The 55,434-nt window shown below is 71.0% G+C and carries 59 protein-coding genes and 1 tRNA gene (2 of these 60 cut by a window edge); 7 read left to right on the plus strand and 53 right to left on the minus strand.

Translation table 11 applies throughout. The annotated features are described in order from the left end of the window. From VSR01_RS16040 to VSR01_RS16050, 3 genes are all read left to right on the plus strand, one after another. Positions 1-356, plus strand: partial view of a DEAD/DEAH box helicase gene (locus VSR01_RS16040; protein WP_326449882.1) — the final stretch only. It extends 1,843 nt beyond the left edge of the window; only the last 356 of its 2,199 coding nucleotides appear in the window; the start codon falls outside the window, past its left edge; the stop codon is at positions 354-356. Between the two features lie 208 nt (positions 357-564). Continuing rightward, positions 565-637 (plus strand) — tRNA-Lys (locus VSR01_RS16045). Between the two features lie 476 nt (positions 638-1,113). Further along, the gene (locus VSR01_RS16050; RefSeq protein WP_326449883.1) at positions 1,114-1,455 is read left to right on the plus strand and encodes a hypothetical protein; all 342 of its coding nucleotides are present in this window, start codon (positions 1,114-1,116) and stop codon (positions 1,453-1,455) included. A 163-nt stretch (positions 1,456-1,618) separates the two neighbouring features. On the opposite strand, the gene VSR01_RS16055 is transcribed toward VSR01_RS16050, so the two are convergent. The 8 genes from VSR01_RS16055 to VSR01_RS16090 all read right to left on the minus strand — a co-directional run bounded on the left by VSR01_RS16055 (position 1,619) and on the right by VSR01_RS16090 (position 7,347). Continuing rightward, positions 1,619-1,855 carry a hypothetical protein gene (locus VSR01_RS16055; RefSeq protein WP_326449884.1) on the minus strand — a complete coding sequence of 79 codons (237 nt, stop codon included), beginning with the start codon at positions 1,853-1,855 and terminating at the stop codon, positions 1,619-1,621. 422 nt (positions 1,856-2,277) lie between these two features. Beyond that, positions 2,278-2,793 (minus strand): NUDIX hydrolase, encoded by a 516-nt coding sequence (locus tag VSR01_RS16060; protein WP_326449885.1) that lies wholly within the window; start codon positions 2,791-2,793, stop codon positions 2,278-2,280. Positions 2,794-3,447: 654 nt separating this feature from the next. After that, positions 3,448-4,014 (minus strand): hypothetical protein, encoded by a 567-nt coding sequence (locus VSR01_RS16065; protein WP_326449886.1) that lies wholly within the window; start codon positions 4,012-4,014, stop codon positions 3,448-3,450. Continuing rightward, positions 4,011-4,430: an ATP-binding protein gene (locus tag VSR01_RS16070; RefSeq protein ID WP_326449887.1), complete on the minus strand. Its 420-nt coding sequence runs from the start codon at positions 4,428-4,430 to the stop codon at positions 4,011-4,013. The genes VSR01_RS16065 and VSR01_RS16070 overlap by 4 nt, the downstream gene beginning before the upstream one ends. Beyond that, complete coding sequence (locus VSR01_RS16075) at positions 4,423-4,938, minus strand: hypothetical protein (RefSeq protein ID WP_326449888.1); 516 nt, start codon at positions 4,936-4,938, stop codon at positions 4,423-4,425. Before VSR01_RS16075 ends, VSR01_RS16070 begins: the two co-directional genes overlap by 8 nt. A 95-nt stretch (positions 4,939-5,033) precedes the next feature. Further along, on the minus strand, positions 5,034-6,266 hold the full coding sequence (locus VSR01_RS16080) for a helix-turn-helix domain-containing protein (protein WP_442785477.1): 1,233 nt from the start codon (positions 6,264-6,266) through the stop codon (positions 5,034-5,036). Positions 6,267-6,391: 125 nt separating this feature from the next. Further along, complete coding sequence (locus tag VSR01_RS16085; protein WP_326449890.1) at positions 6,392-6,796, minus strand: hypothetical protein; 405 nt, start codon at positions 6,794-6,796, stop codon at positions 6,392-6,394. Between the two features lie 92 nt (positions 6,797-6,888). Beyond that, positions 6,889-7,347 (minus strand): helix-turn-helix domain-containing protein, encoded by a 459-nt coding sequence (locus tag VSR01_RS16090; RefSeq protein WP_326449891.1) that lies wholly within the window; start codon positions 7,345-7,347, stop codon positions 6,889-6,891. A 163-nt stretch (positions 7,348-7,510) separates the two neighbouring features. Between VSR01_RS16090 and VSR01_RS16095 the strand changes: the two genes are divergently transcribed. Beyond that, on the plus strand, positions 7,511-7,816 hold the full coding sequence (locus VSR01_RS16095) for a hypothetical protein (protein WP_326449892.1): 306 nt from the start codon (positions 7,511-7,513) through the stop codon (positions 7,814-7,816). A 158-nt stretch (positions 7,817-7,974) separates the two neighbouring features. On the opposite strand, the gene VSR01_RS16100 is transcribed toward VSR01_RS16095, so the two are convergent. The 12 genes from VSR01_RS16100 to VSR01_RS16155 all read right to left on the minus strand — a co-directional run bounded on the left by VSR01_RS16100 (position 7,975) and on the right by VSR01_RS16155 (position 21,228). Beyond that, a complete protein-coding gene (locus VSR01_RS16100; RefSeq protein ID WP_326449893.1) occupies positions 7,975-8,358 on the minus strand; it encodes a hypothetical protein in 384 nt (127 codons plus the stop codon). A 2-nt stretch (positions 8,359-8,360) separates the two neighbouring features. Then, complete coding sequence (locus VSR01_RS16105; RefSeq protein ID WP_326449894.1) at positions 8,361-9,353, minus strand: hypothetical protein; 993 nt, start codon at positions 9,351-9,353, stop codon at positions 8,361-8,363. Then, positions 9,353-9,643, minus strand: a complete 291-nt coding sequence (locus tag VSR01_RS16110; RefSeq protein WP_326449895.1) for a hypothetical protein — start codon at positions 9,641-9,643, stop codon at positions 9,353-9,355. Before VSR01_RS16110 ends, VSR01_RS16105 begins: the two co-directional genes overlap by 1 nt. Then, positions 9,640-10,002 carry a hypothetical protein gene (locus VSR01_RS16115; RefSeq protein ID WP_326449896.1) on the minus strand — a complete coding sequence of 121 codons (363 nt, stop codon included), beginning with the start codon at positions 10,000-10,002 and terminating at the stop codon, positions 9,640-9,642. The genes VSR01_RS16110 and VSR01_RS16115 overlap by 4 nt, the downstream gene beginning before the upstream one ends. Positions 10,003-10,014: 12 nt before the next feature. Continuing rightward, positions 10,015-10,848, minus strand: coding sequence for a hypothetical protein (locus tag VSR01_RS16120; protein WP_326449897.1), 834 nt, complete (start codon positions 10,846-10,848; stop codon positions 10,015-10,017). Positions 10,849-10,925: 77 nt separating this feature from the next. After that, positions 10,926-11,630: a glycine-rich domain-containing protein gene (locus VSR01_RS16125; protein ID WP_326449898.1), complete on the minus strand. Its 705-nt coding sequence runs from the start codon at positions 11,628-11,630 to the stop codon at positions 10,926-10,928. Between the two features lie 352 nt (positions 11,631-11,982). Next, positions 11,983-13,077: a VanZ family protein gene (locus VSR01_RS16130; protein WP_326449899.1), complete on the minus strand. Its 1,095-nt coding sequence runs from the start codon at positions 13,075-13,077 to the stop codon at positions 11,983-11,985. Positions 13,078-14,541: 1,464 nt separating this feature from the next. Then, positions 14,542-15,585, minus strand: coding sequence for a hypothetical protein (locus tag VSR01_RS16135; RefSeq protein ID WP_326449900.1), 1,044 nt, complete (start codon positions 15,583-15,585; stop codon positions 14,542-14,544). Between the two features lies 1 nt (position 15,586). Continuing rightward, positions 15,587-16,918, minus strand: a complete 1,332-nt coding sequence (locus VSR01_RS16140) for a hypothetical protein (RefSeq protein ID WP_326449901.1) — start codon at positions 16,916-16,918, stop codon at positions 15,587-15,589. Beyond that, a complete protein-coding gene (locus VSR01_RS16145) occupies positions 16,909-19,215 on the minus strand; it encodes a hypothetical protein (RefSeq protein ID WP_326449902.1) in 2,307 nt (768 codons plus the stop codon). Before VSR01_RS16145 ends, VSR01_RS16140 begins: the two co-directional genes overlap by 10 nt. Before the next feature lie 1,249 nt (positions 19,216-20,464). Continuing rightward, positions 20,465-20,683, minus strand: coding sequence for a hypothetical protein (locus VSR01_RS16150; RefSeq protein ID WP_326449903.1), 219 nt, complete (start codon positions 20,681-20,683; stop codon positions 20,465-20,467). A gap of 5 nt (positions 20,684-20,688) precedes the next feature. Next, positions 20,689-21,228: a hypothetical protein gene (locus tag VSR01_RS16155; RefSeq protein WP_326449904.1), complete on the minus strand. Its 540-nt coding sequence runs from the start codon at positions 21,226-21,228 to the stop codon at positions 20,689-20,691. A gap of 313 nt (positions 21,229-21,541) precedes the next feature. Between VSR01_RS16155 and VSR01_RS16160 the strand changes: the two genes are divergently transcribed. Continuing rightward, on the plus strand, positions 21,542-22,558 hold the full coding sequence (locus VSR01_RS16160; RefSeq protein WP_326449905.1) for a hypothetical protein: 1,017 nt from the start codon (positions 21,542-21,544) through the stop codon (positions 22,556-22,558). 127 nt (positions 22,559-22,685) lie between these two features. Here the strand turns inward: VSR01_RS16160 and VSR01_RS16165 are convergent, their stop codons facing one another. Beyond that, the gene (locus VSR01_RS16165; protein WP_326449906.1) at positions 22,686-23,066 is read right to left on the minus strand and encodes a hypothetical protein; all 381 of its coding nucleotides are present in this window, start codon (positions 23,064-23,066) and stop codon (positions 22,686-22,688) included. A gap of 140 nt (positions 23,067-23,206) precedes the next feature. Between VSR01_RS16165 and VSR01_RS16170 the strand changes: the two genes are divergently transcribed. Beyond that, a complete protein-coding gene (locus VSR01_RS16170) occupies positions 23,207-23,683 on the plus strand; it encodes a hypothetical protein (protein WP_326449907.1) in 477 nt (158 codons plus the stop codon). 121 nt (positions 23,684-23,804) lie between these two features. Beyond that, complete coding sequence (locus VSR01_RS16175; RefSeq protein ID WP_326449908.1) at positions 23,805-24,599, plus strand: hypothetical protein; 795 nt, start codon at positions 23,805-23,807, stop codon at positions 24,597-24,599. A gap of 648 nt (positions 24,600-25,247) precedes the next feature. Here the strand turns inward: VSR01_RS16175 and VSR01_RS16180 are convergent. The 32 genes from VSR01_RS16180 to VSR01_RS16330 form a co-directional block, all read right to left on the minus strand. Continuing rightward, positions 25,248-25,625, minus strand: a complete 378-nt coding sequence (locus tag VSR01_RS16180; protein WP_326449909.1) for a hypothetical protein — start codon at positions 25,623-25,625, stop codon at positions 25,248-25,250. Then, complete coding sequence (locus VSR01_RS16185) at positions 25,622-26,212, minus strand: hypothetical protein (protein ID WP_326449910.1); 591 nt, start codon at positions 26,210-26,212, stop codon at positions 25,622-25,624. Before VSR01_RS16185 ends, VSR01_RS16180 begins: the two co-directional genes overlap by 4 nt. Then, the gene (locus VSR01_RS16190) at positions 26,203-27,036 is read right to left on the minus strand and encodes a hypothetical protein (protein WP_326449911.1); all 834 of its coding nucleotides are present in this window, start codon (positions 27,034-27,036) and stop codon (positions 26,203-26,205) included. Before VSR01_RS16190 ends, VSR01_RS16185 begins: the two co-directional genes overlap by 10 nt. Next, the gene (locus VSR01_RS16195; RefSeq protein WP_326449912.1) at positions 27,036-27,767 is read right to left on the minus strand and encodes a hypothetical protein; all 732 of its coding nucleotides are present in this window, start codon (positions 27,765-27,767) and stop codon (positions 27,036-27,038) included. The genes VSR01_RS16190 and VSR01_RS16195 overlap by 1 nt, the downstream gene beginning before the upstream one ends. Next, on the minus strand, positions 27,752-28,456 hold the full coding sequence (locus tag VSR01_RS16200; protein WP_326449913.1) for a hypothetical protein: 705 nt from the start codon (positions 28,454-28,456) through the stop codon (positions 27,752-27,754). The genes VSR01_RS16195 and VSR01_RS16200 overlap by 16 nt, the downstream gene beginning before the upstream one ends. 428 nt (positions 28,457-28,884) lie before the next feature. Next, positions 28,885-29,130, minus strand: coding sequence for a hypothetical protein (locus tag VSR01_RS16205; RefSeq protein WP_326453688.1), 246 nt, complete (start codon positions 29,128-29,130; stop codon positions 28,885-28,887). Between the two features lie 8 nt (positions 29,131-29,138). After that, entirely contained in the window at positions 29,139-29,513 is a 375-nt protein-coding gene (locus VSR01_RS37785) for a WGxxGxxG family protein (protein WP_442785478.1), read from the minus strand. 118 nt (positions 29,514-29,631) lie between these two features. Beyond that, on the minus strand, positions 29,632-29,859 hold the full coding sequence (locus VSR01_RS16210) for a hypothetical protein (RefSeq protein WP_326449914.1): 228 nt from the start codon (positions 29,857-29,859) through the stop codon (positions 29,632-29,634). A gap of 13 nt (positions 29,860-29,872) precedes the next feature. Beyond that, positions 29,873-31,810, minus strand: a complete 1,938-nt coding sequence (locus VSR01_RS16215) for a hypothetical protein (RefSeq protein WP_326449915.1) — start codon at positions 31,808-31,810, stop codon at positions 29,873-29,875. 87 nt (positions 31,811-31,897) lie between these two features. Continuing rightward, on the minus strand, positions 31,898-32,203 hold the full coding sequence (locus tag VSR01_RS16220; RefSeq protein ID WP_326449916.1) for a hypothetical protein: 306 nt from the start codon (positions 32,201-32,203) through the stop codon (positions 31,898-31,900). Next, positions 32,203-32,661, minus strand: a complete 459-nt coding sequence (locus VSR01_RS16225) for a hypothetical protein (RefSeq protein WP_326449917.1) — start codon at positions 32,659-32,661, stop codon at positions 32,203-32,205. The genes VSR01_RS16220 and VSR01_RS16225 overlap by 1 nt, the downstream gene beginning before the upstream one ends. After that, complete coding sequence (locus tag VSR01_RS16230) at positions 32,630-32,866, minus strand: hypothetical protein (protein ID WP_326449918.1); 237 nt, start codon at positions 32,864-32,866, stop codon at positions 32,630-32,632. The genes VSR01_RS16225 and VSR01_RS16230 overlap by 32 nt, the downstream gene beginning before the upstream one ends. A 16-nt stretch (positions 32,867-32,882) precedes the next feature. Then, complete coding sequence (locus VSR01_RS16235) at positions 32,883-33,635, minus strand: hypothetical protein (protein ID WP_326449919.1); 753 nt, start codon at positions 33,633-33,635, stop codon at positions 32,883-32,885. Between the two features lie 59 nt (positions 33,636-33,694). Continuing rightward, the gene (locus VSR01_RS16240; RefSeq protein ID WP_326449920.1) at positions 33,695-39,451 is read right to left on the minus strand and encodes a hypothetical protein; all 5,757 of its coding nucleotides are present in this window, start codon (positions 39,449-39,451) and stop codon (positions 33,695-33,697) included. Further along, complete coding sequence (locus VSR01_RS16245; protein WP_326449921.1) at positions 39,448-41,070, minus strand: hypothetical protein; 1,623 nt, start codon at positions 41,068-41,070, stop codon at positions 39,448-39,450. The genes VSR01_RS16240 and VSR01_RS16245 overlap by 4 nt, the downstream gene beginning before the upstream one ends. A gap of 3 nt (positions 41,071-41,073) precedes the next feature. Next, positions 41,074-41,613, minus strand: coding sequence for a hypothetical protein (locus tag VSR01_RS16250; RefSeq protein ID WP_326449922.1), 540 nt, complete (start codon positions 41,611-41,613; stop codon positions 41,074-41,076). After that, a complete protein-coding gene (locus tag VSR01_RS16255) occupies positions 41,610-42,446 on the minus strand; it encodes a cupin (protein WP_326449923.1) in 837 nt (278 codons plus the stop codon). The genes VSR01_RS16250 and VSR01_RS16255 overlap by 4 nt, the downstream gene beginning before the upstream one ends. A gap of 73 nt (positions 42,447-42,519) precedes the next feature. After that, positions 42,520-44,178 (minus strand): major capsid protein, encoded by a 1,659-nt coding sequence (locus tag VSR01_RS16260; protein ID WP_326449924.1) that lies wholly within the window; start codon positions 44,176-44,178, stop codon positions 42,520-42,522. Positions 44,179-44,277: 99 nt separating this feature from the next. Next, the gene (locus VSR01_RS16265; protein ID WP_326449925.1) at positions 44,278-44,871 is read right to left on the minus strand and encodes a helix-turn-helix domain-containing protein; all 594 of its coding nucleotides are present in this window, start codon (positions 44,869-44,871) and stop codon (positions 44,278-44,280) included. 108 nt (positions 44,872-44,979) lie between these two features. Further along, complete coding sequence (locus VSR01_RS16270; protein WP_326449926.1) at positions 44,980-45,174, minus strand: hypothetical protein; 195 nt, start codon at positions 45,172-45,174, stop codon at positions 44,980-44,982. Between the two features lies 1 nt (position 45,175). Beyond that, positions 45,176-45,925 carry a hypothetical protein gene (locus VSR01_RS16275; protein WP_326449927.1) on the minus strand — a complete coding sequence of 250 codons (750 nt, stop codon included), beginning with the start codon at positions 45,923-45,925 and terminating at the stop codon, positions 45,176-45,178. Next, complete coding sequence (locus tag VSR01_RS16280; protein WP_326449928.1) at positions 45,907-48,627, minus strand: phage minor head protein; 2,721 nt, start codon at positions 48,625-48,627, stop codon at positions 45,907-45,909. Before VSR01_RS16280 ends, VSR01_RS16275 begins: the two co-directional genes overlap by 19 nt. Next, positions 48,606-50,303 (minus strand): hypothetical protein, encoded by a 1,698-nt coding sequence (locus VSR01_RS16285; protein WP_326449929.1) that lies wholly within the window; start codon positions 50,301-50,303, stop codon positions 48,606-48,608. Before VSR01_RS16285 ends, VSR01_RS16280 begins: the two co-directional genes overlap by 22 nt. Further along, a complete protein-coding gene (locus VSR01_RS16290; protein WP_326449930.1) occupies positions 50,300-50,641 on the minus strand; it encodes a DUF1360 domain-containing protein in 342 nt (113 codons plus the stop codon). Before VSR01_RS16290 ends, VSR01_RS16285 begins: the two co-directional genes overlap by 4 nt. 109 nt (positions 50,642-50,750) lie before the next feature. After that, a complete protein-coding gene (locus tag VSR01_RS16295; protein WP_326449931.1) occupies positions 50,751-51,272 on the minus strand; it encodes a hypothetical protein in 522 nt (173 codons plus the stop codon). Further along, positions 51,272-52,375: a hypothetical protein gene (locus tag VSR01_RS16300; protein ID WP_326449932.1), complete on the minus strand. Its 1,104-nt coding sequence runs from the start codon at positions 52,373-52,375 to the stop codon at positions 51,272-51,274. Before VSR01_RS16300 ends, VSR01_RS16295 begins: the two co-directional genes overlap by 1 nt. After that, complete coding sequence (locus tag VSR01_RS16305; protein ID WP_326449933.1) at positions 52,356-52,796, minus strand: hypothetical protein; 441 nt, start codon at positions 52,794-52,796, stop codon at positions 52,356-52,358. The genes VSR01_RS16300 and VSR01_RS16305 overlap by 20 nt, the downstream gene beginning before the upstream one ends. Before the next feature lie 85 nt (positions 52,797-52,881). Beyond that, the gene (locus VSR01_RS16310) at positions 52,882-53,556 is read right to left on the minus strand and encodes a hypothetical protein (RefSeq protein WP_326449934.1); all 675 of its coding nucleotides are present in this window, start codon (positions 53,554-53,556) and stop codon (positions 52,882-52,884) included. A gap of 117 nt (positions 53,557-53,673) precedes the next feature. After that, positions 53,674-53,973, minus strand: coding sequence for a hypothetical protein (locus VSR01_RS16315; RefSeq protein WP_326449935.1), 300 nt, complete (start codon positions 53,971-53,973; stop codon positions 53,674-53,676). A gap of 82 nt (positions 53,974-54,055) precedes the next feature. Beyond that, positions 54,056-54,202, minus strand: a complete 147-nt coding sequence (locus VSR01_RS16320) for a hypothetical protein (RefSeq protein ID WP_326449936.1) — start codon at positions 54,200-54,202, stop codon at positions 54,056-54,058. A gap of 89 nt (positions 54,203-54,291) precedes the next feature. After that, complete coding sequence (locus tag VSR01_RS16325) at positions 54,292-54,528, minus strand: hypothetical protein (RefSeq protein ID WP_326449937.1); 237 nt, start codon at positions 54,526-54,528, stop codon at positions 54,292-54,294. Position 54,529: 1 nt separating this feature from the next. Continuing rightward, positions 54,530-55,434: the 3' portion of a hypothetical protein gene (locus VSR01_RS16330; protein ID WP_326449938.1), read on the minus strand. It continues 88 nt past the right edge of the window; the window shows 905 of its 993 coding nt (coding positions 89-993); the start codon falls outside the window, past its right edge; the stop codon is at positions 54,530-54,532.

Raw genomic sequence — 55,434 nt, forward strand, 5'->3', positions numbered from 1 at the left:
GGTACGGCGACCGCGACCGCCGCGACACCCGGCCCTCGTACAGCCGCGACGACCGCCGCGACAGCCGTCCGTCCTACGGCAACCGGGACGACCGGCGCGACGCCCGTCCGTCCTACGGCAACCGCGACGACCGCCGGCCCGCGTACGGCCGCGACCGCGACACCCGCCCCGGCTACGGCGCGCGCGACGACCGCCGCCCGGGGTACGGCGACCGCCGCGACAGCCGTCCCTCCTACGGCGACCGCGACCGCCGCCCCGCGTACGGCGACCGAGACCGCGACCGCCCGACCTCCTTCAACCGCGACGGCGGCTCGTCCTCCTACGGCGACCGCAAGCCCCGCTGGAAGCGCGGCTGACCCCACGCCGGCCCGCTCCCGGGCGGCTGCCGAGCCCCGAACGGGCCCGTAACCCGCGCACCCGCGCGGGCGGCGGGCCCGTCCCGCTGCGCCGGCTGACCGCGCGGCCCGCCCCCGTCCGCGCCCCGGGCGACAGGGCCCGATTCCCACTCGGACCCGGCCCCCGATCCCGGCTATGCTGCGGGGAGCACGCCAGGAAGGCGGCAGCGGGCCCTTAGCTCAATTGGCAGAGCAGTGGACTTTTAATCCATTGGTTGTGGGTTCGAGTCCCACAGGGCCCACGTACGGAAGTCCTGGTCAGAGCACATCTGGCCGGGGCTTCCTCCGTATGTTGGGCATGTACACGGCCACTGCTCGCCCCGTGCTCGCCCGAAATCCCAGACGTCCACCGTTCTGTCGGGGACTCTCAGCCGCTCCCTCTAGACCCGCCCACCTCTCGCCCGCCATCCCTCGCGGGGGTGAAATGCCCTAATAGGGCTGGACAGGTGAAGCCACCCGGAGATCCAATCGTGTTCCACATCACACGCAGCGAGGCACGGGGGCGAACTGCATGACTTCAGGCCGATTAACCACGTAATCTCCCTGCCACGCCAGCGACCGACTGACCACCGAGTCGCGAAGGTGCACCGCCGCCGCAAGGTGACAACTCCCCGGCGGCCACTTCCCCTTTACTGCTCCGGCAACAACCCCGGCTCTGGCGTTCCTTGGAACACCCCCCACCCCCGCCCCCGCCCACACCCAAGAGCAGGAGCCGAATTTGCACCCTCCCATTTCCACCCGGATCTTCCTCGCGCTGGCGACTCTGCTCTTCGTGAGCGGCTGTTGCCTCGGCTTCATCGGCCTTCACCCCGCCGTCCAAAACCCTGCCTTGTCGCGCCTCGGCATCCTCCTAGCGCTCTGCTCCTTGCCTCCCTGGATCGCCGTCATGGCATGGCAGAACCGACAGCTCACCGCCGAGCAGCTGCGCGACGCCCGACTGTCCGGCTACGCGATCGCCATGAACCAACGGTGCGAAGGCCTCGGCCTCAGCCCCGAAATCACCATCCGCGTCCCGCAGCAGCGCCGGCGCAAGCCGCGCACACGGAAGCGCGGCTCATAAGAGCCGCGCTTCCGCTGGGCCGCCGAGACCGCTTCCGCCTCGACGATGGCCCCGGACCCCAACAACTCCCCCACAGCGCCGTACGCCCCCCGCAGGCGCCGTCCCCGCCTCCCCCTACGCTCGCTTACGGCCGCCCACACGCACCGCCATGGCGCGGCGTCGACTACCGACGCGTCGACTCGCCAACAAGGTAGACCGGCAGGGTCTGGTACCAGTGCAGAAAGACCGGGGCATGCCCGTCGAAGCGGACAGTCCGCCCCGTCCCCACCACCCGCATATCGATGATCTTGAACGCACGCGCTCCCAGGACAGCCCACTGGCCGACCCGGAGCGCGTGCGGGGGCAGCATCGTCAGACGCACCGGCGGAACACCGCCAGCGGGCCTCGTCATCACGCGCATGGTTCCTTCCTGGTCCAGGTGAGGCCATCCCGCCGTGGGCAGCGCGGGGTTACGGGGGTCCGGGCGAGACACCGGCACGACTCGGTGCCACCCCTACGCCGGGCCCGTCCACCGGGGCCCGCACTCCGGGATGCGATCGGAGGCGGGCCCCGCTCGGCGACCGGTCGGCTCGGCCGCCGGCCCCGCGGCGCGCGGAGCACGAGGCGCGCCGCGGGGAGATTGGATGCGCGGGCCGCGGCCGGGGCCAGATGCGGCGCCTCGCCGAGGCCCCATGTGTCGAGCTCGGTGTCAGTGATATCGACCGCGGTTGCCGGGGCCGCCTCCGCCGGAAGAGGGGCCCCGGCGCGGCCGGGCCTCGGTCAGGCCCGGCCGCCGTACCCGGCACGCCGGAGCAAGAGGGCGTCCCGGGCAGCTCTCTGGGACTACGCCGCGTCGGCGACCCGGAAGCCCTGCATCAGGTAGCCGCGCAGCCGCGGGTCCCGTACGGCCGCCGTGGCTTCCCGGATGCGCCGCACCATGTACGGCTCGCAGTGGGCGTCCAGCTCTTCGTCGGCCAGGAGCGTGAAGTCCAGCAACTCCGGCTTCTCGCCCTCGGGCGTCCCGGCGTTGAGGACGATCGCGTCCAGCTCACCCGGCTCCAAGCGGTGGAAGAAGACGTAACTGTTGGCCTCGGCGGACCTGCCCGGGTTGTCCGGCACCCAGTCGATGACGAGCAGCGTGTGGGGCACGAGCGTGAGCCCGATCTCCTCCTGCGCCTCCCGGACCGCGGCCAAGTGGGGCGCCTCATTGGGGTGGGCGCCGCCCCCGACCAGCTGGTACACGCCGTCCTTGTAACTCGGCCGGACCACCAGCGCGCGGTCCTGGTCGTCCAAGATCAGCCACACGCCGCCGTTCCGACGCTCGCCGGGGTGCTGTAAGTCGGTGTCGCTGTGTGCCACTACATCTCCTGTGATCGTCGTTCTTCAGGGCCCCGCTCCTCGGCGGTAGCGCAGAGAGCGTTGAGGAGCGGGAGTCTGTGACCCGTCCCGGCCGGTGCCGGGGGAGCACTACCGCTCAGGGGCAGGGCCGCACGGCCGGGACGGGATCAGTGCCGGCCAGGGCGCATCCGCGCTCCAGACCGCTTGCGGTCACCGGACGCGCCACCGAGGTGCTCGCCGGGCGTCCGGGAAGGCTGCGGAGCTGTCCGCGCGCAACGGGCGGCGTACGGCTACGCGCCGACGTCCGCGGTTAGCCCTCCGCCTGGCCATGGCCAGGCGCGTAGCTGGGCTGCACCACCACAGCACCGGCCCGAGCACCAGGCTCAGCCGCAGTCCGCAGGGGTACTGGGAGCTGGTGCCTCCGCGCGTCATCACATCTCCTCGGTCATGGTCGTTGTGCAGGGGAAGCTCCGAGCGGCCCGGCCACCGCTGAGACGTCACGATGGCCGGGCCCGGGACCCGCTGCGGCAGAAGCGCCCGGGGGAGGTGGCGCTACGCGGTGCGTGCGGTGCACCGGGCCGTAGCGGGGGTCTGGGCGGCAGGCGATCGCATAGGTCAGGGTCACCACCAGGACTGCGAGAACCGCGCAGTAGATCGCCTGCAACCTGCGCTCGCTCACGCAGGCCTCTCACGAACGGCATGCAGGTGTCTGGTTTGGCCTCCCCCGAGGGCTGTGCGGTAGCACTGCGCGCAGGCATACATCTGGAGGCCCGGCCCGGTCTGGGAGTAGAAAGCGTCCACCGGGTAGGCACGCCGCGTAGGCACGCCGCAGAACCGGCACACGGCCACCGGGCCGAGCTCCACGGCCTTCTCCAAGGGGCCGATCACGAGTTCGATCGCACGTCTGAGGATCACGGGGTCGGTCAGCCTCCGAAGCGGGTCTCGCAGCCAGCGAAGCCCGTTGTGACATCCGTTCCGCGGCGGTGCCAGCAGCCCGTCGCCCTTCTGCCGGAGCACCACCCCCGCAGCCGACGCGTCGGGCCACGTCGCCACCGCCTCCGGAGGCACGATCCACACGTGCCACATCAGACCCGGGTCCACGAAAACGGGCCCGACCTGCGCGCCGACCGCGTCCAGGACGCGCGCCCCCCAATCCGAGGGCAGCGCCACCGCGCTCCACCGATCATCCGCCCACACCGCGCCGGGCACCCGATCACGAGGCAGGAAGCTCAGGTTGCTCACGCTCCGGCCTCCCGCAGCTCGGCCCACACGCACTTCCCGCCGCGCAGCACGTGCACGCCCCAGGCCGCCGACAGGGATTCCACCAACCACAGGCCGCGCCCCGTCTCACTGTCCTGCGTCAGGTGCTGCAACGCGGGCGCGGTGCTACTGCGGTCGATGACCGCTACGCGCACCACGGCTTCGTCCAGCCGGGCGACGCTGACGCGCATGCCCTCGCCCTCGGCGTGCCTGATCGCGTTGGAAATCAACTCGCTCACGACCACGTCGGCGCCGTCGAGGCTCATACCCCACGTGAGTAAGGCCCGTTGCACCAGGTGGCGGGCCGCCGGCGCCGACGCCGCCACCCTTGGGAAGTTCTCACCAAACATGAGCGGTCCGGCAGGGGCTGGCGCTGTCGGCACGCGCAGGCTACGCATGAACGTCACCCAGGTTCAGGCCCAGGCTCGGGGAGAGGAGCGAGGCCAGCGCCGCGGGGGTGCACCGCCGACCCGGGACCTGGGGCGGCAGGACCCACCACGGGCCGTCTCCGGCCGGCACCGTCCGGTCCGGCGCGGGCACGAGCAAGTACGCGCGCGGCGGATGCACCGTCGTCCCTCGCACGCGCCACGGCTGCTCGGCCGTACCGGGCAGGAGGACGGTGTACGCGCCCTGGCGGCGGTAGACACGGTCCTGGTAGAACACCAGCCCTTCCAGCGCGTGCCCCAGCGGCGCTCCGCGCTCCCGCGGGGGCGCGCCGACCACCGCCGTGCCCATGCGGTCTGCGGGGATCGTCACGGCCGTGAACCGCTTCCGGGGAAGCAGCCAGGCCGCGCCCGTGGTCTCCCACTGCGAACGGGCCTGCGGCGGATGCACCGCCGCCGCTAGCAGCCATTCCGTGACGGCGAGCAGCCGCTCGTCCGGTCCGGCGTTTCCGCCTCTGTCCATGAGCACGACGCTATGAGCTGGACAACTGCCCTACCAGGCACGCGCCGTGGCCTCTCCGGGCCCTCAACTCAGTGAAGGACTACGGAACATGTCCGTTACGGAGCGTCGAAAAACTTGGCAAGCTCCCGGTGCCGGGCCGTCACCCGGCCGTTCAAACGCTGCACCTGGTGGAAGATCTGCGTCGCCATCTGCTGATGCCGCAACCAGGCAGGCGTCTGCGCCCGCAGCTGCTCGAGAATCGACGTGGCCTCATCCCGGCGCCGCAGCGCCGCATTCGCCGCAGCGACGTCCAGCAGATGCCGGCGCATGAACGTCACGTCACCAACGCCCCGCACGCGCTCCGCCAGCCCCAGCACCCGCTCGGGCCGGTCGGCCACGAGCTGGTTCTCGATGTGCTGAAACGTGATCGTCCTCCAATCAAAACGGCCCCAGCTCGACGGCGCCACCGCCGTCGCACCCGCCAGGGCCGTGCCCGCCGTGCGCCCCAGCCTCAGCATCTCCCGCGCTTCCTGCGGCTTGTTGTTGCGCGCCGCCGCGGCGCTCGCGTGCACCAGCAATTTCCCCCAGGCACCCAGGTCCCTACGCGACGCCTTGGAGATCCGCGGCTCGACCGCCTCCGCCGTGCTGATGCTCACCGCCTCCGCCTCCTCCAGACGGCCCTGCCGCATCAGCAGCCATCCCTGCTGGTACACCGCCCCCGCTACCGCGTCCATCGCCCCGGCGGCCAGGGCGTCATCGGTGGCGTCCCGAAGCGCGACGTGCGCCAGGTCGTATGCGCGGACCTGCGTCAGGTAGCGGCCGGCCATCTGCAGCACGTCCGACCGCACCCGCAGCGCCCGCAGATGATCCGGTTCCCCGGCGAAATGCGAGACCGCCACGTGGGCGGAGGACACCAGTGGCGGCAGAAGCTCCGCCACCTGCCCGTAGTCGTCCGTGTGGTAGGCCAGTGCCACCGTGCCCGCCATGTCGGCCAGGCGCAGCAGGTCCGGCTCCGGGTCGGCAGTCACCGCTGGCATCCGGCCCGCCGGGCCGATGGGCGGCGTGATTACCTGCCGGAACGAGAGCAAGTTGAGCTTGTCCGCGTCCCCGCGCCGGGTCTGATGCGGGACCGTAGGTTCCAGCAGATCGGACGTGCGGACCCTCAGCGCGCGGGCCAGGGCGTGATAGGTCTCCAAGCGCCCCGTGCCCCCACGCTCAAGCTTCTTGACGACGCCCAGGCTCAACCCGGCCAGCTCGGCTAAAGCCTCCTGGGTGAGCCCCCGGCGCAGGCGGGTCGCCCTGAGACGCTCACCTGGAATCGCTGCCGCGTCATCTCTAGGCTGTGGCATGCTAACTCCTGTTCTGACCTCGCAATCAGAACGGTACTGCGAACTGCGTCTCGCCAACCAGCGAGACGCAGTTCGCATGAGCACCCCGAATCGCCGCCCGCATCACAGAGCGTGGCGAGCCCCGCCTACGGGTCCGGCTTGCAGATCTGGCAGGGCACCGTGTCGTCAAACCGCGCCAGCATGGTGCGCGCCATTCCCGCGTCGATTGTCTGGATCGTGTACCGCCACCGGTCTTTACCGAGGGTGAAGCAGTCCCGCTCGTGGACGACGAGCTCCTTCCGGGGGTGGTCGCGGACCAGCGAGACGAGCAGGTACTCCGGTTCGGGCTCGGCGGCCGGCTCGCGCGGCACGCCGGCGTAGTCCTCGCCGCCGAGCTGCCGCACCGCGCCCGCAGGGGCGTAGAGACTGAGCTCCGCCCACCACTTGCCGGCCTGGTCCTGTCTCCATCGCCGGAGGCGGGCCGGCACTGTACGGCCGCCTGGCAGCTCCAGGCCGACCCGCGGGGGCTCAGCCGACGAGGATTCGGACATGTGTTTGATAATAGTCGGGTGGCGCCGCGCACGCCCTCGCGCGCGGCGCCCCGGCTACACGCCTGGGAGGAGCCCGCGGGCGGCTGCGCCCCTCACCCTGGAGACGGGCGGCGCCGGAGCAGACTCCCGGCGCGGGTACGCAGGGCTGCGGCATCAGCGGGCGCGAGGCCCGCCAGTGCGTGCTGGAGTACGAATTCGACCAGACGCCACCTCTCGGCCAGCGCCGAGGGCGGCGCGTCGGCGGGCGAGCGATGTCGGACTGGAGGCCGTGCTGCGATCGAGCGCAACGCGTCGGCGGCTCCGGTGCATCCCGCCCGCTGTAGTTGCGTCGGCGTCAGGCCGACCGCGCGCGCCATCCGCGCCACCGTCGCGTCCGGGCCTGTGACCGGAGTGGCGATGCCGCTCACCGTCTGATAGCCCAGGACGATTTGACGCCAGCGACTCGGGCTGATGCCGGCGCGCCGCGCCGCTTCGGCTGCTGATATGCCCAGCGTCCGCTGGGCCGACTGGATCAGGGCCCCTTCGGGGCGTTGCGTTGGTAAGCTGGTCATGCGCGAACTATCGCACAGCTTCGCGACAATCTTCAAGGCTGCACTGCGAGTGTCCACGGACGACCAAGGCCGCCACCGGGAGGGCGTTGAGGTAGTTGGTCTGGGGCCGACCTTCCTGCCTCCCGCACCCTGCACTGTCAGCGGCGCGTCCTAGCATCAGGGCATGGCCGATCTTCATGACGACGTAGTCCGCGCGCAGCGCGCAGTTGACGGGGCGTGGGCCTGCGTCGAGGCGTACCGCAGGAGGGTCACCGAACGGCGTCGGCGAGAATCCCAGCCGTCCTCGGACGGGCACCCGGCCTCGCTGCGCCCGTGGACTCACCGCGAGGACAGGGCGTACGAGCGTCTGCACGCGCGGGTCGTCACCGCCGCCTCGGAGCGTGCCGCGGCGATGCGCCAGCACGGCGTCACCTCGACATGGGAGTCCGAACGGGAGCTGCGGGCAGCAGCCCGAGAACCTGCGGCGTAGGCCGGCCGCCCCGGTGACCGTGGCACGCGGGCGAGTGTTCCGTGGCAGCACAGCGCCCCGCCGGGGGGGTGGGCGGGGCGCTTGTGGGGGATATGGGGGCCACGCTGGCACAGCTGAGCGGCGGGCGCCATACGACGATCTGCGCAGAACGGTTGTGCCTATCCCGGATCGTCCCCGCTCGCGGTGGCCGGCGGCGGCGGCTCCTGGTTCCCGGTCAGCTCTGCGGTCCGGCAGTCCACCCGGTGGACCGCGTCCCGCAGGCTCGCGCCGCCATTGGGCCGCACCTCGTGCACCACGATGCCGACCCGCTGCTCGATCGTGTCCAGGCGTTCCATCACGCCGGGCCGTGCCGGCACTCCGGGCCGCGCCGGGACGCCCTGCCAGTCGTCCACGACCTGTTCCAGGCGCCGCAGGACTGCGAGCAGCCGGCGTAGGCCCCGAAAGCCGCCGACCAGGGCGCCGGCGAGCGCGATTGCTGCCCCGGCCCACACGACCGCGGTGTCGAGCGGGCCGATCCCGGTCGTGCCGTCGCCGAGCGGCATGGTCAGTTCGCGGTGGGCTGCAGGCGCGCGGCGAGACGGTCGATCACCCGGTCCGCCACCCGGTCCGCCAGGGTGTCGCCGAGCTGGGCTGTGATGCGTTCAGTGAGCGCCTGCACCTGGCTGTCCGTCAGGACCGGCACGCCGGCCGCCTTGATCGCGGCCAGCAGCTTGGCGTAGTGGTCGTCGCCGTACCGCAGGAGGTCGCCGGCGCGGCGCGCCGCGGTGGTGCCGGGTCCGGCGGTCGGACTGTCCTCGGTGTGATCCCAGACCGCTCGCACGAGCTTGGTGATGGAGTCGGGGGTCAGGTCGACCGTGGTCATCTCGTCCTCCGGGGTGTAGGTGCCGGCGGCCATCGCCAGCACGGTCGTAACGGGAAAGGCGCCGGGGTCCCCGTGCGAGTTCTCCGGGACGTGCGAATGCCCGCACACCCCGCGAAAGCTGGTCCACTGCGCCGCGGTCATGCGCGCCGGGGACGCGCCGTACGACGCCGGGGTGACGCCGGGGCGGCGCGGGTCCGGGCCGTACGCCAGCCACACCGGCGGCGCGGTCAGCGGCACACCGTGCGTCGCGTGCAGCCACGCCACGAACCGCGCGACCTGCTCCAGTGCCCAGTCGGGGGCCTCGGGCCAGTACACGTAGTCGACGCCGGCGAGCGCGCTCCCCCAGGCACCGCGGTGCGCCGCATCGCACGTCCCCACCAACTCGAGCTGCGCGCAGTTCAAGGTGTTCGTCTCCACCCCGCCCGCGCGGTTCTCCAGGGCCCGAGCCGAGACGTCGATGTCGAAGTGCTGGTACCACACCAGCTTCCGCGCTTTCATGTCTGGCACGGCGGTCAGGGTGGGGGCCTGCGCGCCGCCGCCGTAGTCCGGCAGACCCGTCGACTCCGTGGTGTGCAGGATCAATGCGTTGACGGTCATCGCGGAGCCCGGCCACCGGTCCTGCCACCAGTAGTCCGTGGACGCGCCGGGGTAGCGCTGGGGGCGCGGCGCGGCCATCACCCGTCCTCCCGCCAGTGCCAGGACCCGGGCGTCGTCCCCGACGCGTCGTACACGCCGCCGCCCAGCCCCAGCGGCCGGAAGTGCTGCCCGGTCGGGTTGAACACGACCAGCCCCACCCGGCCTGCATCACCGGGGTCGACCTCGGTCACGATCGCCGCGCGGCGCTGCGGTGCGTACTCCTGCGAGCCGTCCGCGCGGACCGGCGAGCCGAAGCTGACGTAGAGGACCTGACTGCCCTCGACGGGTACCGAGACCGGCACCGAGGCCGGCGGTTCCACGGCGTTCATCCCCTCACCCCCGACCCCGCGGTGGGCAGCCCGCCGCCCTGTCCCTGCGCGCCGCTCGCCGGCGGGCCGCCGGGGTCGGTGTCCGAGGGAAGGCCGGCCAGCCGGCGCGCGGTCGCGGCGGGGATTCCTGCCGCGGTCAGCGCGGTGAAGTCGGCCAGCATCACCGCCTGCTCGGCGGCGGTCAGCTCGGCACGGTGCCCGTCCACGTCGTGCTGCCACGCGGTCACGCCGGAGGCGAACTCCGCCTCGGAGATCAGCGTCGCCCCGGCCGGCAGCGGCACCTCCCGGTCGACGTCGCCAAGCATGGTGCGTTCGCTGAGCGACCCGTCGGCGTTGCGGTAGTACATGGTCGCGTCCATCACCGCCCCCTCTCAGAGGTTGAAGATCCAGGCACGCATCTGCGTCTGGACGCGGGTGTAGGTGGCGCCGCCTCCGCCGCGGCCGATGCTCACCACGAACGGCTCGTTGAGCGTCGCGCCGGCGGGGATGGTGCGCTGCTGGACCTTGGTCATCTGCCAGTGCAGGCCGAGGACCGACGTCGTGCCGCGGTTGGCGAAGAACTGCATCTCGTCGCCGCCCATGCCGGCCGCGGCGGCTGAACCGACCGGAAAGTCGAAGCTGACGTCGGCCTCGGTCTCGTAGATCACGACGGCGGGCCGGCACGGGTCCGGGTTGGGGATGACGAGGGTGTCGGTGTGGGCGGGCTGGATCGCCGTGCCCGCGGGCACGGGGACGTTCGCGAAGCTCGTGGTGACGGCGTCCTCGACGTACGTCAGGCGCGGCGGCAGGTCGGCGCGGAGCTGGCCCGCGCTGTCGCAGAACAGGTCACCGGCGTTGGCGTCGATGTCGCACGCGTACGGCCACGCCGAGGTGGGGACGGTCAGCGGCGCCGAGCCGGAGCCGTCGCCGGCCAGGCCGCACCTGGTGCTGACGGTGGCTGCGCCGGTCGGCACGAACAACCCCCCGTCCGGCGCGACGGTGACGTTGTTGCCGGCCTGGCCGGACAGGGCCGCCGAGAACACGCCGGTCGCCGGGTCGTACGCGACCCCGGCGCCGCCGTGCAGGCAGCCGCGCACCTCGGTGCAGTCGGTCTGCGCGGAGATCACGTACGGGTTCGCGGCCGAGCCCGTGCCGCTCACCGCGACGTTGTCGCCCGCGGTGATCTGCGCGCCGCTCTGCCCACCGCCGCAGCCGCACCTGGCCAAGCCGCCCACCTCCGGTGGTCACTCGGCCCGGCCCACAACCAGCAGCTCACCGCCGACAATACCGCCGCGCCTCCACGTCAGCCGTACAGCTCGATGACAACCAGGCCGTCGCCCCCGTCCTGCCCGTTCACCGCACCGCCATAGGACAGCGCGCCGCCCGCGCCCGCGCCGCGCCCGCGCGAGGCCGTCCCCCCGCCCTCGGAAGCGCGCGCCACACCGCCCTGCCCGAGCTGGGAATTCCCACCCGCCCCCGCGAGTCCCTTCCCGCCGGTCAGGCGAAGCGCGCCGCCGGAGTTTCCCCCGCCGCTGATCTGCTGGCCCGTACCAGCCGCGGGGCCGACCACGCCCGAGGTCGTGTCCGGCGTCGTCCCGGAGACCATGGAAGCGGTGCCCCCGTCTCCGCCCGGCGCGGTCACGAATCCTCCGAACGAACTGCTCCCGCCAGCGCCGCCGGAGTTGTTGCTGGTGCCCCCCACCCCGCCCACGCCGACGACGATCGACTCCACCGCGCCGAGCGCCGCCGCGTCGATGATCGACAGTGACCAGCCGCCGCCGGCCCCGCCCGGCCGGGCGATGCACTCGCCGTTGTCGGCGTCCGCTCCGGCGCTGCCGCCGCCTGCGCCCTGCACCTGCACGCGCACCCGCGCCAGCCACGGGTAATCCGCCGTCACGAACTGCTCAACCCCGGGAACGTCGAACACGAGCATCTCCCGTAGCCCCATCGTGCCGGGCTTCAGGCAGAGTTCGCCGTTGTCCAAGACCTTGAAGTAGTCGTCGCACACGCACACGGACGCCATGGCACACCTCGCTCACGGATGGTGCCCGGCCCACAACCAGCGACTACGCCGACATGTTATGACCTGCGGTGACATGAGGCGGATCAGGCGAATTCTGCTGTTCTGTTGAGCGGAAGGCCCACCGGGCCACCGGCAGGCCCATCCGGCAACGCGCCGGAAGTCACCCGAAGAACCGGGACTGAGGCGTGAAGGCATGCCACGACTCTGGCCTCTGCCAGCCGAGGTCACAGCACCGACCGCCTAGCCAACTGCTCCAGACCGGACAGCGACGACCACATCAGGCACTACGAGACAGCCTTAGGAACTGGATACGAGTACCAGAGAGAAGCTCTACTCATCAGATACGAGAGGAACCTTTGGCGAATTGCATAAGGCGACCATCGCCGGAAAATGTCACACTAAAGTATGGAGCAGTTTTGTTGTTCTTCTGGCTGTAAGTGACGCGCCAACTAGTGTAGCCCTCCGCTTCGGTTGCTGCTGCAATCTGCACCGCATCCGGCGTTTGCGTGGAGCTCCTTTTTGCGAATTCTGCGGCCAATGATTTCGCCGAGTTGGCGTCATGGACCCGTGTTAGAGCACGGTAACCGTCTAGTGTGACACCGGAGGTACTTTCCACTGCATAGACAGCCGCGCTAGGCCATGCGAGGTCGGCGACCCCATCCTGCCAGGAGACAACTAGAGTCTTTTGGTCATCCCCGTAAGGATTCGGAAGGCTGGATATCTGCGTCCTGGTGATCTTCACGCTGTGACCGAATAGAACTTCGAGGGAGTGCGCGGCAATACGCTCTTGGTCCGAGCTTGCTTCCTTAAGCGGAGTGCTTGAGGATATGATGTTCATCGTTATCGTCAGTAGCCCAAAAACGGCTAGCACAACCCCAGCTGAGCCCTGAATTAAATACGTTTTGCTCCAAAACGTTCCCGTGAATACACGCTTGCCTCCTGTTGCCCTACCGGAGAAAATGAAACCCAGGGCGAAAAGAGCGGCTACGACGATCGCGCCGGAGGTATTGGCGATAACATCATCACTATCGCAGGCACGTCCGATGCCTGAAATACTCGCCTGCGCAACCTCAATAGCAACAGATAGAAGGAGGGACCCCGTCACAACACTGAGGCAGGACGCGCCGGCGAACATGAGAAACAGGGCGAGCGGCACAAATAGCAGTAAGTTCATGGACCACTGCTCCGTGCCTACCGCGTCAAGAAAGTTCTTACTAATCGTGCACGTTCCAGAATATCCTGATGAGTGCTTAGCTGGTGTGAGAGTGGCAGAAATAAGCATCCCAAATGCCGCACCTGCCCCAGTCCACCCTACACGCTTCGATCTGGTGAAAGTACGACTGAGCCACAGTCCGAGCGCGGCAAAGGAGACTGAAATGATCAGCGCAATTATCAGCAAATGGGGTTGCGCAGAAAATATCGCCGAAAACATTGAGCGTCCTTGTGCGCTAGTGGAGTCAGGGTTTAATGCTCATTCCGTGCGGCTCCCCATGGGTGTGTGGGTGGGGATGATTCCCCACCCACGCACCCAGAGGAGAATTATCCCCTGGGACTCACTCAAACTCACAGTCTGATTGAGGAGGTGTGGCAAACTGACCCTGCCCAGTCACCTGGATGAGACCAGTCATGTTCTCGCACCCGATGGATTGCAGAGGCCAACCCTTGAACTCCAGGTCGTATACGCCTCCGGCTGATAGGCTATGATAATTTCCTCCCCACCACGTACCGTTACTGTACGCGAAGCCCCCTACCAGTGAGATGGTGGAGCCGGAATACTTGGAGTAGACGATGTGGATGTCGACGGCAGCGAACCCGCCGGAGTCTGTGCTGCGTTCCATTCGAATGCAGAGATCGCCGTTGCTCAGCGACGTGCATTCGTATCCAGTTCCGCCCCAAGCGCTTGCCTGAGTAACGCTCAGGCTGAGGGGAAGTAGTGAAAGTATGGCACCTACGGTCAATGTACGCAGTCTCCTGCGCATGCACTCTCCAAACCTTGAAGGAAGTTCTGGATCGTGGTGCCCGGTCACGCTACAGGGCTTGCTTACTACGCCGCAATGCCCATTCAATTGACAGTCCGTTTTGCGCTGAACTCTAACATCATGGCTGCCCTGGCAGACCGGGGCAAAACCATAAAAGTGGAGATCGCGTGAATTCTAGTAAAATGGATGGTGAACTGTGAGCACCGATAAGGAAACCGCAGAGGACGGCGTGCTCGAAACGCCTCTACCTGAAGTTCTTGAGGCGCTAGCGGATCGCATAGAAGCACAGGCCGCGGAGACACTCGAAGAGCTGAGGAAGCAGGCCGCACGGATCAGGTCCGAGAGTTCTCGAACCGCCTCCGATCTTCGCGATCGGGCTGCTCGGCTGCGCGATGAGCAGGCTTTCGGTAGCTGAGCGACTAGGCATACCATAGCTGCATCAGGCTGGTTAGACAATTCCAGCGGGGTTGAGCGGGTGTCTATATCAGACTGAGGCGCTGACGATTCAATGCCCGTCTCTGATCAAACCCTTTCCGCAGTGAGGTGTAGCTGGGCTTGGGCTGGTGTGGGCGTTCCTGAGAACGCCCACACCCGTACGACCACTTCCGTTGCGGTGATCTCCTCCAGTACGGCGAGCAGTGGTGCTGTCCCGACCGGTGTCGCGGTGACCACGGGCGGCTCTTCCCAACGCCAGGGGAACGCCCAGCGGGCGTGCCCTTCGGCGTCGGTCTCGACCACCGCAGCGGCTGACGCGGCGCACACCGGTGGCCCGCCGACGGGCACCGCCGCGGTTGCGGGGACGGGAGCGGGGCGGCTGCGGCGGCGTGTCGTGGACCGGGTGCGCCGGTCGAGGTCCCGGAGCAGGCCGCCGAGGGGGTTGCCGGCGATGCGGCGGGCGGGGGTTCCGCGCATGCCCATCAGGCTGCCTCCGCCCCGGTCGCGGCGACCTGGACCTGCACGCTCTCCGCGCCTGGCTGACCGCCGCTGTCGCCGTCCTCGGTGACCTTCAGGCCGACGATCTTCAGCCGCTGGGAGATGTCGCGGCAGGTGGTTGTGGTGGTGACGTCCAGGCACCAGCCCGGCACCAGGGCGGGGACGCTGATCGCGGCCTGGGGGTCGATCGTGACCTGCTGGGTGTCGATGAACACCGGCACCGGCAGCGAGGTGGACAGCTTCGAGCGGGCGGCGGCGGTGGCCGCCGCGTTCGTCTTGAGCGAGGTCTGCTCCTCGTAGCGCTCCAGCAGCCCGTAGTACGGGTGGATGCCTCCGGCCTCGCCGAGGACGTCGCCGTCCTCCGCGCCGGCGACGACCCAGCGGGTGGCCAGGGCCGCCCCGTCCTCCTCCACCCGCAGCCCGTCCGGCAGGTCCGCGTCCGTCAGCCGCCCCACGGACACGGCGTGCGTCTCCGGCATTAGCAGGATCTTGGAGCCGACCGCGGTGTAGTCCAGGCCGGTCTCGGCCAGGTCCCGCAGGTGGTCGCCGGTCTGCCCGATCCCCCGGTCGTAGGCGCGCGCGCCGCGCACCCCGCTCGGGGCGATGATCTGCACGCTGTGCCCGGGATCGTCGGGCGCGAAGCCGTCCTCGATGAGCGCGGCGGCGATCTGCGCCAGGTCCGCGTCGTCCCCGAAGACGAGGTCCTGGTGGGGAACGCGGCGGTCGAGCCAGCCGAGGACGTCGACGGCCTGGACCTGGATCTCGCCCAGCCCCCAGCTCACGTCCACGATCGGGCCGCTCCACACCGGCCGGCCGTCGCGCCAGATGGCCAGGCTGTGCCGCCAGGACCGCACGGCGGACAGCGTGCGGCAGCAGTCCCCGTCCGGCTGGATGATCACCTCGGCGGTGCTGACGTCGTCCAGCACCCGGGTCCACTCCACGTGGATGAGGACCTCGGCGCGCGCGACCATGGCCCCGGACCGGTCGATGATCGCGGCGGTGTGGGTGCCGCATCCGGCGACGGCCATGTCAGAACCCCCGCCCCGAGACGCCCACCGAGATGATCGCGTCGGCCGCGGGCGGGTTGGACACGTCGGACTCGATGCACAGGCAGTACCGGTCGCAGTCCAGCGCGGGCCACGACGGCGGCGCCCCGTTCTGGCCGTACACGTCCGCCGAGGACTCGCAGGAACCGCCGCACTCCACCACCGCCCGGCCGATCTGCCCGTCCAGGGTGAGCGCCCCGCCCGCGGGCACGTACCGGACCGTCCACGTCGCCGCCGGGTCGCAGCGGCCCGCGTCGGCGATCTCCTCGCACGTCAGGGCGGCGTCGGTGTCCGCCCGCTCGAACAAGGAGAGGGTCACGTTCCGCAGGTCCGCCGAGCCGGCGCGGACGGTGATCATGGGGGCGTCGACCGCCCACCGCGGCCGGCCGGACACGTCCAGGTCGTAGCAGTCGCGCTCCACCGCCAGCGGCAGGCAGAAGCAGCTGCCGGGGGCGTCGGCCGTGGGAGGGGCGGGCGGGCGGCACAACGGGTCCGCACAGCCTGCCGCCGGGTCGGGGCAGGCCGCGAGCCGGCATCCGCCCCCGCACCCCTCACCGGCAGCGGAGTGCAGGCACCAGGTCACGCACGTGTCCGTGCCGTCCGCCGGCGGCGGCACCTCGAGCAACGGGGCCGTGTCGGTCCACAGCCACGGCACCCCGGCGGTCAGGACGATCTCCACGGTGAGGATGTCCGCGCCGGCCTGGCACGCCCCGGCCGCGCAGCCGTCCCCGGTCCGCGCGGTCACCGTGGGGCCCTGCGCCAGCGCGACGCGGCGCACGGTGCGCCGGTGCCGCGCGTTGAACTCCTCCGCGGTCACCTCCTGACCGGGGCAGCAGTTGTACAGCGTCAGGCAGTCCCCGTCGCAGCCCGACCCGCCGCCGCACCCGGCCAGGGCCTCGCCGAGCCAGTGCAGCCCGTAGTCCACGCCGCAGCACGTCGAACCGAGCAGGATGCCGGTGATCGTGATCGTGCCCGGCTGCACCCGTGCCGGGCCGATGCTCGCGCCGCCGGCGACCGCCGCGGTCGACGACCGGCGCACCGGGTAGTCGTCCAGGCCGTCCACGCTGAGGACCATCAGCCCCGCGAACTCGGCGGACTCCGGGACGTCGGGGTCGTACCACGGCGCCTCGTCGGACGCCGGGTCGGTGTACGGCAGGTCACCGACCAGGTCCGCGGTGAACGTCGGACAACTGCACGCGCCGCCCGAGGTGAGCGGGGAGCCGACCGACTGCAAGTAGGCGTCCAGGCGGGCATGGTTGGCGATCTCCACACCGCCCAGGGCCAGGTACCACTCCAGCGCCATGTCTACAGCCACCCTCCTGCCGTGGCGAGCCGCGAGACGACGCGGTGCGCGGTCGCGTGCGCGTCGCCGGCCTCGTGGATCGTGAAGTGGTTGACCACCTGCGGGCCCGCGGTGCGGGGGCTCGTCCCGGTCATCCGGTCCAGCAGCGCGGTCAGCCCGGACTGCTCGGCGAGCTGCGCGGCGCGCTGCGGCCGGGTCAGCGGGATGACGACCTCGGGCCCGGCCTCGCCGATCAGCGCGCGCGTCGGGCCGGTCACGATGCCGCCGTTGGCCAGGCCCGGGATCAGATCCCGCACCCCGGACGGCAACCCGCTCTTGATCTTCGCGGCGATGTCGCCGCCGATGTTCCCCACCGCCTTGGAGATCGCCCCCGGCAGACCGGAGAAGAGGCGGACGATACCGGCGATCAGCCCGGTGACTGCCTTGGTCACGGCCGACCCCGCCGACGAGAACGCGCCGGCGACGACCCGGCCCACGCCCGACAGGGCACGCCCGATCCTGGCGGGCAGCCCCCCCAGATACGACACCACTTGTCCAGCGAACGAAGTCGTTGCCGACAAGGCCGCCGACCCGGCGGACCGGAAGATGCCGGCCACGCGGCTGGACAGCGAGGCGAGCGCCCCGCCGGCCCGGCCAGGGAGCCCAGCCAGGTACGCGATCGCCGAGGTACCGAAGGAGATGGTCGCGGCGAGCGCGGACGATCCGGCCGTCTGGAACGCCCCTGCCACCGTCGCGCCCAGGGACGCCAGGGCGCCGCCCACGCGGCTCGGCAGCGCGGCGAAGAACGCGCCCACCGACACCACGAAGGCGGTCACCGCGGCGAGCGAGACCGTGAACGCGGTCGTGAACGCGGCGGCCAGGACGGGGCCGAGGCTCACCAGGGCGCCTGCGATGTCGGTCGGCAGGCGGAAGAACAGGACGATCAACCCGGCCAGCGCCGTCAGCAGCCCGATCACCGCGTACGCGACGGCGCTGGTGAAGGCGTCCAGGAGCAGCCCGGGGAGCGCCTGCAGGACGGCGAGGATCTGTCCCGGAAGCGCCTGGAACTCCGCGACGACGGCCGCGGTTGCCGTCGACAGCGCACCGGCCAAGGCCGACCCCAGCGACGACAGAGCCCCGGCCACCTGGCGGGGAAGGCCGGCGAAAAAACCGACGACGGCCCGCAATCCGGCGCTCACCGCGGATGAGCCCGCCGACAGCGCCGAGGAGAACGCCGACGCGATGACGCCGCCCAGGGACGACAGCCCCGAGACCACCAGGCCGGGCAGGGCACGCAGCCCGTTCAGCGTGGCCGTCAGCCCGATGACCAGCCCGTCGAGGACCGCCACCAGGCCCCTGACGATCGGAACGACGGACTTGATCACCAGCCACGACGCGAACCCGGCGCCGACGGCCAGGATCGGCGCCTCGACGCGGACCATGAGCGTGACGAACGGGACCATGGCGGCGACGAGGTCGGCCACGGGGGGCAGCAGCGGCACCAAGGCCGCCACCAAGGCGTTGAACGCCGAGACGACCGGCGGCAGCGTCGGCAGCAGGGACGCGATGATCAGGCCGACCAGCGGGGCCAGCGAGGCGACCGTGTCCGTCAAGGCGCTACCGACGGAGTCGAGCAGCGGTACGAGGGCCTGCGCGGCGGAGCCGAGCGCGTCACCGAGGGCTGCCGCGACTTGCGACAGCACGGGGACCAGTGGCAGCAGCGCTGCCAGCAGGTTCTCAGCGAACGCGGCGAGCGGCGGAACGAGCGGCAGAACGATTTTGAGCGCGGCGGCCAGGACCGTCGACAGCAGCGAACCCAACTGGGCGATGACGGGGCCGAGTTGGACGCCGAGGCTCTGGACGACGGGGTCGATCACCGCGGCGACCTGCGCTAGCGCGGGGACCAGGGCGCGGGCCAGAATCCCGACGAACTGGACGACGGACGGCAGCAGCGCCGCCAGCGCCCCGCCGAGGCTCTGCCCCAGCTGCGCGCCGACGCCGGCCAGCCCGCTGGCGAAGACGCCGAGGATCTGCGTCAGTTGCGGAAGCAGCTGGAGCAGCGGCCCGGCCAGCGAGGACAGCAGCGGCCCGAGAACGCTCGTGGCGATCTGCAGGGCGTCGCCGACGACGCTGTTGGACGCGACGCTCAGCTGCGTCAGCAGCGGCAGGAGCGGCTGGATCGCCCCCCGGACCGCGGCGAAGACCTGGACCAGGGCGCCGACCTGGCTGCCGCCCCCGGCCGCCAGCGCCCCGAAAACGTCCGAGGCGATGCCGCCGATCTGGAGCAGCAGCGCGCCCAGCTCGCGGAAGACCCCGAGGGCGCCCTGCACCCACGCGACGGCCTTCCCCCGGTCGCGGCCTCCTGCAGGACCGCGCCCAGCCGGATACCGACGCTGCCGATCGCGTCGCCGACCTGCGTCCCGAACGCCGACGTGATCGCCGCGCCGAGCTGGACGAACCCGGCGACGACCGGCTCAATGCCGATCGCCAGCCCGCGCGTCGCCTCGGCCGTGCCGGCGAGGATCTGCCGGACGGATTCGACCGCGGTGGCGGACTTGAGGAAGTACGCGACGCTTGCGCCGGCCGCGCCGAACAGGTTCGCGATCAGCGACAGCCCGGAGCGCAGCGGCCCCGCGAGCGCCTTGGCTACCGCGGTGATCTGCCCGGCCAGCGGCTCGAACAGCGCGTCCTGGACGCTGCTGCGCAGGGAGCCGAGCGCGGGCTTGAGGGCGCGCAGCTCCCGGGCGGCGGCCTGGGCGTTCGGCGAGAGGGTCTTGAGCGCCTCGTCGAACTTCTTCTCGTCGTCGCCGAGGGCGGCCGAGAAGGCGTCGCCTACGCCGACCAGGGCCAGGCGCAGCGCCCCGATGGCGGCGGCCCCGGTCAGGACGACGGCGGGCAGCGCCGCGATGATCCCGGCGGCCGGGGCGAGCGACGCCGCGAACGACGCGATCTGCGCCCCGGCACTGAGCGCGGCGGCGCCGATCGCCGCGAACTTGAGGCCCTTGAGCAGGACCCAGCCGACGCCCCCGGCGATGCTCCCCAGGCGCCGCAGGGCCTGCGTGAACCCGTTGACGTCCGGGTTGACGGGGACGTTGACCGGCGGCGGCCGGTGAGCCCTGATCCGGTCGTCGAAGCCGGTGAAGTCCGGGACGACTCTGACCGGGATCTCCAGGCCGGCCAGAGCGGCGCGGACGCGGTCAGCGAACCCGGTGACGTCCGGCGCCACCGGGATGTTGATGCTCTCCAGCGACCGAAGGCCGGCCAGGAGGCGGGCGTCGAACCGGGACAGGTCCGGCTCGACGCGCACCGACACCGACGCGGCGTCCAGGCCCCGTTGGATGTTGCGGCGGATCTGCGCGCCCAGGCCGCGGGTGTAGCGGTCCAGGGCGCGCTGGATACGCAGGCCCAGGTCCCGGGCATCCTCGGTGACCCCGGAGTCGTCCAGGGTGATCGTGATGCGGGCGGAGCCGTAGTCCTCGTCGCCGTCGGCCACCGGGCAACCCCACGAGTACGTGTGTGGTTGCCCGGCCCAAAACCAGCGGCGTACGAGCGGGCGCGCGGCCCGGTCGTGATCCCAGGTTAGCTGGTGGCTCCCCTGGTCATCCGTGCGTCTTCCGCTGCGACCTGCGCGGCGAGGGCCTGCGCGCTGGCCATGTCCATACCGGCCCCGGGCGGCCGAGCCCTGCGGCGTTCCCCGCCGGCGCCGGCCGGCGGCGCATACAGCATGGCGCGGGTGCGCTCCCGCGCCGTGTCGTCCTCGGCCAGGGCGTCGATCGCCGCCTCAGCGGCGTTGAGCATCCGCCTCAGCGGCCAGCTGTGGGGGTCGATGCCCTGGAGGGCGAGACTCCCGTCCCACGCCTCCCACGAGGCGGCGATGCTGTCGCAGAGCCGCCAGACGACGTAGGAGGGCGGGTGCCGCCGCTGTAGAGCTCGACGACCCATTCCAGCAGCTCGACCAGGACGCGGTCAGGCAGCCGCAGCCGGTCGGTCACGCGCCCCCCGGTGACGGCCTCGGCCGCGGCCCGCGCGGCGTCGAGGTCCTGGTGGGAACTCACCAGCGTGCCCTTGGCGTCGACGACGTCCAGGCCCGTGAACAGCTCGGCGGACTCCGGGAGCATGAGCTGAGCGAGGAACGTCCGGATGCTGCGGGTGACCGCGCGCAGCTGCCCCGGTTCGATGGTCGTCAGGTCCTCGAGGTTCACGCCGCTGCCGCGGTGCGTTTCGCGCAGCGCGGCGTAGGCGTCCATGAAGTCGTCGCCCATGACTTCGGGTTGGAACAGCAACTCGGTGCCGCCGACATCGGCGACGTGCGGCTCGGTGTTGAGTGCGAAGGTCCTTTTCACGCCATGGCTCCTACGGATGTGCGGCGGACGCCCGGCCCACAACCAGCGGCGTGCCGCGAAAGAGTAACGGGCCGCCGCTATCGACGCGATCGGTTGCGGAGCGGGTGAACGAGGTACGGGGCGTGCTTGCCCGTGTCATCCTGCAACTCCGGTCACGAATTATGACGAGTGTTCGGGTGGGGCCTTGAGCGCAGCCCAGGGCGACCGAGGCTGGCCTGACCGCTCGTCGATCCGTCATGCTGGTCGCATGTTTCGAGGTGGGCGGCGAGTGTGGCAGGGCGGACGAAGCGAGAATCGGAGCGTGGCGGTCCGCATGAACGAGTTCTACGACTCGCTCCAGGGCGAGGATAGGGCGTCTGCCCAAGACGTTGCCCTTACGTACGGTCGCACGGTCAATCGCCATTACCGTCGCCTCCTTAGCGCGAAGGATGCATCGACCTACCCGTACTATGTCGGGCTTTCCTCGGACTTGGGCAGCTTCACGCACGTCACTAAGCGGATAACTCTGGTCGCGGACACGATGCTACTGTCCGACCATGGTGTCGGAACGGTGCACCAGTTGGGATTCCATGAATACTCGCTGTACGACGGCATGGAAAATACAATGAGCCGATTCGGGATGGTAACCGCAGATCTTGCCGAGCTAGGGCGGTGGCTCCTGGACGCTGAACCTCTATTGCGCAAAGGGCTGGTCTGGTACGGGCCCGTTTTCTTAGAAGGGGAACAAAGAGCGCCAATCGGTCGGGATTGGGAAAGACAAGTTCCGGCGCTTCCCTCGTTCAGGGACCAGTCTATCGATTTCTTGGTGGAACACGGACGAGCCGTGGATCTGTCGGGAACCAAGCCTCTCGCTAGTCGGGTGGTCCGGCCGATCCTGGAAATCGACCTCCCGTTTATCGATGGGCTCATACTTAGCGACTTCGCACAAGTCACTAGCGAGGAGTTCGACTCTTACCGGCAGTACCGCGACTTCATGCGCTACCGGCTCCTCGAACTCGACGACGCGCTGGAAGCGGTCGATTCGCAGGTGGCCCTGGAGCGAGTCGCGCTCTCCATCCGTGACGAGCTGAACACCGCTACCGATGAGATGAGGCGCGCGGCCCGGTCCCGGGCCCTCAACCGTTCCGGTGCCGTCCTGAGTACGACGAGCGCTGTCCTTGCCGCGGTCCGCCCGGAGGCTCTCCACGGCGCCCTTGCGACCGGTGCGACGTTGGCAGCTGGGGCCACCGGCCTGTGGCCGACCATTCAGGCGTTCGCGGAGACCAAGCTCAAACGCACGCAAGACAAGTGGCACTACGTATGGGTCCTTCAGAAGAAGGGAGCCCGTTGAGCGCCACGTCGCGGCCCTCCCTTCCTCCTCAAAGAACTCCAGGCCAGGACGAGTGGGTTACGTCTGTAGTAAACTCGGAGAGCCCTACGCAGGTCGGTCGACGAACGGTGTAGTCGAAGAGGCTGGCTCAGCGGCCTTCACGCAAGGCCCGGCCGAGGAAGTCATTCGGCTTGGTGCCCGGGTGCCTCACGACTCTGGCGTAGACCACTTCGCCATCGACGACGAACCGCAGCACCCCCGTCTTCCGGCGCGGCCGGATGATGTGCGGGCGCGTGCCGTTGGGGACGTACAGAACGGCCGGGTGGTCGCAGGTGATGACGCCTTGCAGCCCGCGGGGGGTGTCGATCACCTTCCACGACACGTCCTGACCCATCCGGCCCGGCGCTTCCCGGGCGGCGATCGCGGCCACGCGCTGGGTGCGCTCGGCGAGCCGGCGCCCCACCGCGCCGTTGCGCAGCCGCAGTACCCGCGTGATCCAGGCCGGGCCGAGCCGCACCTGCGCGCTCATGGCGACTCCTCGTCCGCCGGGCAGCCGCAGTTCCCCAGGGCGACGGTGACGCGCTGCTCCAGGCCCACGCAGCCGCCCTGCGGTCCGACCGTGGACGCCGTTCCCACGACGAAGAGCCGGCCCAGCCGCCGCTGGGTTCGGTGCCGGGCAGACAGCAGAGCAGCGCCGAGTACACCGTGGCCATGTCGACGTGCAGGACGCGTGCCGCCTGCGTCAAGTCATCGCACGACGGCGGGCAGCCCTCATCGTTGATCGTCGGCGAGTACAAGGGCCACGCCCTGTACGACGGCCGGGCGCTGGAGGCGTTCGACGATCGGGAAGCGCTGGACGCCGCAGCCCACGCCGGCCAGCTCTACTCGAAGAACGCCGCCGCCTACCTGCGCATCCGCCCGGCTGACCTGGACCACCTGCTGCGCGCCGGGTTGCTGGAGGAGAAGCACCGCGTGCGTGCCTGGAACCAGCCGAAGCGCGCCTACCCGGCCGTGCCCCTGTACCGCCGCGGCGACCTGGACGAACTCCTCGCCCGCACGGACATCGACTGGGCCGAGGCGCAGGCCACGCCCAAGGGGCGCCCCTCGCCGTTCGCGAAGCTCCCGGACGCCGCGGCGAGCGCCTGACGCCCGCCGCGGACTGGGCCCCCGTCAGCGACCCTCACACCGGAGCACCAGGGGACGGAAACTGGCAGCCGGTTCGTAGAAGCGCGCTCGGCGGCAACGGTTGGTCCTTACAGTGACCGGCATGGGGAGGGAGCCGGGTCGTATCGCCCGCTGGCGGGCGGCCAACATCAATCGGGCCGACCACGTCAATAGCACCGGACGGCTGACTGTGGCCACGCGCACCGTCCTGGTCCTCTTGGGCGCGGCATCAATCGCTGTCGCATCGGTCGCCATGTTCAGGCACGACGGCGACGTGGTGCCCACCGCACTCGTCCTCGTCGGAGCCGTCTTAGCCGTCCTCGGCGGCCTGGGCAGGCAGGTGGATTCCGTGAACTTGAAAGAAGGCGGTCTCACCTATTCTCTCTGGCGGGACGAAGTCTTGGAAAAGACAACTCCTGAGGAAGTTCTCGAAGCTGCCACGTCCGCCCCGCCTCCTGTGCAAAGAAAATTCGAGGATGATGCCGCTGTCCGTACGGTCACCGCTCATGCTTACGACGAGGCGGTCCGCGCCGTATTGGTCGCAAGATACGGCGATGAAGTCGAGGTCCCTATTATTAGGGATGACGTTGAGGATGTGCGGCACATTTTCCAGCCAGGTTTCATCGTGCGACGTGGGGACAAAGCGGTCGCCGTCGAATGCAGTTACGGTAGACGGATGGCGCCACTCTACTCCATACTCAACAGTGCTGTCATGGCTCGCGAGGGAGTGACGGGGCTCGTTTATGTATCCCCCGGTGCTAGGAGGTCTCCAATGAGCAATGCCATGCTTCTAGCCGAGCGCGTTGGCATTGTTTTGGAATTTGCCTTTTGGGATGGCCGGGATTCCTGGGAGGCTCGGAACATCATTAATACGGTTGACAGACTCCTCGTCCGCTGAACAGGGCGCTCAGTGGCCTAGTGCAGCGTTCGCGCTGCTTCCGGGGTGGGGGTGATCTTGGCGTACACCGTCCGGCCGCCCCGGCAGAGCTGGGACCTCGGGAAGGAGGGGAAGGGGCGTGAGCGTACGGAATGCCGTTCATCAACCCCTGTCACCGCCCGCTGGCTCTCTGCTGGCCGCGTCAGCCTTGGTCCGCTTCCCCAGGCAGCGCGAGCGCTGGTCAGGCGTTGCGCTTCGCTGGGTGGTGATGTCTTAAACCGTAAGTCACCTCATTGGGCGCGACAGCGGATGTGGTGCAGCGGCCGGCTGAGACCTTTGTGAAGGTCGGAAGTTCCGTGCGTCCATTAAGGAGTGCAACGGCCGTCTTTCAACTTGGTGAGGCCCCTGTCGGCTTCGTGTTCAAAGGCGCTTCCGCAAGGAACTCAGAAGATCTCGGTAGGGCGGGTGAAAAAGAGCAGCGCCGACCTCGTGGACGACAACCCGGTCAGCTGGCTTCTGGAGTACGTGCAAAAGTGACTGGTCTGGGCTCCCGCCGGTGAGACCTGTTCGGGTTGTCCCGGCTCCTGAGGTGCACACCGCGGAGGGCGTCCACGTTGGGAGTCTCGGAGGCCGGGACCGGCAGCAGTGGATCACGACTGCCGGTCCCGGTTAGCGGCCCTCGATCAGCGCCCGCGTCAGGAAGTCGTTCGCGCGGGTTCCGGGGTGGTGGACGATCTTGGCAAACGCCGTCCGGCCGCCGACATCGAACCGCAGGGCGCGGGCATTGCGGGGCCGGATGATGTGGGGGCGGGTGCCGTCCAGCACGAACCGCACCGCGGGGTGGGTGCAGACGACCACGGCCTCCAGGCCGCGGGGCCCGTCCTGGATGTACGAGGAGATGAAGTCGCCCATACGGCCGGGCGCCTCCCGGCGGGCGATGTCGGCGACCCGCTCCGCGCGCTGCCGCAACTTGCGCTCGGCGATGCCGCCGCGGGCCCGCAGCAGGCGCGCGATACGGCCCTGGTCGATGCGTACCTCCACGCTCACGGGCTCTCCCCCTCCGCCGGGCAACCGCAGTTCGGCAGCGCCACGGTGACGCGCTGCTCCACCCCCATGCAACCGCCTTGCGGCTCCAGCACCCGCCCCTGCCCGAGCGCGAACTGCGGGCCGCGCCGCCGGGTTCCGGTCGAGGGCAGGCAGCACAGCAGCGCGTTGTAGATGCTGGTCAGGTCCACGTGGACGATCTGCGCCGCGGCGGCCAGCTCGTCGCAGCTCGGCGGGCAGCCGGTGTCGTCGACGGTCGGGGCGCACCGCAGGAGCGTGACGACCAGGTCGACCGCGGTCGTTGCCGGCGGCGTGCAGCCGCGGGCGCCCTGGACCTGGCGGTCCTCGATGGGGAAAGCCGTCGATGGGTAGGTGCGTGCGACGTGCACGGTGAGCTGCCCGCCGGGCCCCTCGCCGCCCCCGCACGGGTCGGTGCAGCCGTCCCAGGCCGGCGGGCCGGGCACGACGCACGCACGGCACGGACACCCCGGCTGGCCGGGCACCTCGGCCGCCGTGGTGTCGAGGGTGGCGCACACGCAGCCCAGGACGGTCTCCGCGAGCTGGTGCAGTGCAAGGGGGCTCAGGGCCATGTCGTCACCCGGGGACGCTTGTAGTCGGGGCTGTAGACCCGCGAGGGGGACGCGAGGCCGTGGGGGTTCACGGTGGTCAGCCACAGGTCGACCAGCGGCACGCCGGTACGGCCGGAGGCGAAGACCACGGTGGGGTCGAAGTCAGAGACGGTGACGCCCTGGCGGGTCGTCACCGTGCTGCCTTGGCGGGCGAGCTTGGTGACGTTGCCGGGCAGGCGGCACGGCCCGCAGGACCCGGCGGGCAGGCACGTCTTCACCAGCTCGCACGTCAGGTCCGACACGGCGGCGATCGCCGCGGCGTCCAGCGGCAGGCCCCACCGGTAGGTGACGGTGAAGGTGCCCGGCGCCCCCTCGGAGGCGGCCATGTCCTGGCAGGTGGGCCAGCACTCCCCGTCGGTGCGCACGAGCAGCCCGGGGGCGTCCACGCGGTACGCCTCGGGGACCAGGTCCTCGCCGTCGACGGCCACGCTCAGGACGTCGTACACCGGGCCGGGAAGCTTGACCTCGCACAACTCCCCGCACGAGCACGACGAACGGCACGCGCACGGCGAGGCGTTGCGCCACATGCCGTCAACGCCGATGTAGGGCACCCAGGGCCCGGCCCCGGCGCCGGCCTGGAAGCTGATGGGGGCGGCGTCGAGGCAGGCGCGGCGGCACGGGCGGACGGTGACCGGGCACGGGCCCCAGCGCATGCCGGACAGACGCCACAGGGTGATCGAGGCGATGCGCTGCCACCGGCCCAGGACGGCCGGGTCGAGGTCGTCGGGCAGATCGCAGCACAGCTCTACCGGCCACGGGTCACACGGCCCGATCTGGAGCGGCATCAGCGCCTCCCGGTCTGCTCGTACGGGGACGGGGCGGGGAACGCTCGCCGGACGAACTGCCCGACGTGCCCGGCCGCGAAGGAGTCGGGCATCGTCGACAGGAACGGGCTGTTCGGCCCGTAGCCGCGCGGGGCGCGGTGGAGGATCTTCACGTCCCGGATCTCCGTCCCGCCCAGCCCGGCGAGGTTGCCGTACAGGGTGCGCTTGTGGACGACGTCCAGGTGCCGGCCGGCGTCCAGCGCGGCGAGCATCCCCAGCTTGTCCACAGGCATGGGGACGTGCAGCTCGTACGACAGCGGGTCCGGGTGGCCGAGCGAGACGAGCAGGTCGCGGGTCTCGCGCATGCCGCGCAGGTACGGCCCGGACGCGCGGGCGGCGTAGTACGCCTCCACGGTGCGCACGGGGCCGCGGTGGAGGACGGGCATCCCTTCGGGCTGCGGGTGCATGACGAACATGTCGTCGTTGGCCAGCACGAAGACGTCGCTGACGTCGGGATGCATGCACGCCGCGCGCACCGCGGCGGTGGTGTTCTGGTACTTGGTGCCGTCTTGGCGCATCGGGAGGTGCTCGACCTCGACCGTCCACCGGGGGCGGTGCCCGATCAGCCACACGCGGCGGTGCGGCAGGTGGGCCGCCCACGAGCGCAGCGCGTAGCGCAACGGCTCGTTGGCGGCCTCCTCGCGCACCGGGACGACGATGTCCGGCGCGTCCACGCTCAGGACGCCAGGCACAGGCCGCCCTGGACCGGGGTGTACTCGCACACCGGCTTCGGCGGCGCCACGGTCGTGACGAACGTGCGGCGGTGGCAGTTGCTCCCCAGCGGCGTCAGGAGGGTGCCCGCGGTGCCGGCCGCGTCGATCGGCATCACGTCGTACGGGCCGACGCCCCAGCCGCCCCCGGCCCGCGTGGAGCCGGTCAGGGTCAGCGTCACGGCGTCGGAGCCGACTTCCAGGTCGCCGAGCTGCCCGTTGGACACCCACGGCATGAGGAAGTAGATCCAGGCCCCTTCGCCGACGGCGTCCGCGGCGCAGGCTTCGGTGTTCAGGACCTCCGCCCACAGCTCGATCGCGAAGCCGCTGTTGCACTGGATCGAGCAGTCGTCGTAACCGATCGGTCGGCCGTCGAACCCGTAGACCACGGGGTTGCCGGTGGCGATCTCGATCAGCTCCGGCGACACGCTGTAGAAATCCAACTCGATGTCGTACCCGTTGAACGAGGGGCAGCCTTTCTTGAACCCGCACACCTTGCCGTTGGCGGCCGTGTACTTGACGTCTGTGCCGTCGTCGGTGTTGGCGTTCATGGCCAGGCTGGCGAAGCAGTCGAAGACGAACGCGTTGTCGTCACCGCAGATGGGCCGGCCGCAGCCGTCAACCCGGGTGAGCCGCATGACGTCGGCGTTGGCGATCAGGGGACAGGTCATGCCGGGAACCTCCATACGACTCCTGGAGGCCCGGCCCAAAACCAGCGGCAACCCGGTCACCGCCGGGCATGTTCCCAGGCTAGCGCCGATGCGGACGATTGGTCGCGAACGGCCGCGAGGTTGACATGCAGCAAGCTGTAGCGGCGATCGATCACAGGCGACTTGTAGGCTCATCGACGTCGAGCACGGCTCAGGGCGGAACTTTTCTCCGCCGCGGCTGACAGCACAATGCCCGTATGTCCGATCGGTGAATGCTCCGCACTATGAAGTGGCCGGCCGGGATTCGGTTTCCCCTGACCGGAACGGTCGAGCTTCACACGATCCGAGCCGGCGCTTGCAGGCGCCTAACAGCTAAGTCCGACTCGACCGTAGAGACGCAGTAGCTACTGGGGGCGTGGGTCGCTCCGGCACGGCCACTTCCGCGGGAATCAATCGCTATCGGTGAGGGACCCGTCGCCGTTCTCGTAATTGGCCAGGGCCAGACCGAGACCGAAGAAGGTCGGCGCCCACTCGCCCACGAAGATTCCCCATCGGTCAGCGCGCGCGAGACCGGTGCCGGGTTCCGCCTTGAGCGAGGTCGCCCATGCGGCCACAGTCAGGCCAATGGAAGTGAATGCAGCCATGTACGCATGCTCACTCCGAAGGCCCATATCGTGCAGCTTTTTGACCATCATGGTGGCTTTCACATCCCCGAAGTACGAGTTGCGCCGCGGGAATCCCGGTTGCTACTCCTCTTCCGCCATGGGATCAGGCCGAGAAGACCGAGAAGACCGACCAGGCCCCACAGACCGTCGTCGCCGTCATCGTTCCCCTTGTCCTGCGTCTGAGCCAGCGTCATCACGGCGGATGGCGGGGCGCCCTGACCGCGAGCGCTTTCCGCGAATGCTGCTCCTGCTGGCGCGAGGCCGAGCAGAAGCGCGATGAGCACAGTTCCCGCCAATCTGCGCATGTCTTCTCCCTTAGTCGTCGCTGCAACCCGGGCCTGAAGTCCCAGATGATGGTCATTTATACACAACTGCGACACACGGACTCGTCGGGCGACCGCGGCTTGCGGCATCAGGTACGAAAATTAACTCGATAGGTCGAACGCAGCACCTACCAACACCTCATGCGATATTCAACCAAATGCTCGGTAGGGAGTCGGCTTCAATCGGCGGCCTTCGCTGCTTCCGTTTTCAGGCGGGCCCGTCGTTGCCGCCCTCCTCCGGAGCGGGGCCGCCGTCGTTGGCGATGAACTTCGCGGCCCGCGCGTCAGCCTTTTGGCGGCCAGCTTCCAGCACCGCCGCGTACTCCTCGGCGGTCACCTCGCGGTACCCCTCGGGGACGCTGCTGTCCCCCAGCGGGCCGCCGCCGGTCTCGATCGCGCCGGAGTCGTCCGGCGCCAGGTAGTACCTCTTGCTCATGGTGTTCTCCAGGTCACGTCTGGGTGGTGGTGTGGTAGGCGGCGTCGGTGATCCACGAGTTGATCGTCAGCGACCCGGCCTGGACGCGGACGGCGGGCCATCCGACGAGGCTGAACGGCGCGGCCGGGTCCATGTTGAAGCCGAACTCGTGCCACGTGCCGTTGTCCCGTGCGCGCCGCGCAGCACCCGGGGCGGTGAGCAGCCCCCACAGCGGCCGGGCAGTGGCCGCGCCACCGCCCCAGGTGTAGATGTACCCCAGCTCGAAGACGGCCGTTGACGTGTAGTTGATGTCCCACGTCGCAGCCACGCAGGCGTCGAAAGTCCAGTTCCGGCAGTCGTTGCCGAGGAAGTTCGCCGGGTAGTTGAACTGGAAGTTCGCCCCGTTGGAGATGATGACCCACCCGCCGGCCGGGGTGAGGGGCGTGGCCCATCCGCCGTTGAAGTGCTCGACGTAGATGGACTCGGCGGCCGAGTAGTGCTCGGGCGGAGTCCACAGGGTGCCGTCCGGGTCGCAGTGGAGCGTGGAGTGCGTGGGCGCGTCACAGGCCCAGTCGGTCGCCCATGCTCGACTGCCGCCGACTGGGGCCACCGCCAGCGGCGAGGCCGCGGTGCCCGCGCCGGTCAGGCCGCAGCCGATCTCCAGCGGTGGGTCCGGCGGCACGAACAGCTTGCCATCCGCCCCGAACTCCAGCTGGTTGCCGGTGTCGGCGGACGGGGCGACGACGAGGCCGCTGGCGTTCTTCGCCAGACCGTTCGCCCCCGGGGCCACGATGACGTCGGCCATCACGACGAACGGGGACGCGGCCGTACCGGCGCCGCTCACTGTGGTGTCGACGGTGTTCGTGTCGCCGGCCTGCAGCGCGGTCGCGGCTCCGGCCGGGGTGAAGATCCCACCGTCCGTCCCGATGGTGGTTGCGTTCCCCGCGTCCGCGCTGAATTCCACGCCGAACGTCCCCGTGGCCGGGTCGTACGTCGCCGGGCCGGTCGCGGAGAAGCAGCCGCGTACGTCGTCGCACTCCAGGTGCAGCCCGTTCGCGCTGGCCGACAGCAAGTTCGTCCCACCGCCTGGCGGCGCGGGGTCCAGCTTGACCGCGGCGGTCACGTCGTACGGGTCCGCGGTCGTGCCGGTCCCGGACAGCGTCAGGTCCACCGTCGAAGAGTCCGTGACCGCCAGGGCGGTCGTGCCTCCGCCCGAGGCCGGCGGGGCGAACAGGCCACCATCGGTGCCGAAGCCGACTGCGTTCCCGGCGTCGGCGGACAGCCGCGCCGTGATAACCCCCGTTGCCGGGTCGTAGGCCGCACCGTCCCCAGCGGAGAAGCACGTCCGTACGTCGTCGCACTCCAGCGACAGCCCGCCCGGCCCCGCCCCAAGGAGGTTCGTCCCGCCGCCGGGCGGCGCGGGATCCAGCACCACGGCGGCGCTCACCTCGTACGGGTCCGCGCTCGTGCCGGTCCCCGACACCGACACGTCGACCGTAGGCGAGTCCTGCGCCTGGACGACGGTCGGAGCAGCCGCCGCCGGGGCCGGCGTGAACAGTCCGCCGTCCGCGCCGAACGTCGTCACGTTCCCGGCGTCGGCGCTGAGCTTCGCGCCGATCTCGCCCGTCGCCGGGTCGTACGTCGCGCCGTCCCCAGCGGAGAAGCACGTCCGTACGTCGTCGCACTCCAGCGACAGGCCGCCCGGCCCCGCGGCGAGCAGGTTCGTCCCGCCGCCGGGCGGGGCCGGGTCGAGGATCACGTCCGCGCTGACGACGTACGGATCGGCGGGGGTGCCAGTGCCGGCGACGGTGGTGTCCACCGTGTTCGTGTCGCCAGCCTGCACGGGAGTGGGCGTGGCCGTACCGGCGCTGATGACGTAGGGGGTGGTGGGTGAGCCGTTGCCGTCGACGGTGACGCCGGGGCCGGCGGTGACGGCGCAGGTACAGCGCGGGGCGCCGCAGCATGAGGCCATGAGGAAGCTCCTCGGTGATGAAGGGGAGGAGCGCCCGGCCCACAACCAGCGGCGTCACATCGGAGTGTAGGCGCGCGAGCGCGCCGGTCAGGGGGCCACGGCGTGCGCGTGGACGGTGACGCCCTGGGCGGCGACGCCGGGGCCGAGGACGCTGATCCCCAGCACCGTGACCCCGGTGGTCACCAGCACCTCGAACGTGGTCGAGGCCGCGGTGTTGGAGATGATCCGGGCGGTGCGCACGCCGACCGAGGCGGCCTCGATCGCGTGCGTCACCACAGGGGGCGCGGCGAACGCCCCCACGGGCCAAATGAGGGTCACGCGGCCGCCTGAGTCGGTCACGCCGGTGGCCCGCTCGACGCGCTGCGGCGCCTCGTAGTCCCCGGCCGTGCCCATCAGATCTCGCGCGTGGAACTGACGAGGAAGTCCGACCCGGCAACTCCGGTGAACACGAAGGCGTCCTGTAGCGACTCCCCGCTCTTGCCTCCCGTGTCCACGCCCCACGTCAGCGACGTGCCCGCCACGACCGCCACGGCCGCGCCTGCGCCGATCGCGACGGTCGGACTGCCGCCGTAGACGACGAGGGTCACCGACCGGGCGCCGGCCGGGATCGTCACGTTGCCCGCACCGGTCTGCCGCTGGAGCGTGGAGTCGATCAGCGGGGCCGTCGGCGCCGAGCACCGCTGGACGGTTCCCACCGCGGCGTACGGGGTCCCGTCCAGGGTCGTGTCGATGTGGCCGAGGGTGCCGGTGTCGTCCAGGACGTACCGGCGAAGGAAAGCTCCCGCCGAATCGCACAGGATCTCGTACTCCAGGTCCGGTCTACCGGCGACGCTTCCGCTTGTTCCCGCCATCGGTGTCCGCCTCCTGCGTCTGCTCGTCGCTCACCTGTGGTACCCCGAGGGCCGGGGCTGCCTCGGCGGCTGCCGCCACGGCCTGGTCGTGCTCCTGGGCGGTGATCTTTTCGTGCCCGGCGTCCGCGAGGACCTGGGCGCCGTCGTCGGTGAGGTTGCCGTACTGCGCCACCCCATGCAGGGTCCGGAAATAGCGCATGCTCATCGCTGTCTGCCCCTTCTCAGTCGGAGATCTTGTTGAAGGCGACGGAGACGTTGGAGGCCAGCCCGTCGCCGACGGCATAGGTGCCGTTGAACTGGGCCCAGGCCTGGACTCTTTGCCCGGCGGTGAGCTGCATGCGGTAGGTGAACGTGACCGAGCCGTTCTGGCTGTTGCCCATGTACGCCGGAGAGGCGTCGGCATCTTGGAGGGTGAAGACGTTCGTCATGACGACGCCCGTCTTGAGCCGGGTGCCGTCCACGCCTACGGCACCGACGATGGTGTAGTCGGCGGTGGCGCGGGGGTAGGCGATGCCCGCGTAGCCGTCCACGTACGCCTCGATCAGGTACACGCCGTCTTCGGGGACCACGAGCTCCTGCCCGAGGTTCCACACCCCCATGCCGCCACTGATGACGGTCTGGGCGCCGCCCTGTGCCCACGGCGGGGACAGGCGCGCCCCCACGTTGAACGTGCCGGCCGGGGACTCTGTCACGTCCACGTCCACGGACCGGGCGGAGCCGACCGGGGTCGGGGTGCCGCCGGTGACGGGCGCCACGGTCGTGTCCGTCGGCGTCGGCACGAACAGGTTGCCGTCCGTTCCGATGCCGAGCTGGTTCCCCGCGTCGGCCGACACCTTGACGGCGGCGGTGAGCGGTGCCGCCGTGCTGCCGTCGCCTTCCAGGTCCACAGTGGGACTGTCCGCCGTGGTGATGGAGGTGAGGCCACCGCTCCCTCCGGTGCTGCTCCCGCCGCAGCACCACGCCTTTCCGGCCATGCCGTACTCCTTCGCTTGATAAGGGCGGGGCCGGCCGTCCGGCCCCCGGTGGAGGGTGGTTATGCCGTGTAGGTCCACAGCAGCAGGTAAGAGGTGCCGGCGTCGGCGCCCTCGAACGCGGCCGCGTCCATCAGGCCGTCACCGCCGGTGGACCATGTTCCGGAGACCCCGGCCGGGAACGGCACATCGGTCCCGGAGCTGAGCGTGGCGAGTGCGGTGCCGCTGTGGACGATCAGGGTCACGGACTGGAGGCCGGGGAACTCGGCGACAAGGTCCTGCGGGGCCGTGCCCGTGACCGAGCGGGCGCCCGTCAGGGTCTTGGTGGCCCCGGGCCCGGAGGAGTCGCCGGGGCAGTCCATCGGCGCGGCCGGGGTGATCGGCTGGTCGAAGTCGCCGTCCTGCCATGTGCCGAGGAGCAGCGGCGCGTCGTCGGGGTCGGTGGTGTCGACGGACCACAGCTCGACGTACCGGGTCTCGGCGGTGCCGTCGTCGTCCTCGTCGGAGCAGCCGCACCGCTCCACGAGTTGCCGGCCGCTGGACGCCGCGTTACTGGGGCAGACGGTGACGCTGCCCCCGGCCGGGATGGTGGCCGGGTCTCCGGTGACCGCGTCGACCAGGCGCGGCGCCCCGGTCGCGACTCCCGCCGTGTCGTAGACCTGCTCGGCGCGCACGTGCTGCGCGACCGCGCCGGTGCTGTCGAGGATGCACAGGGGCCAGGTCTCGACGTCGAACCCTGCGTCGCCGCCGGTGCCGCCGGGGCACGGAACGATGGTGGAGGTCGCCGGGATGCCCGTCTGGGGGTTGCCGTCTCCGTCGAGGTAGGTGACCGTGCCGTCCGTGCAGGTGGTGCGGAGCCACTGCTCATAGGCGGTCGCGTCGACGTCATACGTCGCCACCAGGTGCATCATCACGCCCGCGGCGCCGCTGCCGAACACCGTTTCACGGACGTGGACGTACAGGGTGTTCGTGCCCGCCTGCGCCCCGGGCACGGCGGCCGGGCCGAAGGTATAGGGCGCCTGGGCGTGGTTGCGGTTGACGGCCTGCCAGTCGCCGTTGTTGAGCCGCCATTCCACGGCGACCTGGTCGGCGTTGAGGACGGTGGAGCTGATCTTGATGGTGGCGGGGTCCGCGAACGACGGCAGCTCGAAGGAGGCCCGCGCGTACCAGTCCGCGTTCGCCGCGGCGATGGTCGGTCCCTCGCCGGGCAGGCCGGTGTTGGCGACTCCGCGGTCAGGGTGCGGCGCCACCCAGTGCGCCGTACCGCCCGACGTCCCCGGGTCGGCCACGGTCCACCCCGGGTAGACGCCGACCTGGTACATGTCGAACCAGGGGCCGGCGAGGCCGCCGGAGGACCACTTCCACACCTGATCGACCGTGCCGTCCGTGCGGTTGTCCGCGTTGCTGATGAACTCCACGACCCCGGAGGGGCGTACGCACAGGGGGGTGCTCGTGCAGTCCACGGGGCGGCACTGGCCCACGGTGCCGGCCGGGTCCGGGACGTAGTCGGCACCGTCGAGCGTGTAGTCGCTGTACCCGGTGATGACGCCGGTGGCGTCGCGGCGGTAGTCCCGTACGAACTCCGTGACCGTGCCGTCCACGGCGGTGTGGCACAGGCTCACCGCCTCGGAGGTCGGGCAGCAGGCCGGCTCCTGCGGCGGGTCCACGGGCTGGCACTGGTCGACGGTCCCGGCCGGGAGGTAGGGGGTGACGCCGTCCAGGAGGGTGTTCGTCACGGTGGGCGTGCCGTCGCAGGAGCGGCAGATGTGCCGCAGGAACGGGCCGCCGGGCACGACCGACACCGCGCCCGCCCAGTAGGTGAAGAAGATCCCGCACCGGGCGACGCGGCTGTTCGGCGCGGGCGCCGTGGTGAAGGTGGTGACGGCGCTGGTGGTGCGGAAGCGGGCGCTGCCGATCACCTGCGGGTCCGTTGTGTAGGAGCACGGGTCGGCCGGGTCGCCGTCGGACGTGCGGGTGAGCACGCCGGTTGCCGGGTCGTAGGCGTACCCGGTCGGCAGCGAGACCGGCTCCAGGCCGGCGGGGAGCTGCGCGGTGTTGAGTGCCGGTTGCGTCGCGTTGTACGCGACGTAGACGGAGAACTCCACGAACGAGGGCCGGGAGAACGTCCACTTCGTCGGCGTGGTCACGGCGAGGGGGAAGGAGGGCATGCCCCACCAGGAGCCGTCCGCGTTGGTCCTCTGTGGCGAATACGTGGCGTTGGTGGGGCTCGTGGACGTCCAGCTCACGCCGTTGGACAGGGTGCCCGAGGCGGCCGTCCCGGTGATCCGCACGGGCGCCGCAGTGGGCACGTCGCACAGGAGCAGCGTCTCGCAGTCCAGACACTCGGGCGCCGCCAGGGCCGGGGGCTCGGGGCAGCTTCCCTCCGTGCCGTTCACGTCGTAGAGGGTGACGCCGTCCAGGGTGGTGTCGGTCCTGACCAGCGTGCCGGTGGCGTCCCGGCACAAGGTGCGCAGGAACGGGGTGATGCGGTCTGCGGTGACGGTGATCTGCCCGTACTGGCTGCTCTGCCCGGACGGCTGCGTGCCGACTACGACCGGCGCGGTCATGGTCTGCGCGGTCTGTGCCTCGATACGGAACGTTGACTGCCCGGCCTGCGTCGCCGAGGCGGTCGGGGAGATCGTGCGGGTGGCCGCGTCCCACGCGTGCTGGACAGTGTTGAGGCCGTCCAGGTACCAGCCCGCCGGGATGCGTAGGGGCGCGGCGGTCGGCCCGGAGAACCGCACGCTGTAGGTGATGGATACCGGCCGGTCAAAGTCGAACCGCTCGGGCGTGGTGGCGTTGTCGGCGCCGTACCAGCCGCCCGGGGCGGCCCCATCGGCACCTCGGCGCATCCACCGAACGCCGTTGGTGAGGTCCTGCCACGCCTCCGTAGGCACGCCGAACGAGGGGAGCACAGCCGGCACGTCCTGCTCGACGTCGCAGAGCTGCTGCGTCTCGCAGTCGGCGGTCTGGCAGACGCCGACGGTGCCGGTCGGGTCCGGGGTGTAGGGGGTGCCGTCGAGCAGGTAGTCCGAGTGCGCGGTGATGGTGCCGGTCTCGTCCCGGCGGTAGTCGCGGACGAACTGGGTGACCGTGCCGTCCGTGGCGGTGTGGCACAGGACCACGGCGTCCTGCTCGGGCTGGACGGTGCCGGTCGGGCACGTGGTGACGGTGACCCCGGCCGGAGGCATGTAGGTGGCGCCGGTGACGGCGTCGACCAGGCGCACGTCCGCGATGGCGCCGGTGTCGTCGTAGGTGTACTCCACGAGCACCAGGGCGACGACATCACCGGCCGCGTCGACGGCGCAGAACGTGCCGGACACCTGGATCGAGCGGGAGTCGCCGCAGGCGACCGTGCCGACCGGGACTGCGCCGGCCGTGAACGCCCCGGTGGCGAGGTTCAGCCACCCCTCGGAGACGGTGGCGCCCGTGCAGTCGCGGGTGATCGTGACGGCGATCGGCGTGCCGTCCGCCAGGCACAGACCGACCGAGGTGACCGGGGTGGTGGGTGAGGCGCAGTCCGCGTCACCCGGGCACGGGACGATCAACGCGTCAGCGACGACCTGCCCGGTGTTCGCGTCGCGGACTGTCGGCATCCCGGTCACCGGGTCCAGCGTGACGAACCCGACCAGCGGGCCGTCTGCGGTGGCCGCAGGGCTCACCTGGACGGCGAAGCTCACCGTGCTGTCACCGGACATGGTGACGGCCGTGCCGTCCGTGAAGTCGAGCCGGTCGAAGGCGCCAGGGGTGTCCGTGACGATCGTCCCGGCGAATCCGGCCGTGGCGTGCCAGGTGAGGGTGTGAGGGCCGGCGGTCTGGGTGAGCTGGCCGCCCGCGTAGGTCAGCCCGGCCGCCGCGCCCTCCACGGTGGCGGTGACCTGCTGGCCGCCGCAGTCCAGCGTCAGCAGTGCTTCGTAGCCGGTGGTGACCAGGCCGATCTCACGCCATCCGATGTCGGGGCCTACTGTGCCCTCGGACGTGGGGACCTTCGCGATGTTCGACAGGCGCATCGTGGCGACGCCGTCGACCGGGCTGCCGAGATCCGTCAGGCACGGCGTGGCGTAGTCGCCCGGTGCCGGGCGGCAGGCGTTCAACGGCCCGGTGAACAGCGTGTTCCCGTCCGCGTCGAGGAGCGTCAGCGTCGACGAGCCGATCCCGTCACGGTCGCCGATGGACCCGCCGAACGCGTTCCATAGGTTCACCCCCGTCACGTTGCTCGCGGGAGGCGTGATCGTGTAATCGAGGACCACGCCGGTGTCGCCCTGGAAGTCGTTGCAGTTGACGACGCCCACGCTGGTCGCCGGGCCGCCGGCCTCACCGGTGTCGCCGTCCCAGGTGGAGGCCAGGCCGGACTGGCTGATGGGCCAGTTCTGCGGGTTGTCCGCCACCGCGGCGCCCGTGATGGCTCCGCCCGTCAGGTCCGTCACCGTTACGGTGCCGCAGGTGACCGGTGGCGTGGAGGGCGCGGTGTAGCAGACCGGGGCTGGTCCGCTGGTCGCGCCGGGGCACGGCACGACCGCGGGCGCGGTCACCTCGGCGCCGGTTTCGATGTCCACGTACCGGACCGTCGTGTCGTCGCAGCCCGCGCAGCGCACCACGGCCGCCGTGCGCACCGTGCCGGTGCCGTCGTCGTAGCAGACATGGCCGAGGACGATCGGCGCGGCGACCTCCTCGGGCGCCCCGGCCGGGCAGTCGACCGGGTTGACCGGCTCGTACGGCATGGTGAAGTCGCCGTCCTGCCAGGTGCCGAGGAGCAGCGGCTCATCATCCGGATTGCCCGTGTTGACGGACCACAGCTCGACGTACCGGACGATCACGCTGCCGTCGCCGTTGACGTCGTCGCAGGCGCAGCGCTCCACGATCTGACGGCCGCTCGCCGTCTCGCCGCTGGTGGGGCCGCACACGCCCACGGTGCCGGTCGACGTGTCGTAGGTGGTGACGCCGTCCAGGGTGGTGTCCGTGACCGTGGCGGTGCCGGTGCAGGTGCGGCAGATGTGGCGCAGAAAAGGCACCGGAACGGGGTGGACGTGAACGGCACCGAAGAACCAGGTTCCGAACTCCGCGCAGGGGGACGCAGTCGACCGCTCACCGAGGTACAGCAGGGTGAACGATTCCACGGGTCCCGCCAGACGGAACCGCGCCGATACGCCCTCTGTCGGATTCGTCAGACCGGCACAGTCCCCGGCACGCGTGTCATCGACCGACACGATGCTCGTGGCCGGATCGTAGGAGTAGCCCGGAGGCAGGCTGATGGGTTCGGCCCCCGGCGGAAGCTGCGCACGGTTACCGCCCACGGTGTCCTCGTACGCGGTCCACATCAGGAACACGGAGAACTCGACCGCAGCTGGCCGGTTGAACGTCCACGTGGTCGGCCCCACCGGCTGGTTCGGGAAGATGGCCGTCCTCCACCAGGCCCCGTCTTCGGTCGCGCGGTCGGACACGTCCGGAGCGTTCTGGCTGCCGGTCACCTGCCAGGCCACACCATTGGCGAGCGTGCCGCCCGAAACATCCAGGCCCTGAATGACCTCATCGCCACCCAGCGGCTGGTCACACAGCAGGACGGTCTCGCAGGAGCACTGCTCCGGCGGCGGGCACGGCTGGAGCGTGCCCTGCACGAGGTAGTCCGCGCCGGTGACCGGGTTCACGGTGCGAGTACCGACCCGTAGCCCGGTGCTGGTGTCGTAGACGGCCTCCACGAGGGCCTGTGCGGCGACTGTGCCGTCCGCCAGCACGTCGCACAGCAGCGACCCCTCAACGTCCATACGCGCCGCGGCGGGTGCGCTGAGCACCACCGGGCTACCGCATCCGCATCCGCTCACAGCGTGATCTCCTTGGTGTACGTGACGGTCACGGTGCCGTCGACGGCGGTGATGACCAGCGGGCCGGTCAGGCGGGCGTGGACGTCGCGGGCGACCGTCCAGGCGGCCGTCTGGCCATCCGTCAGCGGGCTGGGGCCGTCCTGTGTGGTGATCGTTCCGCTGCCCCCGGAGGCGGCCACTGTGACCGCCTGGAGCGTCGGCACGGTCGCGCCGTCCCACGACTGGCCGGGGGCGAGGACGACGCGGCCGGCCTGGACGCCGAACACCGCGGGCGCCCCCAAGTCCTCGCCCGCGTCGCACGGCAGTGGCGACACGGGTACGTACGGGGCGGAGAAGTCCGGCAGGTACGTGCCGAGCGCGGTGAGGGTGCCGTCACAGCTCACCCCGACCAGCTCGACGTACGGCGTCTCGGGGCTGCCGTCAGCGTCGGTGTCGTCGCACTTGCACACGACCTCGACGGTCTGGGCCGGGCAGTCGGGTTCGGCCGGGCACAGCCGCACGGTGCCGGTCGGGTGGTAGCCGGCGCCGTCCAGCAGGTAGTCGGTGTGGCCGACGATCAGCGTGTTCTCGTCGCGCCGGAAGTCGCGGACGAACTGGTTGACCGTGCCGTCCGGCAAGACATCGCATAGCACGACCAGATCGGCGTCAGGTACGGCCTGGCCGGTCGGGCAGGTCCGCAGCTCGCCTTGCAGATGGTACGTCGTGCCGTCGCCCGGGTTGATCAGGCTGACGCTGGCGAGGGTGCCGTCCGCGCTGTAGGCGTACTGGACGAGGGCGAGGCCGAGGACGTTGCCGGTCGCGGGGTCGGTGTCGCACAAGATGCCCGCGAGCTCGAAGGCGCCGGGCGGGGAGCACGCCCCGGTGCCGGCCGGGGGCGCCCCGGTGGAATAGATGCCGGTGGCGAGGTCGAGCCAGCCGTCACGGGTCGTAGTGCCGTCGCACTGCCGGGAGACGACGACGGCGATCGGCGCGCCGCCCGCGAGGCACAACCCGACCAGGGCGAGAGGCGGCGTCGGGTCGCAGGTCGGGCAGGTGCCGACCGTCCCGGACACGACGTGCGGCGTCTGGCCGTCCAACGCCACGTCCACGTACGTCGCGGTCCCGGCGAGGAAGGAGTACCTGCGCAGGAACGGGCCCGAGGAGTCGCACAGCATCACCGTCTCGTCGTCCGGGCACCCGTAGGTGCACTCCACCGGCGACACGGGCACGTACGGCGTGGACGGGTCGTCCTGGTAGGTCAGCAGCAGCGTGGCGGTGCCGTCCGGGGCGAGACACCACAGCTCGGTGTACGTCGTATCCGCGGTGCCGTCGCCGGTGGTGTCGTCGCACCGCTGGCGACAGGTCGTCGCGGCGCACGGCGGCGTCGCCGTCTCGCACGGGGCGGCGTCGGCCGGCGGCGCCCCCGGGGTGTAGACGCCCGTGGTGGGGTCGATCCACCCGACTTGGACCGGATCGGCGGGGGCGGTCCCGCACGTGCCGCACGGGGACCGTACGACGACCAGGACCGTGCTGCCGTCCGCCCGGCACAGCGGCGTCGACGTGATGGACGGGGCGCAGGCGCAGTCACCGGGAGTGCCGGTGCCGCCGTCCGGGCCGCAGGGCAAAGGCTCGACGGGCACGGGTCATTCCTCCCGGTGGGCCTGGCGGCGGTGGGTGTCCCGGCCGCGCTCGGTGGTGAACTCCCGGGTGCACTCGGGACAGGGGAAGACGCCCTCGGGTGCGTCGTCGCGCGGCCCGTCGTCGCCAACCGGCACCGGCCCGTCGTTGTGGGCGGCGTTGGCCGTGGCGACGTCTGTCGCCACCAGGGCGGCGGTCATCGCCGCCTGGACCGTCGCGGGCGACGTCGCGGACACCATCGCCGGAGCGTCCGCCTCCGGGCTTCCTGGGGCCGGGGTGAGTCCGGCCGGGGTGGCGACGCCCAACAGATCCGGCGCGCCCGGCCCGGGGCGGCCGTGGGCGGCGTCTTCGACCGGCGAGACGTACCGGTGCCCGTCGACCAGGGCGCCGATCAGGACCTGTTCGGGCACGTCGGTGAACAGGTGCGGAGGGACGGCGAACTCGGTCGGCGACAGGGTGCGGATCTTCGGGCGTTGGGCGACGGCCCAACCGGCGAAGGCGCGGCGCTGACTCGGCGTGGGCTCGACGCGGATGAACTCGTTCATGGGCACACCTGGACTTGGATTGCGCAGACGGTGCAGGTGGTGCCGACGACGTACGTCCGCTCGGCGAGGACCCGCAGATCGTTGTTGCGGATATTGATGGCGGGTCCCCGGACGTCGGGGACGACGTCGACGGGGCTGCGGCGGATCTCGACCGGGCCGGAGATGTAGACCCACGCCGAACCGGGCGCGGCAGGCATCCCGTCCGGGCCGGAGTTCATCGCGGAGTACCCGGCCCCGATCACCGCGCAGTTCCCGGCGAGGGTCCGCAGCCCGCCCGCCGGGGTCTCGCGCAGGATGTTGCAGCAGCCGAGGACGGCGGCCAGGCCGGCGGGGACGTGCAGGGTGCCGACGCCTCCGTACGTTTCGGCCAGACAGCCCTCCAACGCCGCGATACCGGACGCGACGTTGACCGGGCCGTCCGCGGGCGTCAGATCGATCGCGTTCGGGGCGAGGGTGTCGCGCCAGAACGCCGCCTCGACGGCCTGCTGTTCGCCCAGCTCCAGCGACGCCAGCACGTGCTGGCGCGCCTCTTCGTACGACCAGCCCATGGCCGAGCACTCGGTGCCGGCGTAGATGGTGTGCGGCACGGCGTGCTCGACGTGGGGGCGGCAGAACTCCTTGACCGCCGGCGCGCCCGGTGACTCGTCACTGTCGGTGGTGCACGGGTCGACCCAGTCCTGTACCGGGCAGCACCCGAGCGCGAGCCATTCGACGCCGAGCATCTCGTGTGTGTCGGTGACGTCCTCGATCGTGGCGCATCCGCCGAGGAGGCCGTGCGGCAGCGGCTCGCCCGGGATGGCAGCGACCGGCTTGCGCAATCCAGCGGGCGCCATCGTGCCCACCTCCGTCCATGAGCAGGGGGCGGGCCCGGCTCCCCCTCAAGAGACCGGGCCCGCCGTCGAGGGGTCAGGCGACCGGGCAGGCCGGGAGGGTCTGGGCGCCGGTCTCGCCGCTCGCGCAGACGGGGACGGTCACGATGCGGGTGTCGACACTGCGGTCCACGAGGGCGATGCATTCCTCTGAGAACAACGCTGTGTAATCATTTGTCTGGAACTTCGTGCTGTCGTGGATCGCGCCGAGGTTGACCTCTTCGCCGCGGCCGATCTGGAGCTGACCGGCCGGGTAGATGAGGAACTGGAGGGTGTCGGGCCACGTCGTGGCGGGGTTGGTGCCGCCGATGTCGGTCGGGACGGCCGGGCCGAGTCCGCGCGCCCACTGGGGCATGACGCCGATCTGGGCGAACAGGCTGATGATGTCGGCGGTGGACACCTCGTCCTGGGACACGCCGTTGCGGCGAGCCAGGTCGGCCAGGAAGAAGTTCTTCGCCCACCACGGGAAGACCACTTCCAGGCTGGTGCCGTCACACAGCGAGTGCCGCTCGATCATGTCGGCGCTCTGCAAGGCGACCGCGCCGAACACCGCGGACAGCGCGGCGAACGTCGGGCCCATCGTGACCGGCGTCGCGCTGGCGACAGCCTGGGCGAACAGCTCCTGCTTGATGCGGATCTCGTGCGCGACCATCGTGTTCCGCAAGTACCACGACACGAGCTCCGGGAAGAACCTCTGTGTGAGGATGCCCGCTTCGAGACAGACTCCGTGCGCGTCACACCGGACCTCGGTCGGGTCGGGGCACGGGATCTTGTAACACGGCTTGGTCGCCCCGTTGATGTCGTCCGCTTCGGTGTGGACCCACGTCAGCGCGCCGACGTCCAGCGACGGCGTCTTGAAGTACCGCAGGCCGCCGCGGGCGAGCTGGATCTCGGGGGCGTCCCACAGCAGATCCGGGCACGCCACGTCGACCAGGTCGTACACGGTTTCGGACGGCGCGCACCAGCCACCACTGGCCGCGAGGTCGCCCTTGGGCAGACGGCGCTGGTTCGCGGCGTGGAGCGCCACGGTGGTGCCCTCGGGGGCACTGGAGGAGTCGGTGACGATCAGCGCCCGGTCGAACGGGTGCTTGTAGCTGATCACCAACCCGGTGCCGCCGCCGGCTGTCTTGAGGCTGTTGGCGCGGCTGATGATGCCCGCGGTGATGTCCTCGAAGGCGAGCGAGGCACCGGGGGCGTAGCCGGGCACGTCGACCGCGGCGGTGATGACCGTGCCCGGGGCCGGGGGCTCGGGCAGGACGCGGGGCTGGCGGCGGCGGACGCCGGACAGGTCCAGGGCCGGGCGGCGCGCGAGCGAGGCGGTGGCGTCCGGCGCGGCTGGCGGGGCCGGGTCCGCCGGCGGGGCCGGGTCGGCGGGCGGCGTGCCGGCCGGGTCGGTGTCCGCCGCTGCCGGGTCCGGGTCGTCCGTCTCGGTGGTCGCCTCGCCGCCGCGGACCTGGGCGGCCAGGGCGTCGATCTCGGAAGCGGCCTGCTGGGCTGCCTCCTGGCGCGCGTTCTGCTCGGTGCGGATCTGCTCGACCGCGGCGGCCAGCGCCCGCAGGCGGGTCATGTCGTCGCCGGTGACGACGGACGACGTCGACCGGGCGTCGAATGCGGCCACGGCCCCGTCGAGGGCTTCCGCGAGGTCGTCGTCCGTAAGCGCGGTGAGATCCTCCGGGATCTCGAACTCTTCAGCCATAGGGCCGTGTCTCCTGAGTCGTTCTAGGAGAGCTCGGCCCAAAACCAGCAGCGCTATGCCGCCTAGCATAACCAGGCGGCACCGCGTCAGCCGTTGAAACTAATGCCGGTCGTCGGTCAACCAGCCCCACGTTTTACCAGCGCTGATCTGGTAGACCGTTGACCCGCTCACGCCGAACCGGCGCGCGATCACCTCGCGCGGGACCTGGTCCCTCAGCAGCCGCCGGATCTCCTGCACCTCCGGCTCCTTCAGCTTGTGCATTCCGCTGCGCTCGCCGCGAGTGCTCCGCCCCGCCGTGACCATGTCGGCGATGTTCCGGCCGTTGTCGCCGAGGTAGAGGTGCCGGAGGTTGATGCACCCCTCCTCGCCCCGGTGGCAGGTGTGCAACACGTGCGCCTCGCCCGGGTCGCCGTTGGCGAGAATCCACACGGCGCGCGAGGCCAGCATCAGCGTGCCGTCCAGCTTGGCGACGGGGCGGGTACTCCCTCGCGTGGCGAGGATGATGCACTCGTTGGTCGTTGCCGCCCCGGCGGCCCGGAGTTCCGCGATCAGTTCGCCCTTGCCGCGCGTCGCGGTCGTGAGCGGGTCACCGTGGCGCAGGAACCGGGCGTAGTGCTTCTGGCACCAGCCGCGCATCCGGGCCGGTTTGCACGGGCCGTCCGTCTCCGCCAAGGCGCACGTACGCTTGCTCATGTCGACTCCCAATCAGTCGGCTTTCCCCCGCGCCGGTAGCCGCCGACGCGGGGGATTCGTTTGCCCGATTCTACCCGTTTGTGCAGGTCACAGGGCAGGCCGGGCGGGTCAGGCCGGGGTGGTGGTCGGCTCGTCGGTCTTCGCAGTGGAGGTGGCCGCGCCCTTCTCCCGGACGGTGCCGCCTTCGTACCGCCGGGCCACGCCGTCCGCGCTCGGCTTCGACGCGCTGGTGTACACCACCTTGCCGGCGGCGTTGACGACCTCGTACATCTTGCGGTTCTTGTTGCCGCAGTTGCATCCCATGTCAGTGACCTCCGTTGACTGTTGCCGCCAAGCTGGCGGCGAGTTCGGCTCGCGCGGGGGCGAGCTGGTGGGAGAGCCGTTCGATCTCGGCTCGGGCAGAGGCGCGGTCGCTCATGCGCTGTTCGAGGGCGTCGGCCAGGGCGTCGAGCAGGTGGGGGTCGGCCAGAGCGGCGGCGGCGACGGCCGGGCGGTCGCCGGGCGCCAGGTCGCCCCGGCCGGACGCGTTGTCCGGGTATCCGGGCGGGTTGTCCTCGGGGGCGGACACGGCTGTGTCCGGTTGTCCGGGCGGGGTGTCCTGGCTGGTGATGGCCTGTGCAGCGGACGCGGCGAGCGCGAGGTTGGCGCGTTCGGCGACGGCCGAGGCGAGCAGCGGCGAGCTGTGTCCGGGGACAGGGACGGACAGCACCGCCCGCAGTTGCCACCGTCCGCCCGCGCCTTGCCGCATGTGGTAGCTGGGCTGGCACGCCTGGAACACGGTGCGATCCCACGCGCTGAGCCAGGGTGCGGCGGCCCCGGAGAACCACATGCCGCCTTCGCTCATGCCGACCGTGACGATTCCCGCGACGGTGCGGGTGTCATCGAACTGACAGACCGACGTTTCGCACTCGGCGCCGTCGCGGTGATGGCCGACGTTCATGGTCATGGCGCCGGCGCGGATGGTCGAGCCGTCGTCCAGCCGGAACTTGGCGCGCAGGAAGTGCGTCAGGTCGATGGTGCCGAGCGACTCGATCGTCAGGTTCCGGCCGGGCATCCCGGCGTGAGGCTCGCCGGCCTGGGCGACCCACCCGAAGATCCGGCCGTCCTTGTGGTGCACCCCGCCCGATCCCGGGGGAGTTCGTCCGGGGTGGGCTCGCGGAACCACGCCGCGGGCATCGGCTCGGTGTCGCGCATCGCGGACCACGCGGACGCCTCCAGCTCGCGCATCTCGGCGTCCCCCGCCTCGCCCTGGCTGTCGCCACCGGACGCCGTGGTGTCGGGGCCTTCGGGGATGGTCGAGGCGCCGACATACAGGCCACGGGACAGGCGCACCAGGTGTCCGGCGGCGGTCGCGCGCTGGAGGTGCCCGCGGGCCTGCTCGATGCTGATCCCCAGTGCTTCGGCGACGTGCCGCGCGGTGACGGCGGTCGGGGACGACGCCACGTAGGTGATGACCTGGGCAGCGACGTCCGAGGTGGCGAGGACCGTCGGCTGTGGGCACGACGCGGTTTGGTCGGGGGCGTCCAGCACGATCCGCGCCCGGTCATAGGCGGGCATGGCGACCAGCGTTGCGCCGCGGACCCGGCCGCGGGTGATCCGCATCAGGACATCGCCTGCGGACTCCGAGTGCACGACCTCGCCGCGCTCGGGGTCGTCGGGGTCCCCTGCGGCGGCGGTGATGCCCGAGGCCGTCAGGGCGGCGCGTACGACGTCGGCGGACACCTGGCCGTTCGCGGTGGTGGTCCATTCGACGGTGCCGGTCGTGCGCAGCAGGGTGTTCCCGCTGGCGGTCCAATCGGTGGCCTTGTCGGCGCGGATCATCCACGCCCCGTCAGGGAGCTGCAGCAGGCTGGCGTGAGCCAGCGACGCGGCGAGCACGACTTCGGTGTACCCGGCTTCCTCGTCTTCGGCGGGGCGGCGGTCCACGAATTCCACGTCGACGTCGTCCAGGTCGACGGAGATCCCGAGCGGTGCCTCCTGCTCCAGCAGCATCACGGCGTCCGCGCCGGCCCACCGGTTGAGGTACAGGTCGCCGGTCGCGGTGATGCGGTCGCCGTCGCGGCCCATGGTGCGGATCGCGCCGGCCAGCTCGGCGCCTTCGTGGCCGGCCAGCATCTCGTCGGCGTACTGGAGGGGCCACGGCCCGCCCTCCCAGTACAACGACCCGGGGCTGAAGATTCGCCCGTCGCCCGTTTCTTGGTTCTCGAAGGCGATGGCGGTGTCGTCGGGGGTGGCCCAGGTGCGGACGGGGTTCCACTCCTCTTCGGGCATCACGCCACCGGCGGCCGTGAGGGGGCCGAGGTGAATGTCGGTGGCGTCGCCTCCGAACACGACGCGCAGCCGGTCGAAGGTGACTGGGCCGACGCGGTCGGCCAGCGCGGGCAACAGTCCCGGGTCGTCGCTGTAGGCCGCGCAGATGTGGGACGCCCACGGGCTGTGCTGGGTGGGCACCATGTCGGGGTCGACGTTCGATCCGGCGACGGAGTCTGCGGCGACGGTGTGGAACTGCTGGAGTGTCGGGTATCCGTCGTCGGGGCGTTCGTCGGCGGGCAGGTCACCGACCGACCACACCCATGCGGGCTTGGCGCTGTCGGGGTTCCAGTGGGCGGCGCCGAAGGCCTTGGCGACGAACGGGCCGGTGAGGACGTGGCGGCCGTAGTGCGCCAGGTTGGCGATGATGCTGGCGCGCTGTTCGGCGGTGTAGGCCGCGCCGTCGTCGCCGAGGAACATCAGCGTCAGGTGCAGGTCTTCGGGGGTCTCGCCGCCGTCGACCGCGAGGCGCTGGGCGTCCTCGGCGGTGGGCATGAGCGCGATCATGCCGCCTTGCAGGTGAGAGTCGTCGGCGGCGGTGATCCGTCCGGCGGCCCGTAGTTCGTTAAGTTCGTCCACGAGAGTCACCTCATTTTGTGCGGCCGACAGGGCGGTTCCGCCTTGGTCTTCAAGGTCCTTGCGGGCGTAGCCGAACTCGGGCCAGCACCGGCAGTTCACGACGAGCTCGGGCGGGGCCGTGGGGTCGCCGGGCGCGTCCATGTCGACGCCGGCGACGGTGAACGGGTCGGCCAGCAGTTGGATCTGCCCGTTGACGTGCGCGTGAGCGGCCCGGGTGCGGTCGTCGGGGTGCGCCCGCCACTGCTTGACCACCGGCCGGTCTTCCTCGGGCATGTCGCGTGCGGCGGCCAGCTGCGCCCCGCACCACGCCGCGGACGCTTCGGTGCGGGCGATCCGGTCGGCACGGCCGGGGTCGAGGGGGCCGCCGTCGCGGGTGAGCGCGGTCACGACGCGCTCGGCCAGCTGGTCGCGGTCGTCCCCGGCGGCGAGGCCCGCCTCGAGCGCGGTCCGTGCCGCGTCCTGGAGGCGCGTCCCGATGTCCGCGAGCCGGTCGGTGGAGGTGTGGACGAGGTCGCGGACGCCGGACGGCAGGGTGTCGGGGTCGTTGTTGTCCCGTCCCGGCAGGTCGTCCCACCCGGGCGGCACAGCGACCCCTAGGCCGGTTGCCAGGGCGCGGGCGGCCGATTCCATCCCGGACAGCAGCGGGCGCACCAGGCGGGCGGTGCGGGCGTTCCAGATGGCGGCGATGGCGCCGACGCTGAATCGGCCGGAGGCGGTGAGGGTGTCGGCGGCGCGGACTTGGCGGGCGAACTCGGCGGCGACGTCGGCCAGGACCTCGCGGACCAACCGGGCGAGGTCGGTCTCCAAGGTGTCGCGGCCGGGCGGCGGACCCCCGGCGGGGGACGTCACGCTGCCGCCAACAGGCACGGGCCGATCGCGGCCGGGACGTGCCCGTACTCGTACTCGACGCCGGCGGCCAGCAGCTCGCGCAGGTACATCTCCAGCGACGCGCGGAGGCAGTCGGCGTCGGCCCCGTAGCGGGTGGCGATCTCGGGGGCGCGGTCCAGTGCGCCGTCCAACAGGCCCCATTCGGTGACCTGGTCGCGGGTGACGGGCAGCAGGGTGTGCAGGGCGGCGGCGGACACCTGGTTGGCTTCGGCGCGGCGGGGGCGGGGACAGGCCGGGGTGCGGCGCAGCTTCTCGCCGGCGCGGGACAAGGCGTGCCAGATCAGGCCGTCCGCGGCGGCGAGGAGGCGTTCGTCCGGGGTCACCGAGGCGGGCAGGTCGGGCGGGATGGTGGTCTCGTCGGCGGGCAGGTTCGGGGTGATGGGCACGGTGTCCTCCCGCTGCGGGTTGTTGGCGGTGCGCCGTGCGATCTCGGCGGCGTCGGGTGCGTCTCCCTCGTCAAAGCCCGTCTCGCGGCGCAGCGCGGCGTCGGAGATCGCGCCGACTGCGTGGACGGCGATCGCGGTTTGTGGCTGGTTGGTGCGCACCCGCAGCAGGGAGGTGTCACCGCACACCATCCACTCGGTGGCGTTCGGGACCCTGTCGGCCTCCAGCAGCGGCTGAAGCCACTTGGTGGTGTAGGCGTGGGTGACGACGCCAAGCCTGGGTTCGATCCCGAGGCGGATCGCCTCGCCGGTCAACTCCCACGCGCCCCAGTGGTTGACGTCGCCCATGCCCAACAAGAACTCGGCGGGGATGTCGGCGGCCGTGGCGAACCGGGTGATCAGCTCTTGCCGCAGCTTGATCGCGAGCTCGTCGAAGTCGGCTTGCATCGTGAGGTGCGTGATGGCCGCGATGCTCTCGGCCGGCACCTCCAGAATGATCGGGACGGTGGCCGCCGCCGAGTCCGGTTCACGGATCGCGGTCTCGGCCACCTCCATGAACACGTCGATCAAGTCATCTTCCGTGTCCCCCTCGGCGCCGGGCTTGGTGGGGAAGCGGGTGCCCTTGGGGACAAGCAGCACACCGCGGCCGGTGAGGCGGGACTTGGTGATGGCGCGGACGGCGGCGCTCAGCAGCCGCAGTTCCTCCAGCTCGTCCAGCGACGCCAGAACCGGGGAGTCTGCCTCCAGGTGGTTGTCGGGGGCCGGGTCCCATACGCGGATCGCTACGGGCGCCAGCGGGTCCGGGGTGGCCGCCGGGTCGTTCGCGGGGATCTTGACGGGCTCGCCGTCGATCGTGGCTTCCAGGCTGCCGCCCTTGGAGGACATCTCCAGCACGGACACGATGTGCCAGTCCTCGCCCCCGTCCGGGCGGGGGCGGATCACGGTCCACCCTTCGCCGGGGACCGCCAGGTGCCGGCCGTACTCGCGCAGGTGTTGTGACTGTCCGTCCGGGCCGCCTGCGATCCGGGCGACGTGAGCGGCGGCCGGGTGGTCGTCGGGGGCGCGCTCGATGGTGTTGTCCGCCAGGCGCCGCCCGGCGTACAGCGTCGCGGACGACATGGCGTTGCCGATCCAGTTCGCGTAGCTGCGGACCTCGGGCGTCCGGTAGAACTTCCACGCGGTGACCTGGCGGCTGTAGGCCGGGTTCTGGGCGGTGGTCTTGGCGGTGCGGGTGGTGTACTTCGCGGCGGCGCCGACCAGTTCGCGGCTCATGCGTGCGCGTCCGGGCGGGTGTCGTCCCATCGGTTGAGCAGGGCTTGGCCTCCGGCGACGGCCCACCACTGGACGCCGTGGACGAGCAGCGGCGCGCTGTCCCATTGGCCGGCGGCGAGCAGGTAGGTGGCGAGGATCGCGCCGGACAGCCACCACCCGGTGCAGTACGGGCACGACAGCAGCGTGACCAGGAAGGTGCGGGGCCGGGAGGTGGGGCGGGCGGCGTGCCAGGCGGCGAGGCGGTCGCGGCCGGGATCGAGCAGCGCGTCGTGGACGGCGAACTGTGTGGCGCGGTAGGCGGCCAGGGCGAGGAGCACGAGTGCGAGGAGCGAAAGCACGGGGGCGGCCTCCCGAACGGGAAAATCTGCTGGTTCGGGGTTGATCGTAACGCTGAGACCGGAAATCGTCCGGTGTAGGAGGGTTTCACCGAGAGGATCTGCGGCCTGGTCACGTCCCTCCGGTGCCGATGGTGCGCCCGTACCTGCTCCCCGCCGCCGACCGCCCGGTCCGGTTGCGCGACGCCGGGGATTGGACGCTGGCCGCCGCCAGGTTCTCCGCCCACGCCGCCATGACCACGGCGTCCCCGTTGTCCGGAGAGCGCCCCAGACGTTTGATCAGGTCCTCCTTCTTCTCCAACTGGATCAGCGGCGGGCGGCCCGTGGTGTGGGTCCACGTCGGGGCGGTCAGGTCCGAGATCAACAGGTCGTTCGGAGGCAGCATCACCTCGCTGTCGTACGCAGGGTCCAGCAGCTCGCGCATCCGCCAGTACGCGGCCGACCGGACGTTGGTGAACCCGAACTCGCCCTCGCGGGTCCTGGCCCGGGTCTTGGCCGCGCCGGTGTACGCCAGCACCGGCACCGCCAGCTCGCGCAGCCGGTCGACCACGCCGCCGCCCACGCCGATCGAGTCGACCACCGGGACGATCACCCCGGACTCGCCGACCACGCCCTGGACGCGGGCGGTCGTCATCATCGTGTCCTCGCGGTTGTGGCTCTCCAGACCCGTAAACGCCTTCCCGACCCGCGAGGCGAACACGGTGGAGTCGCCGCCGGCGCGGGCGACGTCGACGCCGAGGTAGCGGCGGCCGGGCAGCTCGGCAGGCCCGCGGCGTCCCACTCGTGCCACCGCTCGACCGCGGCCTCGACCCACGCCAGCGGGATCACCGAGTCTTCGTCGCTGGCGTGGAACTGCCCCAAGACGCGGTTGGCGTACAGGGCGGAGTCGGCGCCCCACTGCTTGCGGCGCTGGTCGGCCCACGCCTGGGAGATCCGCCCGGCGGCGACGGCTTCGGCGAGGGTGACGTGGCGGACGAACCAGTCCTCAAGGCCCGGCTTGCGCATGTGGATGTCGTAGAACCGGCCGATCGGTGCACCGGGGGTCGAGATCGCCAGGGCGAACGCTTCGGGGTAGCCCTCGGTGCGCCCGCCGGAGAACGCGCCCTCGATCGCGTCCCAGACCCCGTCTTGGACGATCTTGGCTTCGTCGATGAGGTACAGCAGCGAGTCGGCGTGCGCGCCTTCGATCAGCTCCGGCTTGCTCGACGCGACGGCGGAGGCGGCGCCTTCGGACAGCTTGAGGTTGAGCGCCAGCAGCTCGTGGATGGTGAACGGCGGCCGGCCGAGGACGTCCCACCGGATGCGGCGCGACCATTTGTGGATCTCGGGCCACAGGTAGACCGCGAGGTGGCGCCAGGCCGAGGCGGTCGTGATGACCTTCCAGTCCAGCCCGGCGGCTTCGCGGGTGGTGGCGAACCACAGCACGGTGATCGCGGCCGTGGCCGACTTCCCGAGACCGTGGGGGCCGCGTACGGCGACGCGGCGTTTGACCGGCAGCGCGGCCATGGTGTCTTCCTGGTAGGGCGCCAGGCTCTCGTCTGGGCCCCAGCGGATGACCTCGCGGGAGAACGCGACCGGGTCGTTCAGGTACCGGACCGCGGTGTTGGTGACCTTGCGGCGGTGCTGGGCGGCGCGCAGGACGTCCCGCAGCTCGCGCAGAGCGCGGACGTCGCCGGCGCGGACCAACGCCTCGACGCGCCGCTGTGCCAGCTTCAGGTCAGGAGGTGTCGCTGTCACCGGTGCCGTCACTGCCGCCCCCGCCGAGGTCGCCGATGATGCCCATGATCTCTTCGCCGAGGCGCTGTGCGTCGACGTTGATCCGCGTCGGCACTTCGGTGCCCTCGATCCTGCCTCGGTCCCGCATGATCCGCAGCACGATGTCCGCGGCCTTGGGGTCGCCCTTGACGGCCTTGCCCCAGAACGCGGACTGCATCCGGTCGTACCGGGCGATGGCCTTGCGGCGCAGCTCGTCAATGTCGGCGTGAGCGCGGTCGATGGACTCCTCGAAGGCCCGGTCGATGGCCTTCTTCGCGGCGCTGGCGTCGGCGTAGTGGAGCTGCTTGGCGATGGTGGCCAGGTCGATGCCGGCCAGGTGCAGCTGCAGGGCCTCGCGTCGGCCTTCGGCGGTGTTCTTCTTCTGGCGCTGGGACGGGGGCATGGGGCGACCTCGTCAACTCGGTGTGACTATTTTGTCCATATCCGGCTTTCAACTACCGGGGTTGTGGGGGTTGACCTGCTGATCTTCAGTCGAGCACACATGAGGCGGCTGCGGGCTGTTCGTCGGCGAGGAAGATCGTTTGCGCCATCATCTTGTAGCCGGTCATGCGCTCGCGGAACGTCTCGATGGACTCCTCGGGGTGGACGGAGTCGATGACGGCGTGCGGCCCGTGGGCGTTGAACTGGTGACTGACGCCGCGGGGGATCTGCATGTCCGCCCACGAGTTCTCGGGGACGACGAGGTTGTACCGGTCGCGGCGGTGGCCGGCGGGGACGTCGGGGGCGTCGTCCACGAACGTGGCGGGGGTCCAGGCGGTGACACCGGGGACGTCGGTAACGTGGATCGGCGCGAGGCTGGATACGCGGATGCGGGTGCCAGGGCCGGTCATCATCCGTACGAACCGCAGGCCGGTGTGCAGGTGCATCCGTGAGCAGATGTCGCGGTCGGTGACGTCGTAGAAGTCCATCAGGTACCGGTCGGCGAAGTACCCGTCGAAGGGGGCGCCGAGCATGTAGACCTCGCCCTCCTCGAAGGTCTGGGCGCGCACGATGCCGTCCGCGTCCGGGGTCGTGGCCGGGGCGGAGCGGTGGACGCTGGCGCGGATCGCGTCGACGTCGCCGACCTTCGCGTTCCCGGGATACGGCGAAAGGTCCTCCAACGGAATGTCGGCGGTGCGGAGGTACGTAGCTGTATCGGTCATGACGCCCCTTTAGTGCTGCTTGGTGCTGCTCAGGGTAAGCAACAGCCCACCTCCACCCGGGGCGTACGGGGGTGAAGGTGGGCCGGTGGAGCGCCGCGCGGGGGGAGCCGCGACGGGTTACGCGGGCTTGCGCCAGCGGCGGTCGTCGGCGCCTCGCTCCGAGGCGGGGACGGTGGGGTCGGCGGTCGAGGCGACGGCGACGGAGTAGGCGATGGCTCCGGCGTGCGCGAGGCACGCGAAGGTCTGGTTCTCTTCGGCGGTCTCGACGAAGTACAGCACGGCGTCGCCGGGGCACATGGCGCACGGCGGGGCGGTCTCGTCCGGGTCGGTGCGGTCGACCAGGCCGACGTGCCCTTCACCGGTTCCGTACCCGCCGCTCGTGCGGCGGGCGATGTCCATGGGGGTCGGTCCGTCCACGGTGGCCTCCATTCAGATCGCGACAAGGGTAGGGGCTCGGTCTGACACCGGACAGGTGGCGGATCGAGCCCGGGGGCGGGGGTCAGCGGCGGGCGGGCTGTTGCTCGCGGCCGGCCGGCGCGGGGGCGGTGGCGGGGCGGGTCCATCCGCCGGTGTTGGGGTCGTACTCGCGGGCGTGGGGTTCGTCGCCGGGGCGGTTGTCGCGGATCGGCATGGACGGCAGTGGCACGATGGGTTGTCCTGTGTCGCTCAACGGGATGGGTGGACCGGGGCGGCCGGGATGCTTGGCGGCTGTCGGCCGCCCCGGGGCATGGGAGATCAGCGGCGGCCGATCTGGGGGTTGGCCGGGGGCCTGGCGGGTCGGCTCTCGTAGGTGGGGCGGAGCTGGACTCCGATCGCTTCGAGATCCCCGCCGTACACCTGCTCCCACAGGCCGGCGTCGGCCTCGAGGTAGCCGCGGCACACCTGGCACCACCAGTAGCTTTCGGCGTCGCGGAAGAGGGGCTTGCCGCAGTGGCGGGGGGTCGGGGCGCCGCCGGTTCGGGCTGTGGTCATGTCACTTTCCTTCGGGTTGTGGGGCGTGGAGTGGGCTCTCGGTTGGCCGAGAGCCGGGCCGAGAGTGGCCGAGAGTGGTCCGAGATTCGAGCAGGTCAGAAGGGGTAGAGAGTGGGAGAGAGAGCGGGTCGGGCGAGGCCTTGGCGACGGTGGGGAGCAGGGCCAGGACGTCGGCCCGGCGGACCCCCGTGCGACCACTGATTCCGCCCACCGTGAGGGACCGCGGCACGGCCACCCCGAACGCCCGCAGCAGGGCGCCGAGCTGGGGGCGCGGGACCGTGGCGAAGTAGGGGTGACGGGATGTGTGCAAGAACAGCTCGTCCAGGTGCACGCCGTTGCGTCCGCGGGTGACCTTCTCCAGCAGGTCGAGCAGGGCCGCACGGTCGCGCTCAACGAGGTCCTCGCCGTCCGGCTCGGAGGCGTCGTCGGCGGACTCGGCGGGGGGTTGTGCGGCGGCCGGCGCGGGGCCGGTGCGGCGCGGCTTGTAGTGGGGGTGGCGGCGCGCGGCGAAGTAGGCGGCGACCGACCACGCGGCGGCGAACAGCGCGACGGCGTCGAGGACGTGCCGGGCGGTCAGGTACGGCGCGAGGCGGTGCGCGAGGGGGCCGAGGAATCCGCCTGCGGCGGCGGCGACGGCGCCGAGGGTGAGCACGGCCAGGGCGACGGCTTCGCCGGTGTCCGCCTTGGCGGGCTTCTTCGCCGGTGCGGCCGGGGCCTGCTTCCCGGTCTGGGCTGGGGCCGCCGCCGCGGTGGTCGCGGCGGCGGTGTCGGCGGGCTCGTCGGACAGGCCGGTCTTGGCCGCAGGCGCGGCGGACGCGGCCGGGACCGGCGGGGCGGGGCGTGCTGCTGCAGCGCGGACCGCGGTGGTCACGCCGCGCCGGAGGTGCCTCGCCCCCGCGCGCACCA

This window comes from Actinacidiphila sp. DG2A-62 (genome assembly GCF_035825295.1).
Classification (GTDB): domain Bacteria; phylum Actinomycetota; class Actinomycetes; order Streptomycetales; family Streptomycetaceae; genus Actinacidiphila.

Bases quoted from the DNA above. Each gene is read 5' to 3' on its own strand.
- VSR01_RS16085 (WP_326449890.1), bottom strand. From the start codon at position 6,796: ATGTCCGAATCCTCGTCGGCTGAGCCCCCGCGGGTCGGCCTGGAGCTG.
- VSR01_RS16115 (WP_326449896.1), bottom strand. From the start codon at position 10,002: ATGGACGCGACCATGTACTACCGCAACGCCGACGGGTCGCTCAGCGAA.
- VSR01_RS16295 (WP_326449931.1), bottom strand. From the start codon at position 51,272: ATGACGACCGCCCGCGTCCAGGGCGTGGTCGGCGAGTCCGGGGTGATC.
- VSR01_RS16070 (WP_326449887.1), bottom strand. From the start codon at position 4,430: ATGCGTAGCCTGCGCGTGCCGACAGCGCCAGCCCCTGCCGGACCGCTC.
- VSR01_RS16185 (WP_326449910.1), bottom strand. From the start codon at position 26,212: ATGGCCCTGAGCCCCCTTGCACTGCACCAGCTCGCGGAGACCGTCCTG.
- VSR01_RS16310 (WP_326449934.1), bottom strand. From the start codon at position 53,556: ATGACCGATACAGCTACGTACCTCCGCACCGCCGACATTCCGTTGGAG.
- VSR01_RS16175 (WP_326449908.1), top strand. From the start codon at position 23,805: ATGGGGAGGGAGCCGGGTCGTATCGCCCGCTGGCGGGCGGCCAACATC.
- VSR01_RS16160 (WP_326449905.1), top strand. From the start codon at position 21,542: ATGAACGAGTTCTACGACTCGCTCCAGGGCGAGGATAGGGCGTCTGCC.
- VSR01_RS16235 (WP_326449919.1), bottom strand. From the start codon at position 33,635: ATGGCCGGAAAGGCGTGGTGCTGCGGCGGGAGCAGCACCGGAGGGAGC.
- VSR01_RS16275 (WP_326449927.1), bottom strand. From the start codon at position 45,925: ATGCCCGGCCGGAACCTGACGATCGAGTCGCTCGGCACCATCGACCTG.
- VSR01_RS16230 (WP_326449918.1), bottom strand. From the start codon at position 32,866: ATGAGCATGCGCTATTTCCGGACCCTGCATGGGGTGGCGCAGTACGGC.
- VSR01_RS16250 (WP_326449922.1), bottom strand. From the start codon at position 41,613: ATGAACGAGTTCATCCGCGTCGAGCCCACGCCGAGTCAGCGCCGCGCC.
- VSR01_RS16090 (WP_326449891.1), bottom strand. From the start codon at position 7,347: ATGACCAGCTTACCAACGCAACGCCCCGAAGGGGCCCTGATCCAGTCG.
- VSR01_RS16225 (WP_326449917.1), bottom strand. From the start codon at position 32,661: ATGGCGGGAACAAGCGGAAGCGTCGCCGGTAGACCGGACCTGGAGTAC.
- VSR01_RS37785 (WP_442785478.1), bottom strand. From the start codon at position 29,513: ATGCCGCAAGCCGCGGTCGCCCGACGAGTCCGTGTGTCGCAGTTGTGT.
- VSR01_RS16080 (WP_442785477.1), bottom strand. From the start codon at position 6,266: ATGCCACAGCCTAGAGATGACGCGGCAGCGATTCCAGGTGAGCGTCTC.
- VSR01_RS16215 (WP_326449915.1), bottom strand. From the start codon at position 31,810: ATGGCCTCATGCTGCGGCGCCCCGCGCTGTACCTGCGCCGTCACCGCC.
- VSR01_RS16150 (WP_326449903.1), bottom strand. From the start codon at position 20,683: ATGCTCAACGCCGCTGAGGCGGCGATCGACGCCCTGGCCGAGGACGAC.
- VSR01_RS16130 (WP_326449899.1), bottom strand. From the start codon at position 13,077: ATGTTTTCGGCGATATTTTCTGCGCAACCCCATTTGCTGATAATTGCG.
- VSR01_RS16105 (WP_326449894.1), bottom strand. From the start codon at position 9,353: ATGGCCGCGCCGCGCCCCCAGCGCTACCCCGGCGCGTCCACGGACTAC.
- VSR01_RS16055 (WP_326449884.1), bottom strand. From the start codon at position 1,855: ATGCGCGTGATGACGAGGCCCGCTGGCGGTGTTCCGCCGGTGCGTCTG.
- VSR01_RS16075 (WP_326449888.1), bottom strand. From the start codon at position 4,938: ATGGACAGAGGCGGAAACGCCGGACCGGACGAGCGGCTGCTCGCCGTC.
- VSR01_RS16135 (WP_326449900.1), bottom strand. From the start codon at position 15,585: ATGGCCGTCGCCGGATGCGGCACCCACACCGCCGCGATCATCGACCGG.
- VSR01_RS16100 (WP_326449893.1), bottom strand. From the start codon at position 8,358: ATGCCGCTCGGCGACGGCACGACCGGGATCGGCCCGCTCGACACCGCG.
- VSR01_RS16260 (WP_326449924.1), bottom strand. From the start codon at position 44,178: ATGGCTGAAGAGTTCGAGATCCCGGAGGATCTCACCGCGCTTACGGAC.
- VSR01_RS16165 (WP_326449906.1), bottom strand. From the start codon at position 23,066: ATGAGCGCGCAGGTGCGGCTCGGCCCGGCCTGGATCACGCGGGTACTG.
- VSR01_RS16270 (WP_326449926.1), bottom strand. From the start codon at position 45,174: ATGGGATGCAACTGCGGCAACAAGAACCGCAAGATGTACGAGGTCGTC.
- VSR01_RS16210 (WP_326449914.1), bottom strand. From the start codon at position 29,859: ATGAGCAAGAGGTACTACCTGGCGCCGGACGACTCCGGCGCGATCGAG.
- VSR01_RS16190 (WP_326449911.1), bottom strand. From the start codon at position 27,036: ATGCCGCTCCAGATCGGGCCGTGTGACCCGTGGCCGGTAGAGCTGTGC.
- VSR01_RS16220 (WP_326449916.1), bottom strand. From the start codon at position 32,203: ATGGGCACGGCCGGGGACTACGAGGCGCCGCAGCGCGTCGAGCGGGCC.
- VSR01_RS16265 (WP_326449925.1), bottom strand. From the start codon at position 44,871: ATGAGCAAGCGTACGTGCGCCTTGGCGGAGACGGACGGCCCGTGCAAA.
- VSR01_RS16110 (WP_326449895.1), bottom strand. From the start codon at position 9,643: ATGAACGCCGTGGAACCGCCGGCCTCGGTGCCGGTCTCGGTACCCGTC.
- VSR01_RS16205 (WP_326453688.1), bottom strand. From the start codon at position 29,130: ATGATGGTCAAAAAGCTGCACGATATGGGCCTTCGGAGTGAGCATGCG.
- VSR01_RS16285 (WP_326449929.1), bottom strand. From the start codon at position 50,303: ATGAGCCGCGAACTGGTCGGCGCCGCCGCGAAGTACACCACCCGCACC.
- VSR01_RS16200 (WP_326449913.1), bottom strand. From the start codon at position 28,456: ATGACCTGTCCCCTGATCGCCAACGCCGACGTCATGCGGCTCACCCGG.
- VSR01_RS16325 (WP_326449937.1), bottom strand. From the start codon at position 54,528: ATGACCACAGCCCGAACCGGCGGCGCCCCGACCCCCCGCCACTGCGGC.
- VSR01_RS16095 (WP_326449892.1), top strand. From the start codon at position 7,511: ATGGCCGATCTTCATGACGACGTAGTCCGCGCGCAGCGCGCAGTTGAC.
- VSR01_RS16255 (WP_326449923.1), bottom strand. From the start codon at position 42,446: ATGGCGCCCGCTGGATTGCGCAAGCCGGTCGCTGCCATCCCGGGCGAG.
- VSR01_RS16305 (WP_326449933.1), bottom strand. From the start codon at position 52,796: ATGCCCCCGTCCCAGCGCCAGAAGAAGAACACCGCCGAAGGCCGACGC.